Source organism: Pelagirhabdus alkalitolerans, assembly GCF_900096905.1.
Classification (GTDB): Bacteria; Bacillota; Bacilli; order Bacillales; family Amphibacillaceae; genus Pelagirhabdus; species Pelagirhabdus alkalitolerans.
This window is the reverse complement of record NZ_FMYI01000006.1, coordinates 1-57,671: the sequence shown is the minus strand read 5'-3', so window position 1 is coordinate 57,671 and position 57,671 is coordinate 1. Positions and strand designations below refer to the sequence as shown.

Sequence of the window (57,671 nt, the reverse complement as noted above, 5' to 3'; positions counted from 1 at the left end):
TGATACACTTATTGTCATTGATAAAAGTGATTATAACGGTATCACCGATTATGAATTAGAAATTGAAGCAAGTTCGAGACAAGATGCAGAAAAGAAAATGAAACAACTTTTAAGTGATTATGCCATTACAAATAAAGAAACCCCTAATAAGATTAAACGATTTTACGACACAATGGTTAAATAAGAGCATGTGAGGCTTATTGGTTGCCCTTATGCTTAAGTCACTGGTACAATGAAATACAGTTAGACATGCAACAAGATCGTCAAAATAACAACAGATGAGGAAAGGAGAATCGATGTGAGCTTCAAACAAACTGGGCCTTCACTCCAAAAACAGACAAACGCGGCGCAGTATAGCTACTTTGATCTTCTCAAAAAACCAATTGAAATATATATATTTATTGATCCACTATGCCCAGAATCTTGGTCATTAGACCCTATTATAAAGAAATTGCAATTAGAATACGGACGCTTTTTTACAATACGTCCTATACTAAGTGACAAAGTATCTAAACTTAACCAAAGAAAAAATGATCATCCAACTCAGTTAAAGCGAATGTGGGAAAAAACAGCGAATCGTACGGGAATGTGTTGTGATGGCGATCTTTGGGAAGAGGATCCGTTAACACAACCTTATCATGTAGCTTACGCAATTAAAGCAGCTGAACTACAAGGGATAAAAGCAGGTAGACGTTATCTTAGAAAAGTACAAGAATATTTATTTTTAAGTAAAACAGATATCTCTTCAGATCAACAATTAATTCAAATAGCTAAAGAAACAAACCTTGATTTAGATGAATTTAAACGTGATCTTCATGCTCATCCAGCCAAAAAAGCATTCCAGTGTGACTTAAAATTATCAAAAGAAATGGAAGTCGACCAAACCCCTTCGGTTGTATTCTTCAATGAATCCATTGAGGATGAAGGTTTGAAATTATCTGGTGCTTATGATTATCATATTTATGTCAAAGTTCTAAAACAACTTTTAGAACGAGATGTTCAGCCATTTGATAAACCGAAGCTTGAGGATTTCCTATCACACTTTAATTTTATTGGTTCTCATGAAATTGCATTAATATTTGATTGGTCAATCGAAAAAGCGTGTAAAGAAATGAAAAAACTACAACTTAAACAGTTAGTAACAAAAGTTCCCGTTAAACACGGTGTATTCTGGCGTTATAACCCAAGACCTTGATGAATCAAGGTCTTTTTTTATCAATAAAAAAAGGATGCACCTATATAGGTGCATCCTTAGCCATGACACAATCGGTCATGGGGGGATGGGAGAAAGTTTCAGATCAAACAAAGGGGTTTTGTTTGTTAAACATCTCACAATCTAAATATAGCAATTCCTAAAGAATGTTTCAACCTTTTCACCAATAATTCACAGAAATGTCATAGTTAACTTTTATAAATAAATCATAAATATGAAACAAAAGAAAAATTGGAGGTTTTCACTGTGACGATTGTAAAACTTTTTATCATTTTGCTCATTTTAACTGTTTCTATTGGATTTCATTTTTTAGGGTTGATGCAATTCTTTTCTGTTTTCATAACATTCCCTTTGTTATTTCTTACGTTTTATTACTTATTATTTCTCTTAATCGGCAACCGCCATTTCAGAAGATTTTAACAATTAGTTGAGCTCGTTAAATAATTGTTCCATCTCATTTAACTTAGCTTCAAAGACATCTAGCGCGTCTAATACAGGCTTTTGCTCTGTCATATCAACGCCTGCTTGTTTTAACACATCAATTGGATCATATCGGCTTCCTGCTTTTAAGAAATCAAAATAACGTGTTTTAGCATCTGATTCTTTATTCAAAATAGATGCCGCTAATGATTGGGCTGCAGCATAACCTGTCGCATATTGATAAACATAGTAATTGTAATAAAAATGAGGAATTCTAGCCCATTCTAGACCAATTTGTTCATCGTGAATCACACCTTCACCATAATACATTTGATTTAATGCATAGTATTCTTTTGTTAAACGTTCTGGTGTGAGCACTTCACCTGATTGGTCAAGTTGATGAATTAAATGTTCAAATTCAGCAAACATTGTTTGACGGAATACAGTTCCTCTAAATCCATCTAAAAAATGATTAATTAAAAATAATTTTTCTCTTTTATCTTCAGTATTATTAATTAAATAGTCATTTAATAATGCTTCATTACATGTTGATGCGACTTCAGCTACAAAAATTGAATAATCACCATATCTAAACGGTTGATTTTCACGCGTGTAATAACTGTGCAGCGAATGACCAAATTCATGTGCTAAGGTAAACACATTGTTTAAATTGTTTTGCCAATTCATTAAAATATATGGATTTGTACCATATGCACCAGAAGAATAAGCACCGCTACGTTTCCCTTTATTTTCTTCCACATCAACCCAGCGATTAGAGAAGCCTTCTTCTAAACGGCTCACGTATTCATCACCTAATGGCGCCAAAGCTTTAGTTAAAATCTCTTGAGCCTCTTCATACTTATAGCGCATATCAACGTCTTTAATTAAAGGCGTATATAAATCATACATGTGTAATTCATCAAGATCTAAAACTTTTTTACGTAATTTAATGTATCGGTGTAGGATATGAAGTCTGGAGTGGACAGCTTCAATCAAATGATCATAAACCGTTTCTGGTATATTATTCGGTTTAAGTGCAGCTTCTCTTGCTGATGTGTAGTTGCGAATATTAGCGTATACATTATCCTTCTTAACTTGTTGAGACAATGTTTGAGCAAACGTATTAATAAATTGTTCATACGTATCATACATCGCGTGAAACGCTTCTTCTCTAACAGATTGCTTTGTTGCTTCCATAAAGTTAATATAGCGGCCATGTGTTAATTCAACCTCTTCACCTTCATCATTTTTGACTGGTGGAAAGGTCAAATCTGCATTATTAAGCACACCAAACGTCTGAGATGCTTGGTTTGTAACTTCACTCAGCTGAGCAAGTAATGCTTCTTCTTTTTCATCACGAACATGATCACGCTTTCTTAAAATATCTTCTAAAGCTTTTTCGTAATGCTTTAACTCAGGCAGTTGATCCATAAACCGATCAATTTCTTTAGGATCTATTTGTAAAATTTCAGGCACAATAAAACTCAATGCTTGTGCAACGTTGGCATATAAAGATTGTGCTTTCGTATTAAGTGTTTGATAAAAACTATTTGTCGTATCTTGGTCATAGCGCATATGGGCATAGGTATACAATTTTCCGAATCTTTCAGCAACATGATCCTCAAGTTTTAATAACTCATAGAGGGATTCTGGTGAATCACTGATGCGACCCTGAAATTTTTTAAATTTTTCTAGCATCTCTTTAATATGCTGACGTTCTTTTTCCCAAACTTCATCGTTTTCAAAAATGTCTTCCAAACGCCATTTTTTATCCTGCTCAATTTCTTCTCGTTTTTTCAATTGTTGACTCATACTATAAGACTTACCTCCCTAGAAAAGTTAGTGTTATATATAGAATAACCGATTTTCATTCAGATTACTTATATTTCACCTTGTTTTTTAGTAAGTCTTTCATTTTTTTATCACCCTTTAAAGCTTCCTGTGGATTGCAATAGGTTTTGAGTCGCCGAATGACAAAATACATATTATCTTCAAATGTTAAGATTTTTAGTTGAATCAATAAATCTAAATATTCCTTAACTGGATCGATTGGGGTATTGACCAAAGGCAAAAGCATTTGTGATTTTTTATATGGTCTCATATAATGCATCACTTGATGATAGGAGAATCGTTTATGGTTATTAATAAAAACATAGCAAAGACGACTTTGCCAATCCCAAATAGAACAATTCATTTTTAATTGATAACGGATTGGTAAACCGACAAAACTTGATATTGTTGATGGGTGTAACTGCATGTGATAGAGCCAATTTCTAAATGCTTTTTCCTTTCCATAACAGTGTTTTGGCAGATGGAATCTAAACTTAAATTGTTCCTTATACCATTCATCAAGCATCTCTTTATTGTACTGAGTATGTGGTGTGTCAAAAAAGGTAAGTTCACGGAGGGGATTAAATTCAAAAAGTCCAATTGCTTTTGACGTATCTGTTTGGGCGAACAGATGAAATTTTGCAAACTGTTGGCGAATCGGACAATAAAAATACATTAGCGGCGATTGACAGTATGGGGTGGAATGCAAGTATAACTCTAATGTTTTGGTTAAATGAATTGAGTATTTGCTTAGACGTTTCATTTGCTTAGCACCTAAAATCCATATAGGCATGATAGAAATCGATTGATAAGCATAAGTTCGCTTTAATATGTCTTTAATCGGAATCTTTGCACATTGATATTCAATCACAAACAGTCGGTTATTCCATTTTACGAAAAGATCGGCTCGTTGCTTAATCGATTGAATGTAATGCTCCAATGACACCTCGACATTTTGAGCTTTTAACCAGTTATACAAATCTTTTTTGCCTTGTTCATGAATCTTCCCTTCACCTTTAGAGAGATTATCACAGTCCGATTTAGACCGATGAGCAAAATGAGCAATTTGTTTTAATCCTGCCCTAAGTACAACTCTTTCCTTACAGGCTGGACAGTAATAACTTAGATTCTGTTTCTTAATCAATTGCAGTTCATGCGTTTTTAGTGTCGAGGGAATAAATGTATCACCTGATTTTGTTATTGCGAGAAGCATATGTCGCCTCCTTTTTTCGTAAGAAGTTCGACATCTCTTTTTTTAAACCTTCATATAAAAACATCTCATCTTAGTAACCTTTTGAATATCGGCTTCAGTTTATTCTTTGTTTCAGACATTTTAGTTTACTTATTAGAAATTACTATCTTGTCCTTCGACCGAATAAATATATTGAACTTAGAAAAAGTTTAGGAAAGACAAACGAACAACAAAAGGTTACCCCATTGTTGTTCGCTACTTGAATTAGTTTATTCATTTTTATCCAAAACGCTTTAAGGATTAAAGTAATGCTTAATTTGCGCTAAAGCATTATCTTCAAAAATCACTTTTCCGTACTCTTGAACTAATGGAATCGCTACTTTTTGTTTTGAACCAAATTCATACATCATACTTAGCATGTTATCTTGTACATGATCATCTAAGATCGTATCATTAAATTCTAAGATGAGAATGTATTGACCTTGATAATGATAAAGTGAATCATCAATACCATCAGTCGAATCAATATGATGACTTAGCTGAATGGCATCCTCAAATTCATTAAATACAACAATATGGTGGATAAGTCGAACAGGCGTCTGCTCCTCTTCGCTACTGCTTTCACCTTTACCAAACTGCGATTCTAGTAAGTCTTCTAGCTTATCATCCATTTGCTTCTCAATACCTGGCGAATCAAGAGGTAACTCAATATTTTGACCGTCTTTCGATAATTGGGCTTTGGTTACCGTTACCTCTAAACCCTTTTCCATTGCTTGAACTTGAATCCATAGAGGGCCTTCCATATCAAATGATTCTTGGTCTCCAGCCTCATCCATCACTTGCCAGAATAACTGTTCACTACGTTCGCGATTATACCAAATTTCTTCACGATTAAATCCACGATCTTCAATATCCATATATGATATATAAAATTTAACGGTATTTTCATTAATTCTCTCTATTTCCATTTCGTACACTCCCTTCAAAAAGGCATTTAGCTCATCTTGTTGTCTCATAGTATATTTACCCGTAATACTAACGTTTTAACCATTAGTTCTAGGTATCCTTATTTGCTGTTTACCTATTTTAACGTATTTTAAAGCGGTTGTCACCCTATAAACAAAAGATGCTGCTACATTTGAATATGAAAAAACGCAACCTGTATTAATGGTTGCGTTTTATTAAAATGTTAAATTAATTGACCATCTTTTGTGCTTCTTTAAGCTGGAAGGTTCTCACTTTACGAGGTAAGAAGCGTCTAATTTCATCTTCATTGTAACCTACTTGAAGACGTTTTTCATCAATGATGATCGGTCGACGTAAAATACCTGGATTTTCTTGAATAACATCAATTAATTCCTTGAGTGGCATTTGGTCAATATCTACTTTTAATTTCTGGAATACTTTTGAACGTGTCGAAATAATTTCGTCTGTGCCATCCTCAGTCATTCGTAGAATTTCCTTGATCTCATCAAGACTTAACGTATCAGAAAATATATTACGTTCACGGTACGGAATATCATGTTCTTCTAACCACGCTTTCGCTTTTCGACAAGATGTGCAACTTGGCGAGGTATAAAGTGTTACCATTTGACTTCACTCCTCAAAATATATTATCAATCATTAAATACTTCGTTTGTCTTATTATTAGATTAAATTAATTTTAATTTAATAACTTAATTCAATTATACTACACTTACTTATTTTTTTGTAGAGGTTGTGTGATTTTTACTTATAAATTACACAATTATAATCTCATTATCGGCTTACAAACATACTATTCCCACTCAACGAAAATGTTAAACCTTAATTTAACATAGAAATTTAGATTTTTATTCTCAATTATGTCATTAAAAAAATGTCTTAATTGAAAAAATGGAGTGATTAACTAACCTTTTAGCTAATCACTTCCATTTACTAGTTACGATCTTTTAAATTTTCAAAAATATTATCCGCTTCTCGTTCGGTATCATATGAAAGAACCTCTTCAACATCTTGATAAGATTCTCCATAAATTTGTTCATCTTTGTACGTATGGATATCTTCATACATTGTTTTCATCTGTTTATAAATTGTTTCCTCATCCGCATTTGTCGGAGACCAATACAGGATCTCTAGAGGCTCCTCTTCTTTTGTAGCTAAAGAGCGGCGATTATAACCAATGCTCATCGCATGCGTGAACCCTTCACGTTTATAAAAGTGAAGCCTCTTTTTCGAATCCGTGTCTGAATAGTCAACTGGCTCCACCTCTAAAATAATCGGCTTATTCTTTCCTTTCAATTTTTCAATTAGTTGATGACCTAACCCTTTACCTCTTGAAGATGGTGAGACATACAAATAATCAATAAAGATAAATGATTCAAATTCTGCATACATCATGACATGTTCAATACCTTCATCTTTATAGTAAACGTCACTTTTCTCTTTTAATAATAAATCCATATGTTCTTTCGATTTCATTTCGTGTATTGGAAAATAATCATTTAATTTTTCAAACCAATCCATTACCTTGCACCCTTTCTCTGTCATCAAAGCCTTTATTAGTATAACGAAACACGACACATTTGTTAAACGCGCTAAATCTTTACTTTAACCACCTTACCCGCAAATATAGAGACTTATGCAATTTAAGTATAAGAAAGCTCTTCTTTTCATAAAAAGAAGAGCTTTTACTTAAAATTAATCTAATGGCGTGTAATCGACACCCTCAGTATAAGTGTTTTGTGCATTCCACAGTAGGAATTCATCAATACCATTTTCGTTCAGTGCACGAATTTGTGCTTCTACTTCATCAACACCATATCTAAAGACTTCACCACTATATAACCAAGGGGCATCAAAATCTTGCAGCCAAGGTCTTGATACAGGTGGTGTATCAAGTGCATCTAAAATTTCGTTTTCTAATTGAGCGTATTCATTAACGAGCTCATAAGGTTCCTCGTCTGGGTTATCAATCCCAAAATGTGGTGTCCAATGACTTGGATAGATCATCGAAGAGATCACATCGACATTATCAGAAATTCTTGAAAAGTTCTGTCCAATGCCTGGTGTTTCTTCAACGGTTACTGCATACCCAAAAATATCAACAGATACATCCACATCGTAAGGTTCAAGTTGTTCGCGTGCGTAAGCAACAAAATCCGTTACTGCTTCAACACGTTTTTGAACACCTTCCATTTCGACATCTTCGTAGTCACCTTGAGAATAATCTAATATTTCATCCCGTCTTTCAAATCCTTCTGGGTAACGAACGTAGTCAAATTGAATTTCTCTGAATCCCATTTCAGCAGCTTTTTTAGCAACTTCAATGTTATAATCCCATACTTCTTTTTCATAAGGGTTTACAAATGCTTCGCCTCTATTATTGACCCAAACGTCTCCATCTTCTAAAAATGATAAATCAGGTCGTTCTTTAGCCAACACGCTGTCTTTAAAGACAACAACACGTGCGATTGGGTAAATTTCATGCGCTTCTAGAGTCTCCATCATTTCAGTGGGATTACCAATAAAATTACGTGAAATATCATAATATGGATCATCTTCGTCCACTTTATAAGTAAGGTATCCATCATCATCCTTGATGTCAATCACCATTGAATTTAATTCCGTAGTATCAACAAGGTCAAGTAATGTCTCAAAGCGAGACCCGCCAGCTGAATGTCCTGTTAAATAGATACCTCTCACAGCATCCTCAGGATAAGGAAAATCATAACCTGAATCATATGTAAAACGCGCAAAGCTAACAGGTGCTTCGGGTACGGCTAATTGTAATTCTCTGTGTTGATGCTCACTTGCAGTTAACAGTTCAGCTTCATTTTCTTCTGCTTGAACCCCTAATGCAAATCCAAATAATCCAACAAACATAATACTTAGGCTAAATAAAAAGTGATTCATACGTCCAGTTAATGTCATCTGTTGTTCCCCCATCTATTTACATTCATCTTGTTTATATTTTTGCCAATATAACTACATTTATTATAATAAAAATAAGGAAATAATGATATAAGAAATTACAAAATCCAACAAAAAGTACTAGAAGATTAAAAATAATAAGCGGATATTCTTCGTTACAACGACAGAACATCCGCTTATTAAGATCATCATTTGATTCCTAAAGGTACACTATTCTTTTAGTCAGTCTCTTCTGTTACACCCAATTGATAACGATGAATCCCTGTATCTTCATTGAAATGAACAGCATAATTGGACACGCGATCATGTACAGGTACGATCTGCATCCGGTAATGCATTGGGAACACTGGCACTTGTTCTGCCATATAGGCTTGCCATTCGCTGTATACTTCTTGTCGATACTCCATATCAAATGCTTCTTCTGATAAACCTTTTTCTAACAATTCATCTTGTCTTTCACTTGTATAACGTGAATAGTTAAACGGTGCGTATCGCCCATAAAGAGGTTCTGGATTAACATCTGTACCAACAGCCCACGCACTTACATAAACATCAATGTCAGGGTCATCATTTTCTAGTCGATCAAACAATACGTTGTTGTCCATTAGTTGACCACCTGCAAGTTCTACATTTAACCCAATGTCTTGCCATGATTGTACATAGTATTGAGCCATTGGTAGAGCTGTGTCACCACCTGCAACCGATGCAAAGTTAATCTCTAATGGCTCACCATCAGGATCTTCGCGGAAGCCATCACCCGTTACATCCACATACCCTGCCTCATCTAACAGATCTTCTGCTTGTTCCGGGTCATAAGTAGGTGTTTCAATCGATTCATCGTGGTAGTCAGGATGTGTTGGCGGAACAAGTGTCGTTGCATTCCATCTCAGACCATCAAATAATTCTTCACCTAATTGGTCATGATCAACCGCATACCACATCGCACGACGCAACTTAACGTCACCCATTTTAGCGTCTTCGTGCATGACATTTTGACCTGATTCATCATCCCACTCACCTAATTTAAAACCAATATACGTATACGTAAAATCAATATCACCTAAAAATGTTATATTCTCTAGATCTTGATTTTCCACATATTGATCCGTTGGGAATTGATTGAGTATATCAACCTCCCCACTTCTTAAATGTTCAGTCGCCACTTGCGTACCAATAACTTTGATTGTCACTTGGTCAAGGTTTGGTTCACCTCTCCAATAATCTTCATTTTTAGTGAGTAAGACTGATTCCCCAGGAACAACTCTTTCCACTTTAAAAGGGCCCATTCCAATCGGTGACTGTCTTACCTCTTCACTTGAAGCCATCTCACTCACTTCATATGCTTCAAATACATGTTTAGGAAGCGCATATGGCCAAATACCATTTGCTAAAAGAGACGGTGTCAGGCGCTCATACTGTATCGTTAAACTTTTCTCATCATGGATCGTAATACCAGAAATTTCTTCACTTTCACCACTATGATAAGCCTCCATACCTTCAATCATACGCATGTCAGCTCCGTATCTTGGACCTTCATAATCCGGATGACCAATGACCTCATATGCATAGGCCCAATCCTCAGCCGTTACAGGGTTTCCGTCATGCCAATTGACGTCATCCCGAATCGTTAACGTAATCGACTGATCATCATGATCAACATCATAGTTTGCTGCGCCATCTTGTGTATATGTATCATTCGCATCAAGTGCCAGAAGTGGTTCATCAAACCAATCTATAATATCTCGATCTCGATTATTTACATAAAAGTTATAATTTAAAACACCTTGGAATGGCGAATCGGAAACGATCCCGAAAGTGATCTCACCTCCGTCAAGAGCTGGTTCATCACTAATGATTGCTTGATTAAACCCGTCAATATAATCATGTTCAACAGAAACGTTAGATACCTCATCAGTTGATTGATCACATGCCGATAAAATAAGAATAGAACTAAATAAAAATAAGATAGCAATGTGTGTCTTTTTCAACCCATTTCCCCCCCTAATAGTAAGCATAAAATTATTAATACAAACTCAAATTATAGGGGAATATGTATGAATATTCAATAAAAAGATGGTGCTTTTGTATGCAAAACACCATCTTTTTTTATATTTAATCAATATATTCAAATGTCACTTCATCATTGTCTTCAATGTAATCAACTTTTAAATCATGACCATCGAAAAACCATAAGTCATCATTTTCAACCGCAATATGCAAGTCTCCAAATGACTCGATTACCCCTTCATCTATCACTTCGTCCACTTTATCAAAGCCGAGGGCGAAATCTTTTTGAACGGGACTACTTCCATATATTTTAGGGAAAAATTTCACGTATTCATCTTTTGAGACACCTACATCTTCTTTAAACCATTTTTGCGCGCGTTCTGTTACATGAATTTTCATTTTAATAATCCTTTCTAAACTATCACAAGGTGCTCAACAAAAACGTTGAGCACCTCGCTTTCTACTTTTATATTATTGCTTGATTCGACCTGCAATATCAACAAGACGTTTTGCTTGATGTAAGACAGCTGGCTTAATATCGTTTACCATTTGTCCCTCTCCATCAACGGTTACGCTCGCACCATATGGATTACCGCCTGTTGTAAACAAGACAGGGTCTGAATAACCTGGAGGCACAATCACAGCTCCCCAGTGCATCAGTGACGTATAAAGCGACAGAATAGAAGCTTCTTGGCCACCATTGTTGTTTTGAGCTGATGACATCGCGCTCACTGCTTTATTAATCAGTTTTCCATTAGCCCACAAGCCACCTTGCATATCTAAAAATTGCTTCATTTGTGCTGCAACACCGCCGAAACGCGTAGCTGAAGTGAATAGAATGGCATCTGCCCACTCTAAGTCATCTGAAGTGGCAACATCAATTGATTTAGTCTCATCAAAGTGCTCTTTCCATGCAGGATTTGAAGCAATCGCTTCTTCAGGTGCCAATTCTTCGACACGTTTTAATCTCACATTGGCCCCCGTTTCTTCTGCAGCCTCTTTTGCCCATTCTGCTAACTGATAATTCGTTCCAGTTGCACTATAATAAATAATCGCTAAATTTACACTCATTTTCCTAATACCTCCTAATATTTTCATAACTAATGGTAGGTATTCCCGAATTATCTTGAATTAAACCTATTTTATCCATGAATTATTTTTAATGAGGTTCAGCCATAACGACCCTTGCTTTGATTAAAGAAATTTATTATACTATTCTTAATTACATATAAAAAAAGTGATGACAAAGTTTAGGATTCTTTTCCACTAGCTAATAGCGAGCCTGGATGGTGTAAGCAGGTACTAAGGAAAGATGAAATTGGGGCTTTGGAACTTGTATGATAAAATACCGTTCATTCAAACGTTACTTGAATAAAAGAGATCTCATATCCCGAGATAAGTAAGGTGGCACCGCGAAAGCTTCGTCCTTACATAACTTTTGGGCATATGAGATTTTTACTTTAAAAAGGATAGGTGAAGATTATGCAAACTATTTTTTCTGGTATTCAACCGAGTGGAACGTTAACACTTGGAAATTACTTAGGCGCCATGAAACAATTTGTTGATTTACAAAGAGATAAAGATTGTTATTTCTGTATCGTAGATGAGCATGCAATTACAGTACCACAAGATCGATTGAAATTAAGAGATAACATAAGATCACTTGCTGCTCTTTATATCGCGAGTGGAATCGATCCTGAGAAGGCAACACTATTTATTCAATCAGAAGTGGCTGCCCACACACAACTTGGGTGGATGTTACAAACGCAAAGTTACATAGGTGAGTTAGAAAGAATGACACAATTCAAAGATAAATCCGCTGGAAAAGAAGCAGTTTCTTCAGCTTTATTAACGTATCCACCACTTATGGCAGCTGATATTTTACTTTATCAAACAGATATTGTGCCCGTCGGTAACGATCAAAAACAGCACATTGAATTGACGCGTGATCTGGCTGAACGTTTCAACCGCAAATTTAACGACATTTTCACTATACCAGATAGTCAAATATCTGAAGTCGGTGCGCGTATTATGTCACTTCAAGAACCGACGAAAAAGATGAGTAAATCTGACGAAAATCAAAAAGCAACTGTTCTCATGTTAGATGAACCGAAACGGATTGAGAAAAAAATCAAAAGTGCCGTCACAGATTCAGAAGGTGTGGTTCGATTTGATCCAGAAAACAAACCAGGAATTAGTAACTTAATGACGATTTTGGCTAGTTGTACGAATCAATCACTTGAATCGATTGAAGCTCAATATGAAGGCGTTGGGTATGGTGGTTTTAAACAAGATGTAGCGAATGCGGTTATTAATGTTTTAGAGCCAATTCAAACGCGTTACTATGAGATTTACAAGTCCGATGAGCTTGATGATATATTAGATTATGGAGCGGAAAAAGCAGAAAAAGTAGCGTCAAAAACATTAAGAAAAGCAAAAAAAGCAATGGGACTAGGACGCGTTAAGAAAAAGCGCTAATAAATAAAAAACAGCCACTTTATCATGAAAAGTGGCTGTTTTTTTACGATCAATATATCTTTTTAAATCGAGTTCTTCTCGATTGTGTTGCTTTTTTATACATTTCTTCAAATAAAGGTTCTCCCTCAATGAGAGCAAGACAAAACATTTCATGATCAACTGACCATCCTTTTGATATATGATCATAGAGTCGTGACCATGCTTTTCTAAATGGTAATTCCATAATGGTCGAATACCTTTCAGGCTCCCACTCTGTCAACCAATAATGGACTTCCTTAGAATGTTCATCTTTTTTCAGCTGATCAAGTGCCAACAATGTTAGCCGCTTAAGTTCCCGTTCTCGTCGTGTTAAACCAATCATCAATTCAGTTGGTAACGTGATCGATTGATCGTGTTGTGTAAACGGATTGAGCCAATGATTAATGGTAAATACAGGACTCTTTTTCACCCGTTTTAATACCTTTTTTTCTTGGACAGGGGTCAGACGGCTTTTTTTAATCGGATAACTATAACCGAGTGTATCAAATGCTAATACAGATTGAGCATCGCTTACAATTGCTGCATATTGGACAGGCTTTTGACTTTTAATTGTTTGATTTTTAATTTTTTTTAGTAGCTCCTGAGGCAAATCATTTAAGCTGTTTTCAATCATTGTAAAGAGTGATGGTTTCATATGCAAAATTGGTATCCTGTCAATTAGTTCAATCCGATCACTTGGGCGCCATTCATGAAAATGACAAACATTGTACCCATATTCTTCTCCCTCAAACCAGTTGACCCAAACGTCTTGGATACTTTCCATTCAAATCCCTCTTTTCGCCGGTTTGTCAAACAGTATCACCTGAGTAATTCTATTTTATTCATTTTAACTGGCGCAATAGACCAGAATAACTAAATAACATGATTAGACAACCGACGATAAACAATTGGCACTCCATACGTCCTGCAATGAAAATTAAATAGGATTTAAATGATAAACCGGCTGGTATCAAATTTAAATATAAAATAATCATCACACCACCAACCACACTAAGACCGAACCCAATAAGAAATAACATTGATAGCCTCCCTAAAGTGCCTGTCCACTTTGCTTTTAACATATGCCTTTTTATTATAAAAAAGACCATTCATCGCTAAATGAATGGTCTCGTTTCATTATTGATATTTTTTAAAGATTAAACAAGCATTATGCCCGCCGAATCCTAATGAATTTGATAGTGCAACATCAACTGTTGCTTCTCTTTTTTCATTCGGTACGTAATCTAAATCACATTCTTCATCTGGATGCTCATAATTGATTGTCGGTGGTACAATTCCTGTTTGGATCGCTTTAATCGATGCAATGGCTTCAACAGCTCCTGCGGCTCCTAATAAGTGACCTGTCATTGATTTAGTTGAAGATACCATTAAATCATCGGCATGATCTTCAAAAACAGAACGAATAGCCGTTGTTTCGAATTTATCATTAAAAGGTGTACTCGTTCCGTGAGCATTAATATAATCAACATCACTCGGTGACAAATGAGCATCTTCTATTGCCTGTTTCATCGCTCTTTGAGCACCCTCACCATCAGGAGCAGGCGCTGTAATATGATGTGCATCGCCTGTTGATGCGTACCCAACGATCTCAGCATAAATGTGAGCGCCTCTATTTTGCGCGGATTCAAGTGATTCTAATACGAGAATACCTGAACCTTCACCCATCACAAAACCATCACGTTCTTTATCAAATGGTCGACTCGCCGAATTCGGATCAGGGTTAACGGACAATGCCTTTGCAGTTGAGAATCCCGCAAATGACATATTTGTAATTGGCGCTTCAGCACCACCAGTTAACATCACATCGCAGTCGCCTCTTTCAATCACTTTAAATGCATCACCAATAGAGTTCGTTCCTGTAGCACAAGCAGTGACTGTACAAGAATTGATCCCTTTAGCTCCTAATTGAATCGATATTTGACCAGCAGCCATGTCAGGAATCAACATTGGTACGAAGAAAGGACTGACTCGACGATACCCTTTATCCATAAACCGCCTGAATTGCTCTTCGTATGTAGCCATACCACCTATTCCAGATCCAACCCAAACACCAACGCGGTCTGCATTGGACTCATCAATTGTTAAATTAGCATCATCAACTGCTATTTTCGCTGCTCCAACTGCATATTGAGTGAACAAGTCCATTCGTTTTGCTTCTTTTTTATCCATGTAAAGACTCGCGTCCCAATCCGTAACTTCAGCTGCAACTTTCGATGGAAAATCATCTTTATTTACCTTCGTCACTTCACGAATACCGGATTGCCCCGCCTTTAAATTTTCCCAAAAGGTATCTAGTTCAGAACCAAGTGGTGTAATAGCGCCCATACCTGTTACAACAACTCGTTTTCGCATATTACCATTTTCCTCCTTCATCATTATTTACCCCATTTAAGTGTGATGGCTCCCCACGTTAAGCCACCGCCAAAACCGACTAATACTATAACGTCTCCATCTTTTATCTTGCCTGAATTGACTTCCTCAGATAAAGCAATCGGAATGGATGCTGCTGAGGTGTTACCATATTTATTAATTGAATAGGCCATACGATCTTGGCTAATGCCTAATCGTTCACGTGCTGCTTCCATAATACGAACATTCGCTTGATGTGGAATAAGGAAGTCAACATCTTCTTTATTTAGGCCAGCTTTTTCTACAACAGCTTCAGATGATTCGGGCATTTGACGAACCGCAAATTTAAAAACTTCTCGTCCATTCATTCGAATCATGTCGCTTTCTTGATACAATGCAGTGCCACCTGTTCCGTCTGCTCCTAATTCAAATGATAAAATGCCTTTTCCTTCAGGTACATGACTCATAACGGCTGCACCTGCTCCATCTCCAAATAAAACACACGTATTACGATCTGTCCAATCGGTAATTTTTGATAACTTTTCCGCACCGACAACGAGAATATTTTGGTACATGTTGGTTTCGATAAATTGTTGAGCCGTCACCATTCCATACATGAATCCAGCGCAAGCGGCACCAAGATCCATGGCTGCTGCCTTTGTTGCCCCTAGCCTTTCTTGTAATTGGCAAGACACACTAGGAAATGGTTGATCCGGTGTAATCGTTGCAACCAAAATAAGATCAATTTCTGATGCTTTAATGCCTGCATCCTCTATTGCTTTAAGGCTTGCTTGATAGGCTAAATCAGACGTATCCTCTTCATCAGTTGCGATATGTCGTGTTTCAATTCCAGTTCTCGTACGAATCCACTCATCAGTTGTATCTACTATTTTTTCTAAATCAAAATTTGTCATAACACGTTCAGGCAAATAATGCCCAACACCAATAACGCCACATGCCATATACTTAACTCCTCACTCGGATTTTTTATAATCAATTATTAGTACTAGGTACTAATATAAGACATTTATGCTTAATAATCAAGCATTTACATAAAAAACTTATTTATAAACTATTATTCAAATGAAGAGAGGAATTATTGTAAAAACCTTGTAAAAATAGTTTGGATTGAATTCCTTTTTCACTACCTCAATGATATAATTACTTTCAGACTTAAACAAAAGAGCCCCCATGCTTTTAAATAAGCATGGGGACGAAGCATTAATACCAAGGCAACACAGTTAAAGCAGTTAAAGCAGCAAGTGGTAAAACTAATCGCTGAAACGGACTCGGTCGGTAGTAATGAGGGGGTCTTGGTCCATACGGGGGTCTTGGTCCATACGGTGGTCTTCCATATGGTGGATAAGGCCCTGGACGACCAGGTCTTGGTCTTCCATATGGTGGCCTTGAGTACGGTGAGAATTGGCGGTTTGATTCTTCAGCCTCCCTTTCATTCATGCTTGAAGGTGGAACGGCAAGATATACATACTCTTGATTGACGTCTGTAATAACCCCTTGTATGTTCTCACCTTCTGCTGTTTGTAGTAACACAAATCGATGCATATGTCGTTGACATAAATCATACATATTATGATGCATCACGATCACTTCCTTTCTCATCTATAACTTATGTTTAAACGAAAAAAGCGTGACAACTAATACATAATCGGGGGATTTAAAATGACTATAATTAATGATATTTCGCTATTACTACAGTACATATTTTTCGGATTCGTTCAAGGTTTTACAGAGCCCATTCCGATCTCCTCAAGTGGTCATCTTGTCATTGTACAAGACCTGTTTGGTTTAAAATTAGAAAACTTATCTTTTGAAATTCTCGTTAACTTTGCCTCATTAATAGCAGTACTCATCATTTACAGACACGATATTATGCGTTTAACATTAAATGGGGCTAAATTTTTATTTAAGAACGACACCAATGGAAAAAGTGAGTTTACATTCATATTATACTTAATCATTGCAACGATCCCTGCTGGTGTCATTGGTTTATTATATGAAGACGTGATCGCGTCAACTTTTAACTCTGCTCATATGGTTGGCATAACATTGATCATAACTGGATTTTTCTTGTTTTTAATTCGAAATTTAAAAGGACAGAAAAAAGAAAATGATTTATCTTTAAAAGATGCTATTATTGTTGGACTTGCACAATCCGTTGCGCTCATACCTGGTATTAGTCGATCAGGTGCAACCATAGTCGCAGCTATGTTATTAGGTATTAAACAAAAAACGGCTTTACGTTTTTCGTTTCTACTCTACATCCCAGTAAGTTTAGGAACTTTCATTTTATCTATGGATCAATTGCTGGATGAGTCTGTTCGTTATTTATGGATTCCTTACTTATTCGCTTTTATAACCGCTGGTATTGCTACCTATTTTTCACTGCGCTGGTTTATGAATATTATGGCAAGAGGTCAATTAATTTATTTCGCAATTTACTGTTTCGCTATTGGTCTATTCGCATTTATTATCCTATAATACAGGTGAAGGAGGAGCTAGAATGGGAAGACATATACAAATTAATCAGCTACCAGCTGCTCTAAAACCTTATTTCCAAGAACCCGATTATTATATTGAAACGCGCAAGAATACATTTTTATTCCGCCAAGGTGAAGAAGCAAATGAACTTTATGTGATTTTAAGTGGACATCTCACGATTAATAAAGCAAGTCCTGATGGACGAGAGCTTACGCTTAGATATTGTGGTGAAGGTGACTTAGTTGGTGAACTAGCAATTGATGAAGAATCAACTTCTTATTTAGTCGATGGGAAAATCACCGAAGCAGGAAAAGTCGCTATTTTTGGTCAAAAGAAGTTAAAAACAGCGATGGAAAAAGATACAGAGGCTTATCTTGCCTTTATTAAAATGGCTAATTTAAATTATCGTAAGGATCAAACTAAATTTAGAGATTTGATCTTACACGGTAAAAAAGGGGCTCTCTATTCTACTTTAATTCGATTATCTAACAGTTATGGCAAAAAACAAAGCGACGGCATTCATCTTACCGTTCAACTGACGAATCAAGAAATCGCAAATTTCTGTGCCACTTCTAGAGAATCGGTTAATCGAATGATCAATGAATTAAGACGACTAAATGTTGTATCGATTCAAGACGGTAAACTGTGTATACATGACCTAGAATACCTAAAGACTTCCATTAATTGTGAAGATTGCCCGGTTGTTTTATGTACCATTAACTAAAACCATCTCAATATAAAAAGCCCACAAAATTGTGGGCTTTCTCATAATCAATCGGGGATACCAAGTGCGATTTTTGCATAACGTGACATGCGGTCTTTACTCCAAGGTGGAGACCAGACGATATTCACTTCAACTTCTTTTACCTCTGGAATATCTGATAGAGCACGCTTTACATCTTGTTCGATGTGTCCAGCTAGAGGGCAACCCATAGCTGTTAGCGTCATGGTTACAACTGCTGTCCCATCTTCCTGTAAGTCAACTCCATAAATTAATCCGAGATTAACAATATCAATACCGAGCTCTGGGTCAATAACATTTTCCAAAGCGCCGAGTAAATTTTCTTGTAATGCTTCATCCATATTTAACACTCCTTTAGTCAAAATACCTCGTTCGACTCCATTATAAACAAAAAAGTGAAAAAAGTGAACTGATCTCTATTATTTATCTCGTCATTAAAATTTTATGCTGCATGCGTTGACTAGATTCTTTTCTTTACAGCACTGAAAAACTTCATTAAACTAGACTGAGAAAGATTGAGGTGAAAGAAATGACAAAACAACATCTAATCGCACTAGATCTTGATGGTACGTTATTAACAGACCAACAAACAATTAGCGAGCGTTCACAAACTGTCATCAATAAGGCCAAAAAAGAAGGACATATTGTTGTCATTGCGACCGGACGTCCACACCGGGCAAGCCTGCATTATTATCATCAATTACAACTACAGACTCCTATGGTGAACTTTAATGGGGCTTATCTCCATCACCCTACAGATGACAGATGGCGAGTACTACATAGTCCATTGCCGATTCGAACAGCTAGAAGTATTATTCAAACTTGTTATGACTTAGAGGTTCAAAATATTATGGCTGAGGTTATAGATGATGTCTACCTCGATCAATATGACACTGAACTCATGAAAATCGTTCATATCGAAAAAGAAGACAATCCAATCCGAGTGGGAAGTTTGAAAAATCAATTAAAAGATAACCCAACATCGCTTCTTATTCATCCTCGTGATGAGCATATTGAAAAGTTAAGAAGCGAACTGGATCATAATCACGCTTCAGTCATCGAACATAGAAAATGGGGCGCACCTTGGAATATGATCGAAATAGTCAGAAAAGGCATGAACAAATCAGTTGCGTTAAAACGCATTGCCCATTATTATCAAATTGAGCCCGAAAATATTTTAGCTTTCGGAGATGAAGACAATGATTTGGAGATGCTAGACTTTGCAGGTGTTGGTGTCGCGATGGGAAATGCTATTGACGAACTAAAACAAGTAGCAAAGTATGAAACGAAAACAAATGAAGAACATGGCGTTGCAGATTTTATCGAAGATTATCTACAATTATCATAAAGACTACAAAAAGGAGTTGATTTCATGAGTGTTATTGCAGAAGCAACACCTAACCCAAACGCAATGAAGTTTACATCAGACAATCAAATTTTCCAAGGTGACGCTAGTATTTCTGTTAAAAAAGGCGAAACAAGCCAATATGACGTTTTAAATGAATTGCTTGCCCTAGATGAAGTCGATAATGTATTTGGTTATCAATTTTTCATCACGATTAACAAACAGTTTGATGCAGATTGGGAACCACTTATCGAAAAAGTTGAATCCATTATGACTGAGCATGGATATTAGTAAATCATTTTAAATAGGAGTCTGAGACAAAAGTAAATAAGTCAATGTAATAGCCGGACAAAAATAGTTAAAATACTATTTTTGTCCGGCTATTTGTTTACATTTCTCATAGCAGTCTGAAATGGACGAGACTCTCGCGGGAAAAGCATGAGCCGAAGATCCACTTTAGAAGCGAGTTTTGCTTCTAAAGTTAGCTGAGGCCGTGCCCGCAGAAAGGGAGTCTATTTCAGATTGCGATGCCCTTTTGATCGAATTGTTCGTGTTTCAAGATATTCATTTTTGTTTTGTCTCAGACTCTTATTTTTATAGTGTAATATCAGGGATTATTCCTAGTTCTTTTCCTCTCTTAATTGCCTCAGCTCTTGAGGAAACACGTAACTTTTGAAAAATTGTTGTTAAGTACCGCTCAACTGTCCTCCTGCTTACATTAATTTCTTCAGCGATGTCATCATTCGAATAGCCTTTATTCACAAATAATAACAACTGATGTTCAACACTTGTCAAGGTTGCTTCTTTTCCATCAGAAGATTGAATTGACTGCTCTCTACGTTGCAGGTGCATAAGCCAATCAATTGGCAAAACAGCTAAATCATTAATCGCTGATTTAACAGCCTGAATTAGCTGTTGATTTGAGTAGCTTTTACTTAAAAAACCGATAATGCCAACATCAATCATTCGATTGACATAGACCTTTGTATCATAACCTGTATAAATTAAAACTTTTGCTTGATCATGAATTTTTTTAATCGATTGAGTGAGCTCAATACCATTTATATCTGGCATATTTAAATCAACAATATATAAATCATATGCCTTCTCATGAATAAGATCTAACGCATCATTAGGTTCTGAAACAAAATCAACAGAAAATCCACCTTCATCCAACAACAAGCGTTTTGTCCCTTCTCCGACCATGACATGGTCATCAACGATTAAAATAGTGTGCATATTGACCTTCTCCTTTTTGGATGGGTATAACTGCTGACATTTTAACACCTTGTTCTTTTTCTGTATATTTTAAAGTACCCTTTAAACTATTAATTCGTGTCTTAATCGACATGAGTCCCATCCCTTGGTGAGGTTCTTTTTCATCATCCAACACAAAACCTTTTCCATCATCTTCATAATTTAAATAAACGTACTCTTTTTCAACTCTTAAATTTATTGAAATCTGACTGGCTTGAGCGTGTTTTTTGGCGTTGGTTAACCATTCTTGTATGATCCGAAACAAACTTAATTGTATATCCTTCGATAAGTCATCAAACTGTTCAACATTCGTCTCAAATAATAAATGACTATTGGATTGTAATCTAAATTTTGTGAGTGACTCATCGATTGCTTCCATTAAACCAACCTCTGCTAATACAGTCGGATATAGGTTGGTACATGTTTCGCGAACTTCATAAATCATATCTTTAATGGCTTCTTCTTTTTCAATTATTTGAGTTTTTAATTGTTCTGGATTCGACAAATAACGAATCGATTCCAGCTGACGTTTTAATTGGATCAGGTCTTGTAAAAACGTATCATGAATATCTCGGGCTAGTGATTGTCTTTCATTTTCTGACCAATGGAACATTAATCTGGATAACCATCCAGTTTGATCTATGTGAGTAACCTCTTCTAGTTCTTCAAGCAATTCGTCAATTTTTGTTTGATTTTCTAGTGCTAATCGAGTGAATTGGATTAAACTCGTTAGCCAATCAAGCTGATCCTTAGTTAAATATTCAGTTTGAGTGGCAATAAATAGGACAGTCAACTCTTTCTGATAAGAATCGATCGGAATGGCATACCTGCCCTTTCTTCCAAGTAATTGTCCAAGGTTCAATTGTTCAGTTTGATAGTCTCGAAGTAACGGAATAAAAACCGGATCTATTCCTTTCTGCATACTTTGATCGAACTTGGGTTTTAGTTGATGTTCTTCTAATTTAATAACAGGTAATACATCGCTTAGTTCTCGTTTAAAAGCTTTTATAATCCCTTGGCGATCCTTTTCCCGCTTGATCATCTCACCGAAACGATAAACACTTGCTTGAAAATCATGACGAGAAACAAATAATTGATACCTTAAATAACTATCTAATCTTTTTTTAATAAAAAGAAAAATAAATGTTAAAACAATTGTGTAAAAAAAGAATTGTAGGTGTTCTCTTGATTGGGGTGTTTGATTGCCTAAAACCATGTAAACGACTGTCATGACAAATGAAAATAATGCAGCCAACGTCAAATGATAAGGAAATTGATTAATTTTAAACTTCAAAACATACAACTGATCGGTCACCGTCATATACAAGAATCCAGCCGGTATGAAAAATAAAAACACATTAGCGAGTTCAGGTATAATGATCGTTCTCCCAATAATTAGTTTCGGTAGAACAAATAAAAATAAAAATGGCGCAACAGCAACGGTAATCGCAATAAGAAAACCTTGAAGTGTATTAATGAGCGGATCTTTTCTTAAACGAATAAGACCACGTATCAACTGAATAACAATCCCCATCATAATGATAATAAAAAATGGTAGTAATAAATGTCGACCCGTAAATTGTTGTTGAATAATTAGGTATAACGTCAAGGTGCTTCCAACCATGGCTACTGTGTATAGAAACCAAACAGATCGTAAAGTATACCACTGTTTATCTTTCTCTTTAAAGAACAAATACACAAAATGATAAAACACAGCAGGTGATAATAAAAATACAGTTGATAATATCAACATGCCGATTGGTTCATGTTTCATCGCTAAGCTTGAAGACATATAACTTAAACTAATCAGCAAAATCATAACTGTTAATACGCGTGAACTGAATTCGATTTTAGGACGATTTAATAGAACGAACGACAAGATGAAGCTGAAAATAAAATAAATTAAAGGGAGTCCAATATGTAAAATATATTGACCAAATAAATCGGGGGTATAGGCAACATTTATCGTGAATACTTGCTCATCACGACGAACTGTGAGACGATCAGCACTTCCAATTTCACGATTTGTTTCAATTATTGGGAGTTGTTCAACTCTATGATCGTCAACCTGTACAATTTCATCACCTACTTCAAGCTCACTATATCTGCCCCAACCGAGACTGTGAAACTCAGAAATTTCATACTCATCATTTTGATTTTGATCAAATTCAATTCCGACATAAGGGTTTAAATTCTTTGAAAATAAAAATATATGTAAAAAAGCGGTTAAAATGATCAAAACTTTTAAGCTGTATTGGTTTAAGAAATTGTTTTTTATTTGGAACATCCTGATTCACCTTTCCTAACATACAAAAAAATAAGCTCCGACTATGATCAGTCTAGAGCTTGATTTCACATTACCTTTGTCGAAATATGCATAAGGGAAGGTAACGTGTAAGGTGCATTGAATGCACTGTAAGTTGATTAATTTAATCTTATCACAATTCAGATTATTTTTAACCGACAATCAAATGATAAATTCCGCCAATATCTGACGGAATTTAAACAAGCATTAATGATCTCGACGGAAGAAACCGAACACGCCTGCTGTATGAACAATGTTCGTAAAGGCTTGAGGGTCTACTTCATTTATAATACGTTCAAGGTCATAAAGCTCATAACGCGTGATAACAAGAACCAACATCGATTTGTCTTCTTTAGTGTATGCACCTCGTGCTGGTAAGATCGTAATCCCTCTAACAACTGTCTGATGAATAGCTTCTTGCATTTCATCTGTTTTCTTCGTCACAATCATGGCCGTTACTTTCTCATGACGCGTATGCAAACCATCAACGACACGTGTCGTTACATAAAGTGCAAGCAATGTATACAAGGCGTTCTCTGGTTCGTTCAAAACACCAGCGAAGAAGATGATAACACCATTAACAACCATTAAATAGCCACCAATAGGTTTATCTTTCATACGTGAGAGAACCATCGCCACAATATCAGAACCACCTGTAGATGCACCCCATTTTAATGTAATACCTACACCAAAACCTCCAAGTACACCACCAAACACTGCGTTTAACATAATATCATCTGAAAATGTCACAATCGGTATAATTTCTAAAAATAGAGTGGTCATGATAACTGAAACAAAACTGTAAACAGTAAAATGTCGACCAACTTTAAACCAACCTAAAACACCAACAGGAATATTAAGGATTAGCAACCACAAACCTGTACTAATAAAATCAATATCAAGAAAATCAGTAAATACAGTCGATAATAGCTGTGCCATACCAGTAAATCCACTAGCGTATACGTCTGCTCCTATTAGGAAAAAATTAAGCGCCATCGCATTGATTAAAGCACCTAAAATTACAATAAAAATACGTTTTGATTCGAAAATAAACAAAATACATACCCCCAAACTTGTTTCTACTATAACTTACACTACCCATATAGATACCAAGCTAATCGTAAGGAATTCTCAAATAAATGATCATTCTGAAAATATACTTTGACGAATGCCACAGCTAACTATAAACTAGAAGTAGTCATTATGCAATCATTCTATTATTTTTTATTTTAAAATGGAGGAGATTTATATGCGCGTACAAATTATTGCCGATTCAGCTTGTGATTTAACAGATCAAGATTACAAAGATTATCATATTGAACGAGTCAGTTTATCTGTGCTTTTAGATGGTGAAACCTATCAAGATGGACAAACTATCTCTGCAAAAACCATCTATGATTCAATGCGAGATGGTAAGGCACCTAAAACAGCCCAAGCTGCACCAGAGGATTTTAAACGGGTATTTATGAAATATGCTGAAGAAAATAAACCATGTCTTTATCTAGGATTTTCTTCAGAGCTTTCTGGTACCTATCAATCAGCAACGATCGCAGCCCAAGAAGTACAAGACCAATACCCTAATTGGCAACTTCAATTAGTAGATACGAAATGTGCATCACTCGGCTATGGACTCGTTGTTTTAAGAGCAGCTAAACTAGCACTTGAAAATCACTCTCTAGAAGAAATTACAGCTAAATCACGCTATAACGCTGAACATACTGAACATATATTTACAGTTGATGACTTAGAATACCTTTACCGAGGAGGACGAGTGAGTAAATCTGCCGCGTTTGTTGGAACATTACTAAAGATTAAACCACTACTCCACGTCGATGACGGTAAATTAATTCCGCTAGAAAAAATTAGAGGATCCAAGAAAGTACTTTCTCGTATGGTTGATTTAATGGATGATCGTGGCGGGGACTTTTCAAATCAAACAATCGGTATTAGCCATGGTGATGCCCTTGATAAAGCCGAACAACTACGTGATATGATTCAAGAACGATTTGATGTGGCCGGTGTTGAGATTAGAATGGTTGGTTCTACCGTTGGTGCACATTCTGGACCAGGAACACTTGCATTATTCTTCTCAAACGATGTTTACAATTAAGAAAAAGCTCAAGCATTAGAAGGTCTGATGCTTGAGCTTTTTAATTTGTATGAACAATTTTTGATTTGTGTGCGGAAATTTCTATTTGTGTGAAATAATTTGAATTTGTGTTTAAAATTTCATATATGTGTGCAAGGATCAGGGATTTGTGTGCAATTTGCTAGTAGTGCTATGAACACAAACAAAAAGCTTTCACTCCTTTATTAGAAGTGAAAGCTTTAATTAATATACTAATTCTTAATGTACACGACGTACAAGTCCATTAAATGTATCGCCCCAGTATCCACTGTTTAATGATTCAATTGATACACCTGGAGTTGTTTGAGCGCCAATGAATTCGCCGCCACCTTTGTAAATACCAACGTGACCATTTCTTTGATACGTATCAAAGAATACTAGATCGCCTGGTTGCATGTCGCTTGTTGACACGCGTGTTCCAGTGTTAGCTAATTGACCTGTACTTGCAGGGATATTAATACCAGCTTCTGAGAATGCCCATGATACATAACCTGAGCAATCAAATAGACCACGGTTAATATCTGATTGGGTACGACCTGCACCGAATACATAAGTAGAATTACCATTTAAATACTTATAACCTGCTGTAATAGCTGTTTCAATCGCTCCGCTTCCTGCACTTGCGGTACTTGGAGAGCTATTATTTGATGAACTAAATTGTGTAACTTCTCCGCTGTTGCTGTTACCATTTGAACTAGAAGAGCTATCAACCATCTCTTGTCTTTCCTCTTCTTGTTCACGCTCTCTCTCACGTCTTGCATCAGCAAGCATTTGATCAAGTTCGTCTTCTTCTAATTCTAACTCAGCAATAATTGATTCACTAGATTCTTGTTTTTCTTCTAATGATTCTACATCATCTTCTAAAGCTTCTTTTTGTTCTTCAATTTGACCTTGCATTAAGACCAATTCAGATTGCGTTTCTTCCAAATCAGATAACTTGTCTTCAACTTCTTCTTTTTGTTCTTTTACTGTGTTTTGGTCTGTTTCCAATTGTTCAATTAAGTTTTGATCAGATTGTGTAATTCTTGAAACCATCGTCACACGATCAATAAAATCAGTAAAACTTTGAGCGCCGAATAAAACATCTAAGTAGCTAACAGATCCACCATTTTTTTGGAGTGATGATGCACGATCTTTGACAATATCAAGACGTCGTTCAATATCTTCTTCTAATTCTTCAATTTCTTCTTCCAATTCTTCAATTTCCGCTTCAGCTTCTTCTACTTCAGCTTCTGTTTTTTCAATTTTTTCTTCATTTGCTTCGATTTGATCATTTGCACGTTCAATTTCATCTTCTAGTTCAACTAGATCCGCTTGAATCGATTCAAGTTCTTCTCGCTTTTCTTCAAGCTCTGCTTGGATTTGTTCACGATCTTCTTCAATCTCACTCGGATTTGCGTTCACAACCTGATTGATCGATGGTGAAACAAACACAATGCTTGCCGTCACTGCTAAACTAACTGTAATCTTCTTTAAATTCAATGGTTTCACTCCCGCTTTCTATGTACATTTGATCTATAAATTAACATTTCATTTAAAACTTTCTTCTTTTCACCAGCACGGCTAGTATAACACTTAATCATGACAATGATATAATAGAAATGTTACATTTATATTTCAATTGTAGACTTTATGATTACTTTTAATAAAAGCGGGTATAAGAAGTTTGCTAGGATTGTAAATTTTTATGAATTAAATTAAGTATTCTATCCATTTCTTCTCCATTAATTTGGCCAGGTGCTGATGCATTGATCCCACTTGCAAATGTTATAGCAGAGCCAAACAATTCTCCGGATAATCGACTTAATAAACCAATACCACCCATTGCCATTGTCACAATTGGCGTTTTCGAATGGTTACTGAGTTGATTCGTGACGTCTAGCAAACGTATTAAATCACTTGGATTTTCGGGCATTACAGCCATTTTCGCAATAGAAGCGCCCGCTTTCTTCTCTTCCTCTATAAAACGTATCATGTCCTCGTTTGAAGGTGTCTTGTTGAAATTGTGATAAGAAACAATAGTATGTATATTATGCTCTATTGCTTTCGTCATTATACGTTTTCTAATTTCCTCAGAGGTTAATAGCTCTACATCAACGATATCTACGAGATCCGAATCAATAGCTTTCTCGTTCATAATTCGGTAATCCTCATCTGTTATAAAACGTTCGCCACCTTCTTTTAACGTTCTAAATGTAAAAATAATGACTTGATTTTGAAAGTTTTCTCGTACTTTTCGCAAGGCTTCTATCCAATTTTCTTCTTGATAAAAATCAACCCGCCATTCAATCATATCCGGTTCTTTTGATAATAAAAATTCGATTTGATCCTGTAATTCATGTGAATTCTTAGCAGTTATCGGATAACAAATACCAGGTTTTCCAGATCCGATCTCAATATCTCTTATCTTAAGCATATGCATCACCCTTTTTTTATATTGATCAAATTATAGCACGTTTTTAATTCAACTATAAGAGGCGTCAAAAAAAGAGCTTCCTCATTAGGAAACTCTTTCGTTTGTTGAAGCAAGTACCCATTTTGATACATGGATACACCCTTCACCAGAAAAACTAATTTGATCTTGCCCTGGCTCTGGATAGACACGTGTTGAGAAGACATACTCCCCACCATTAATAAACACTTCAAGAGATGACATATCGGAAAATACACGCACTTGTTTAAGTTCATCTAACTCAATAATACGTTCATCACGTCCATAACCTGACTTGCCATGATTTAATGATAATTTGCCTGATTTTTTGGAAAAGGAAATGGTTGTATCTTGTCTTAGATGAATGGATAACTCATCTCCACATCTATGAACATCTATTTGCAGTTCGTAAACCTCACCATTTAATTCTTTTACTTCTTGATGACCAGAAATCGTTAAATTCATTTCTTTTTCATCTTGGCGAAGCACTTTATATTCCTCTAATGGTAATTGATACAACTTTTCATCAATTATCTTCAATTCTCTAGGCATGGTCATCGCATGTTGCCAACCACGTTCGATTGTAGGGTTCTGTATATTGTCATCATCAGGTGGTAATCCCATCCATGCCCACATAATCCGGCGACCTGACTCGTCTTCAAACGTCTGTGGTGCATAAAAATCAAAACCACGATCCAATTCTTTAAAGTCCTTTTCGGGTGTGAATGTAATATTTTCGGGATCTAGATGTCCGATCATATAACCCGATTGATACACATTTTGAAACTCATGTCCTTTAGCCTCTACACCTTGAGGAGACATCAATAAAACATCATGCCCGTCTAATGTAAAGTAGTCCGGACACTCCCACATATAGCCAAGATCAGGGCTTGGACCTGCAAAAACACCTTGATAAGTCCAATTAAATAAATCAGAAGATCGATAAACAATGACTTGTCCTTTATCTTCGCGATCTCTTGCACCTAGTATCATGTAGTAATGACTATTTAACTTAAACAGTTTAGGATCACGAATATGATTTGAAAACTCTTTTGGATACTCGTCTGCACCAATAACACATGCTTGTTTTTCAATTGTAAAACCACCGTCAGTGCTGATCGCATGAATCGTATTTTGTTCTCTTCCTGACGATACATAATCATGATCACCTAAATGCTTCACATTTCCCGTGTAAAAATAATGAATCATGTCATCTTTAATATAAGCACTCCCTGAGTATACACCATGTAAATCATATGGCTCATCAGGGTACAACTTGATCCCATGATCTTCAAAATGAACAAGATCAGTTGATGACTTATGCCCCCAATATTTCATGCCGCCTACAGCATCATGAGGGCTGTATTGATAATATAAATGGTAACGACCATTGAAATGACAAACGCCATTAGGGTCATTTAGCCATCCAATTGGTGGCATAACATGATAAGTAAGTCGCCATGGGTCTTGATTAACTGTCTTTTTTTTCGCTTCTATTTGATCCGAATGATAAACCTGTTTTAATTCTTGATGTAACGGATTCATAACGCCACTCCTTACGTCTCTTAATTTCCAATGTAAATCTCAGTTACTTTTGGATGAACATACGTGCCTCTTTTAAAGTCGGTAGAGCATCAACAGCTCCGTGTTCTTGAGTGGTAAGAGCAGCATATCCATTACTGAATTGTAACATATCTTCCCATGAAGCTTCATCAAGTAAATCAAGAGTTTCTTGATTATCTAATCGTTTTTGTAATTGATAAAGGGTTGCGCCCACAAATGCATCGCCTGCTCCTGTTGTATCAATAGCTTTTACAGAAAAGCCATGATGCGAGGCTTTCAACCCATTTTTTGTTAGAATTCGCGCACCTTCTTTACCCATTGTGTAAATAACCGTATGCACTGCACCAACAAACAAAGAATCAAGTGCTTTCGTTTCATCTTTAATGCCTGTAATAAACTCTAATTCTTCATCTGAAATCTTTAACACATTTGCTTTAGGAATAAAAGATTGAATCGTTGTTTGGCATTCTTCCTCTGAATCCCATAGTGGCAATCGAACATTGGGATCAAAACTGACTACGGCACCTGCTTCATGTGCTCGTTCAATCAACAATTCATGTGCGCCTTTAATCGGTGCATCGATTAAGTCAACAGATCCGAAATGTAAAATATCCGTTGATTCAAACTTGATTTTATCAACTTCTTCACGTGTTAAAAGCATATCAGCACTAGGTTTACGATAAAATGAAAAATCACGCTCACCATCTGCCCGCAAAGATACAAATGCAAGACCTGTGTTTGCTTCATCTGTCTTTTCTAAATACGTTGTATCAACTTGGTGCTCAATTAGTCTTTCCGTAATATGATCACCGAATGCATCGTTCCCTAATTTCGAAACAAAGCTACAGTCTCCACCTAATTTTGAAACAGCAACCGCTACATTAGCTGGTGCACCTCCCATCACTTTTTTAAACGATTCAACATCTTTTAAAGAAGTATTGGTTACATTTGGAATAAAATCAATGAGTGCTTCTCCAATTGCATATAATTTACTTTGCATGTTTTTCCCCCTAAACATAGTATGGGTGAAACGCACAATTGACGTTTCACCCTAACTTTTATTTATAATTAGTTGACTTCTTCACGAATGGCTTTAGCTTGGGCTCTTACTAATACAAAGCTTACCCCGAATGCTAGAGCGATCACGATGAAGTACTGAATGAAGGCCGCAATACTGTGTGTATATAATAAGAGACCTGGTATAAATGTTATACCCAATCCAGAACCTGCTAAACCAAAAATATACGTTAGTAAGCCACCAGCAGCACCACCAATCATACCTGAAGCAAAAATACGAATATGGCGTAAGTTTACACCGAATAATAGTGGTTCAGTAATACCGAATAGTGTTGATGCAGATGATGATAAAGCATTACTTTTCTTAACTTTATTCTTCATAAGCATTGCAGTTGCAATCGCCGCACCAAACTGTCCTGCCATACTAGCTGTACCCAATGTGTTTAGAACATTAAAGCCTGTATCATCTATTAAGCTAATTTCAATAATACTTAATGAGTGGTGCAAGCCTGTAATAACGAGTACTTGTTGCAAGGCACCATAAACAATGTATCCAATACCTAACGGTGCTTCAATTAAATAAACAATTGAATTAATAACACCAGATTCAACAGTTTGTAAAATTGGACCGAGTACTAATAACATAACTGTAATTGTTACTGTTAAACTAACGAACGGTGTAACAACTAAATCCATCATTTGCGGTACGACTTTTCTTAAATTCTTCTCTAATTTAGAAATTAAATAACCAGCTACAATAGCAGGGATAATTGACCCTTGGTAACCAACAACTGGTATACCGAGAACATTCATAGGATCGGCGTCACCTTCTGCCACTACCCATGCGTTAGGAAGTTGCGGGGCAACCATCATTAAACCAACAACTATACCAATAATAGGGTTACCACCAAATTTCCGCGTCGCACTATACGCAATTAGAACAGGTAAGAATGCAAAGGCTGTATCCGTTAACATTTCAAAAATAGCAAACCATGTGTCATCAAATTCCATACCGAGCTCGACTAATAGACCACGAACACCCATTAAAAGACCTGTTGTTACTAACGCTGGAATAAGAGGTACTAAAATATCTGCTAAAGTACGAACAACACGTTGCACGGGACTTAAGTTTTGGTAAACGTCATCTTTAAAGTCACCATCTTGACTAGATGATGATTCGTCCTCATCACCCATTTCTTCTTTAAGATCCGCATGAACTTCGTTTACTTTACCGGTACCAAAAATAAATTGGTGCTGACCAGTATTAAAGAAATATCCTTTATTTTCAGGAATTTCTTCTGTTGCTTCTTTATCTAGTTTACTATCGTCTTTTAAAATAATCCGAAGACGTGTGGCACAATGTTCGTAATTTTTAATATTATCTTTACCACCAACGACTTCTAACAACTTTTTAATTGTTTTCTCGTTCTGCATGGTTGTTTACCTCCTAAGTGATTATAAATGATTTTCTTTGAACTGAAATCGATTTCAGTTTCTCTAAAAGAAAGAGGCTCTCTCCTTATTTAATGATGGAGCAAACGCTCGATCTTTCTTCAAACTGAAAGTCAATCATGATGTCTTGGTTTTTTCTTACCCCGGTTTGAATGTTTTCAAACAAAGCTTCTGCTGCTTTTATGCCACTAGTTTTGAACATATAATGTACAGTTGTTAGTGGAGGGGAAAAATATTTTGCTAATTTAACATCCCCGATCCCAACGACGGATATATCATCTGGTATCCGTAAGCCATGATCTGAAATGCTGTGAATCGCCCCAATTGCTAAGTGATCAGTAACCGCAAAAACTGCAGTTGGTTGACTTCTTGTCAGTAGCTCACCCATGCTCTTATAAGCCGTTTCGATCTCAAAATCTCCGATCGCAAATTGTTGATTCGAAACTGAAATACCCGCTTCTTCTAAAGCATCTGTATAAGCTTTTTTTCGAATCACGCCGACAGCTTCATCTTTAGGATCAACACCGATAAATGCAATATCAGTATGTCCCTTATCAATTAAATAATTCACCATTGCTTTAGATGCTCGGTAATCATCATGTAAAACAGATGTATACCCTTCCAACTTTTGACCAACAATGACGATTGGGATCGTTAATTGACTCATAACCTCTTCATGTATGGGTGTTATTTCGGTTGCCATCATGATAATCCCATCAACTAACTTATTAGATAAAAAATTAAGATACCTTATTTCTTCTTCGACATCTAAGTTGGTATTCGCAATGATTAATTGATAACCGTGTTCTTTTGCGACTGTCGTAATTCCATCAACGACTCGACTGGCTGTTTCAGTACTGATTTTCGGTACGATCACACCAATCATCTTGGATTTTTGATTTTTTAATGACTTAGCAATTTCGTTAGGTTGATAATTCACATCTCGAATCACTCTCTCAACTGCTTTTCGCTTTTCAGCTTTAACGTATCCTTTGTTGTTCATAACGCGTGATACTGTTGCAGGTGAGACCCCCGCAAGCTTCGCAATATCTTTAATCTTCATGTGATTCACCTAATTTTCTTGAACTATGCATTTCTGAAATCGATTTCAGTTACAGTTTAGTAAATCCATTTTAAGATGTCAACCGTTAAAAATAAAAAAACTAAAACAAAATGAGTTCGTTCTCAACTCATGTTTCAGTTTTCTTATTTTTAAAGTTTATTGAATTTGTGTTAAACATTTTTTATTTGTGTGCATTTCACTCTATACATCAATTTTCTCATAGATATGATAATAATCACATGCCGCTTTTTCCCAATCAAATAATGATTGGAATGCATTTTGTATTGCTCGATCTATTTTTTCAGGTTCATTTTGATAAAGATCAACCGCATACATGATCGCCTCTAACATTTCGTGGGCATTATAATGATCGAATACGAAACCATTTCCTTCCTCTGTTTCTGAATCAAAATGCGTAATCGTATCATTCAATCCACCTGTTCTGTGAACCACTGGTAAAGCACCATATTTTAATGCAATAATTTGGCTTAGCCCGCACGGTTCTATTCGTGAGGGCATCAAGAACAGATCACTGGCTGCATAAATTTTAGATGCTAATTCTTGACTGAACTGAATCAGAGCACTTGCTTTTTCGGGGAACCTAGTTTCAATCGAGTGGAATGTTTCTTCATAACCATGCTCACCTGTGCCCAATAAGACAAACTGCACGTCCATTTCTAATATTTCTTCAATCATTCGACAAACTAAATCCAGTCCTTTTAATTCCACAAGTCGAGTAACCATACCGATCATGACTGTTTTTTCACTCTGTGGTAAGCCTAACTCTTTTTGGAATGCTAATTTATTTTTTCGTTTTTTATCAGGCTCCTCTTTATAAGTATAATCAATATAGGAATCTGTTTCTGGATTAAACACCGTGTAGTCAATCCCATTTAAAATACCCGTCATTTTAGGCTTTATGTCACGAACCACACCATCTAATCCTTCTGCAAAATAAGCATGTTCAAGCTCTTTTGCATAAGTCGGTGAAACGGTCGTCACCCAGTCCGCATTGTACATACCCGCTTTTAATAAATTTACATCACCATAATACTCAAGGTCACTCGTGATGTCTTCAGGGTGAAGACCTAGAATATCAAACAATGTATCAGCACCATAAATTCCTTGATACTTAATATTGTGGATCGTGAGTACTGTTTTTAAATTTTTAAAATGATGTTTATAATGTTTATTTAATAAAACAGGGATAGCCGCTGTTTGCCAATCATGGCAATGAATAATCGTCGGCCAAAAGTCATACTGAGGTACAAATTCTAAAACAGCTTTTGAGAAAAACAAGAACCGTTCCGCTTCATCAAAGTAACCATATAAACCCGGACGACCGAAGTAATGATCATTTTTAATAAAGTACCACCAAATGCCTTCATGCAATAACATATATACTTCACATGTTTGTTCACGCCAATTTAGCGGAACAGTAAACGAACCAACCCATTGCATATCCTTTTTGTATTGATCTGGTATGTCTTGATACAATGGCATAATCGCTCGAATATCGACGTTATTTTTCTTGAGGGTTTTAGGTAAGGAACCACTGACATCTCCTAACCCACCACTTTTAGCAAAAGGAAAAGCTTCTGATGTTGCATACAAAATTTTCATGAGTTGCTCCTTTCAGATTAACTAGTCATTCATAATGAAAATCGGTGCGTCTGAATGATTCGCTCGGTATTCGCCTTGGCCAATGGTGACATACTTATCCGTAATAACGTTTTCCACATAAGCACCTGCATTTATTTTTGTCCCCTGCATAATAATGCTATTTTTTACATGAGCACCTTCTTCAATGACAACATTTCTAAACACAATACTTTTTTCAACTGTTCCATTAATAACTGCACCACTTGCGATCATCGATTGCTTGACTAGTGCTTGTTTCTTATAGACAGTTGGATGATTATCTTTTGATTTTGTGAAAATTTGTTGGTCTTTATTTTTAAATAGTTCAAGTTGAACCTGACATTTCAACATGTCTTGTGAACATTCAAAATAAGCGTTTAAGGAATTAATGATTTTTACATACGATTCAACCTCATATCCCCTCACATCTAATTTAGACACGTTATCTTCAATAAGATCAATAAAGTCAATAACTCGTCGTTTATTTCCTTCCTCTAATATCTGATCAAATAATTCACGTTTTATCACTAGATGGTCAATAAACACTTCACCGTCTTCTCCACTTTCATTTTCGCGATTATAAATGTTAGTTATCCGGTCTTGGTCACGTTTAATCAAGATTTCTTTATTTAATATCTCGCCTTGATAGTCTTTTTTATATAACATCGTCACATCAGCATTGGTTTTTCGATGCGTTTCCATTACTTTATCCATATTGATATTAGAAACAATGTTACTACCGCTAATGATCACTTGATCTACATGAGGCGGAAGCTTTTTGAAAAATGGCATATTATCATAAAAGTCATCCAGAGCGATCCGACTAATTGAACCAATCTTAGCGCGCTTATCGCCTTGCAATAAAGTAAGATCATGACTCTTACGACTAAAGCTCCAATCTTGTCCTTGATTTAAATGATCAACTAACGAGCGATAATTATAAGATCCGATCACCCCAACATATAAATCTTCTGAGAAATTCACCAACTGACTAAGTGAAAAATCAATTAGACGATACTTACCACCAATTGGTATCGTATGGATACTTCGATTTCGAATCATTTGACCCAGATCTAAGTGATTTGAAGAATTAATGACAATCCCTACTGTTCGTTTCATGCTTACGCCCCCCTATACTATGTTCTTAATGTCACGTCACTGGAATCTAATGAGCCTATTGAAGTGTTCTCATCTATAATGAGCCCCTCACCTATAATGGCTTTTTCAATTACAGCACCTTTTTTTATCGTGACATTACCAAATATAATAGAATCCTTCACTGTGGCTCCTTCTTCAACGAATACATCATGCGCTAATATCGACTGATACACTGAACCCGCTATATAGGATCCATCTGCTACTAAACTTTTTTTCACGTAGCCAGTTTCAGCGATGAAGTGCGGCTCTCTGTTTGCATTATTTGAATAGACTCGTAAATAATTAGATGTTAAATCTAAATCATCACGATCTTCTAGTAATTCCATATTCGTTTTATAATAACTATCGACTGTACCGACATCGCGCCAATAATGATTAAACACATAGCTGTAAACTTTTTTTTGATCTGCAATCATTTTAGGGATCACATCTTTCCCAAAATCATGTGAACTTGACTCGTTTTGTCGATCTTCGGTTAATACGTCTTTTAAGACTGACCACTTAAAGACGTAAATCCCCATCGAAGCGAGATTGTTTTTAGCGTCTTCTGGTTTTTCTTCAAATTCTATAATTCGGTCATCATCATCCGTATTAACAATACCAAAACGATACGTCTCTTCCCACGGCACTTCCATCACACAAACCGTTAAATCCGCATCTTTCTCAATCATCTTTTCAATCATATAGGAATAGTTCATTTGATAAATATGATCACCTGATAAGATGACGACATATTCAGGATCATACATCTCAATAAACTCAAAGTTCTGATAAACTGCATCGGCAGTTCCTCGATACCACTCAGCATGGTCCTTTCGCATATAAGGCGGCAGTATATAAACACCTTGGTCAACCTTATCGAGTGCCCACGCGCCACCATTACCGATATACCGATTTAATAATAACGGCTTATACTGGGTCATCACGCCCACCGTATAAATTTCAGAGTGAAAACAATTGCTCAAACTAAAATCAATAATTCGATACTTACCCCCAAACATAACACCTGGTTTTGCATTATTAGACGTTAATTGCTCTAATCGACTTCCTTGGCCTCCAGCTAACAACATTGCAATTGTATTTGGCTTTTTCATTATGCAACCCTCTTTCTAGTTGGCTTTTTCTTTTTGTCTTACCATGCGGTCGATGCAAATAAAATGATCACACTGCGATACGCTAACTCTATTGTATGTTCTACAACAGGCATATCACTTATATCACAAAAACATTCCTCCCCCTCTCCTTTATCTGTATTAACGGCTAAATGCCATTTCAAATGATTCGGTAACATCGGGAGTTCAACGGTATGTGATTCCCAATGGGCATTAATCGCAATATATGCTAAATCATCTTCTGTATCTTCTAAGTTTCGGCCTGCTAACATCACACCGATAACCCTCTCTTCTTCCCAATCACTTAAATACCATGGTTTAATACCATGTTTAGAAAAATGCGGAACCCCACATTTAGCTTGCTTGGTTCTACGACGTAGAATGGGGTGTTTTTTTCTTAAACGAATCATTTTTTTATAGAAGGTAAACATATCTTGATTTTCTTCAAGTAGCGACCAGTTCAACCAAGAAATATCATTATCTTGACAATATGCATTGTTATTTCCAAATTGTGTGTTGCAAAATTCATCTCCTGATAAAATCATAGGCGTTCCCCTACTTGCCATCAGCACGGTCATGGCATTTTTCATCATTCGATTTCTTAACTTTATGACATGTTGATCGTCTGTAGGCCCTTCATGACCACAATTCCATGACAAATTATGATTCTCACCATCTGTGTTGTCCCAACCATTATCCCAATTGTGCTTATCGTTGTAACTATACAAATCATTTAATGTGAAACCGTCATGACACGTTATGAAATTGACAGAAGGATTTGTATGTCTAAGATCCGGTGGGTATAAATCAATTGAACCCGCAATCCGATCACACGCCGTATGCGCAAAACCCGCATCACCCTTTAAGAATGCTCTTAAATCATCCCGATACTTACCATTCCACTCAGAAAAACGATTCCAGTCAGGAAAAGAACCAACTTGATACAGCCCTCCTGCATCCCACGCTTCAGCAATTAATTTCACTTTCGCTAAAACCGGATCATAAGCTAAGTTTTGTAAAAGAGGGGGATTGTTCATAGGTGTTCCGTCTTCGTTACGTCCTAGAATAGAAGCTAAATCAAATCGAAAGCCATCAACACGATACTCGATCACCCAATGCCTTAAACAATCCAGGATCATGCGCCTTACAATCGGATGATTACAATTTAATGTGTTGCCACAGCCACTAAAATTAAAGTACTGTCCATCAGGCGTTAGCATGTAATAAACACTGTTATCAAAGCCTTTTAGATTTATATGTGGGCCTTGTTCATTTCCTTCTGCTGTATGATTGAATACAACATCTAAGATGACTTCAATTCCGTGATCATGTAATTTTTTTATTACTTTTTTGAGTTCCGTTCCTTCTCGGTTATATTCACTATTTGATGTGTAGCCTGTGTTCGGTGCAAAGAAGCTAACAGGATTATATCCCCAATAATCATAAAGACGTCGTCCATTATGAACACGCATCCCACTCATTTCATCAAATTCAAAAATGGGCATGAGTTCAATCGCATTCACACCTAACTCTTTGAGATAAGGGATTTTTTCTTCAATCGCATGGTATGTTCCAGGGTTTTCAACATTTGAACTGGGGTGCTTTGTAAACCCGCGTACATGCATTTCATAAATAATCAAGTCTTCCATCGGGATGTCTGGTGACTGATTTTCTTCCCAGTCCATATTACTGGAAACAACACGAGCCCGATATGTCATACCGTATGAAGGCTTAACCCCCCACTCACTTTGACCACTTACAGCCTTTGCATAAGGATCTAATAAATAGTTTGTATGATCAAACACTAATCCCGCTTCAGGGGCATACGGACCATCAACGACATATGCATACTCAAATTCCTCAATATCTAGATCAAATACAATCATTGAATACACATTACCGACTCGATAACTTTTAGGAAAAGGAATTTTTGCATACGGCTGTTCAGCGGCTCGTTTAAATAATACAAGCTCAAAAGAAGTTGCATGTTGAGAATGAACGGTGAAATTGACACCATTAGGTAAAACCGTTGTTCCATATTCATCAAAAAAACCTGGACGTATATCAAAACCATTCGAGTGATCTTGTGGTGTTAAATTTTTAATGTATTCTTTGGAAAACAGTTGATATTTAGGATAATTACGACTGAATTTTTTTGACATTTAATCAAACCTTTCCGAAATTCGGTTTATCTTTTTGATTGTTTTTGTTTTAATATCATGCCAGTCGTTCCAGGAATTGAAAGTTCAATAGAATGTTTCTTCCCATGAAGTGGAATAGGTTCAGATTTTATATAACGGATTCTTTCTGGTTTATACGGTGGTTGATCAGATTGAATCACAACTCGGTAATCCCCTGGTGCAGGAACGCCTATTCTGAACGCATCATAGTGAATGGGTGTGAAATTTAATAAGATAATGAGCTTTTCCTCATCTTCACCTTGTCGTATATAACTAAAAATGCTCTGATCAGAATTATCTGCATCTAACCATTCAAAACCACTCGATTCAAAATCTTTACTATATAACGCATTTTCTCGTAAATACAGTTTATTTAATTGTTGCATGAAGCTTTGATGATCTTGGTGGTTCGGATAATCCAATAAAAACCATTCTATGGGTTCGTAATAGCGCCACTCAATAAATTGAGCAATTTCATTGCCCATAAAGTTCAATTTTTTACCAGGGTGCGTATATTGATATAACATCATCAGTCTTAATGTTCTAAACTTTTCTTCATAAGACCCGAAGCATTTTTCAATGAGAGACTTTTTACCATGTACAACCTCATCATGACTGAACGGGAGTAAAAAGTTTTCACTATGAGCATAATGCATGGAAAATGTAATTTTATTGTGGCTTCCTTTTCTAAATAAAGGATCTAACGCCACATAATCTAACGTGTCATTCATCCAACCCATCTTCCATTTCAAATTAAAACCAAGTCCTCCCACATCAACTGGATGTGTCACTTGAGGCCAACTTGAGGATTCTTCCGCTGCCATAATTGCAAATGGATATTTTTCAAAAATGATCGTATTCAATTCTTTTAAAAATTCAATGCCATCTAAATCTTCAGATGATCCATGCCTGTTTTTATACGGTTCACCTTCAAGTCCAAAGTTCAAATAAAGCATTGATGTCACACCATCAACCCTTAAACCATCAATATGAAAATGTTCAAAAAAGAATAACGCATTTGAGATAAGAAAGTTTCGAACTTCACTTTTATAAAAGTTGAATTTTTTCGTTCCCCAATTTGGATGATCAATATCACCATACAATTCAGTTCCATCAAAGTACATTAACCCTTGTTCATCTCGACAAAAGTGACCAGGCACCCAGTCAAAAATGACGCCGATCTGATTTTGGTGACATTGATCAATTAAATACTTCAAGTCATCGGGTGTTCCGTAACGACTTGTGATACTATAATACCCTGTTACTTGATACCCCCAAGACCCATCAAATGGGTGCTCCATTAGAGGCATGATTTCAATATAGTTGTAATGCATTTTCTTTAAGTATGGAATCAACTGATCAGCAAGTTCCCGGTAGTTGTAGAAACTAGATGGATCAACTGATTTAAAATACTCATCATCAAAGTGACCTGTTTTTTTCATATTCCAAGACCCTAAATGAACTTCGTATATATTGACAGGTTCTTTTAACGGCTCAAATGATTGACGATTTTCAAGCCATTTAGCATCATGCCAACCGTAGTCAAATGGATTTGCAATGACTGATGATGTATTAGGGCGTACTTCTGAAGAAAACGCATATGGATCTGCTTTATAAAGGACTCGCCCATCTGGCAAAAACAATTTGTATTTATAAACATCCCCTTCACTTACATTGGGAATAAATAATTGCCAATCGCCTGTTTCCTCAATTAATTTCATAGCATGAGCGTGATCGTCCCAGTCATTAAAAGAACCCACAACTGAAACCTGAACAGCATTCGGTGCCCAAACTAAAAAGCGCACGCCAAACTTACCATCAGATTCCACCATGTGGGCTCCGTAATTCATATAACTATTATATTTTTTACCTATGTGATACGATTCCAATTCTTTAATCAATTGAGTATTATTCATTATCCTTCCCCTCTCATCGTACGAAGAACTTTAGATACTTTACATACTAAAAAGTTTACTGAATTTTCTGACTACATTTAAAATAAAACAAAAGTCGCCTTCTTTCTTTGAAGAAGACGACTTATAAAACTTACAAGGATCTTTTATTTTTTATTACCTCTATGCATACTATGATAACTTATTCAGAATAAAAATACTAGTACTTAAACATGTTTTGAACACATTTTGAAATATGAAATCTATGGCTACAGGGAGGTAATTTATAAATTTGTTAAAGAAGTAGAATAGTTTTTCGTGCATTTTATTTTTAATAGATTTTTAAAACCAAACTTTATCAATATATAACTTTAAAATATAACACTATATATTGATTATATATTTAATTATACACAATATATAGTTTTATATCTTTGCAATTGCATATATATTGTGTTATTTTTTAATCAAGCACAATATATAGTGTTTATAATTAATAATAAAGAGGTGGTAATATGGGTAGGAAAAAAGTTTCAGTTATTCACGAAAATGAAACTGGAAGAAATAAAGAATTTCGTGATAATTATAGGAAAACAAACATGTCAAAAAACGAATTTGTCAGTGAAATAAGGTCAGGCAAATATGACAACTATCATATTAGAAATATAAACGGTGTAGACACTCCCGTATCAAACCCAGATAAGTCAAAAAATAATAATTTAGGTTAATAATAATTCGAAACACTATCACTATTGTGCTACTCATTTTATTTTGATTCTACAAAAAATATTTCAAAAGAATATTTAGATACATCTTAAATTCATTTTAATTATAAATTCTGTTATATATGCTTAAGCATTATTACTTATAGTAAGAATAAAGTATAAAACTATTAACGACTTTTTGATCTACAATTGGTTAAAGAATTAATACGCGAATTACGATAATATTCCAAAATAAATTTCGAGGTTTCTCACTAACTGATTTACTCACACCGGTTAGAGGTTTACTAAACACTATGTAGAAATAACAATAACAACGATGACAATGTTTCTTGATTCTTGTAACTAGTTGTGTGAAGTTGAATAAAAACAAAAGTTTTTGCTTAAACATTTTTAATACTATAACTAAACATTTATCTTCGGTGTTAGTTTACACAAAAGTTTGTACTAGTATCACATTTTGTGCAGACTATGAAATCATTATTTTTTAATTTTTATCTTATTTTCTATAAAAAAGTAAGTTACATAAACTATTAAAATTATTTTTGATATATAAGTAAACAAAACTTCATAATTTAAATTTTTTATCCGATATAAACTAAGGTGATATAATGAAAAGAGACTTTAATCAAGCTAAGAACGTTTTTAAATATTTAGAAGGTAGATACGGTAAAATAAAAAAGCATTCTATGAATGACGATATAACTTTGGCAAAAGATATGTCATCAAACCATTCTTTGGAAGAGCTATATATGATCAAACGTAGAATACAAGCACATTTATCTCATAATGGTGAGAATGACTATATAAATAATCATTTACAACCATCTATGTTAAGCTATTTTGTTGCACTTTCAACTTTTTCAATATCAGCTGTAACCCTTGGTTGGAATTGGTTACAAATACTTGCTGAACAAAACATTCAGTTGAACCTAGATGATTTAGAACACGAGGAAGCTAATGAAATCTTAAGAATGATAGACCCTTCTTCATTATTTTCTGTTGCAGGCACAGTAATTATAGTTTTATTTACACTTCTATTTTTCTTTGGATTTACAGTTTACTCTATCAAAAGTAAAAAAGTATTAAGAAATGCCCACTATGAAATTCTTGTTATAGAAGCTATAACAATTTCCGAAAAAAATAAAAATGGATGAAAATCTGATTTCTAGGAGACTCAAATAAACTCTTAATAAAGATATCTGGGAGAGATATCTTTATTAATTGAATTAAAAACCATTGTAAGCGTCAAGTAAAAATGGGTTCTTACGCAATTTTGGGGACAAGGGTTATTTAAAACAGGGTATAGTATAGTGAAAGGGGTGATTGTTATGCTTCATTCTATCACGAAACTTGACCCTCATATTCACGTTGTATCAATATCAGAAGAAACCGATATTATTCATGTTGTGGCATTTATAGAATCAAAAAGCGCCACATGCCCGCATTGCCATCAGAAAAGTTGTCGCGCGCATAGTCATTACACAAGGGTGATTGATGATTTACCTATTCAAAATAAAGCGGTAAGGATTTATCTAAGAAGTAAAAAATGGTTTTGTACCAACACGTCTTGTGAAAGTAAAGTATTCACTGAACGTTATGATTGGTTACTTCCGTCTAAACAACGAACGGTTCGATTAGAAAACACTTTACGTGATATAGCTTTCGTCAATAATTGTATAAAAGGTGCCCAATTGAGTAAAAAACTCGGGATGCCAACGAGTCATGATACGTTGCTTCGGATTATTTATCAATCGAACATCGAACCTTCGGTTCGTCCCTTTTGTCGGGATCGATGACTTTGCTTGGAGGAAAGGTCATCGTTATGGTGTGCTGATTTGTGATGGTCTCACACACCAACCCGTTGATGTCTTGCCAGATCGAGAGAAAGAAACCTTAGAAAATTGGTTTAAAGAACACACAATGATTATAAAAGTGACACGTGATCGTTACAGGCGTTTTAAAGAAGTGTTAGATGGCATTTCATCTATTACACAAATCCACGATCGCTTTCACCTCATACAAAATTTATGGACATTACATGATAACGTACTGAGAAAACTGTTACCTAATCGTATAAAGAAAGATATGCAGGAAAACATATCAACACCACAAGAGATATCATTAACTAAAAGTGAAAAAGCTCGAGTAGAAAATGCTAATAAAAAATGGGAGCAGGCTTGTCATATAAAAGAATTGAAAAAAGAAGGTTATTCTCTTCAGAAAATTAGCGACATTGTGAACATAGACAGACGAACGGTTAAGAAATACGTTGAGATGACAGAACCACCATCTCTCAAGCGCACAAAACGCCCAAAACCTTTAGATGCTTTTCAACAAGAGGTTATACAGTGTGAGACCGACGGTCTCACCATTAGTGCAATGTATCATAAATTAAAAGAAAAAGATTATACCGGAACCTATGGTGCTTTAAAATGTTATGTTGCGAGTGTACGTAAAAAGAAAAAGGCTGGCCAAACGTTACAGCCTGATAGCTATTACGATAGAAAAAAAGTTAGAAAAATATTATGGCAAAATGATTTAGAAGATGAGAAGAAAAGGGAAATAATGAATGAGATACTAACGAAATATCCTAAGCTTAGACCGTTCTATGCGTTCATCACAAGTTTTCGACAAGCACTAAAGGACAGAGATATGCATGAGTTTCGCGAACTCATTTTATATGAGAAAGATCGACATGATCCATTAACCACACACTTCATTTCAAGACTATTATCTGATTTCTCACCTACTTTAAATGCTATAGAACTTGATGAAAACAATGGCTTCCTAGAAGGTCAAGTTAATCGTTTGAAAACTATTAAACGCATGTTGTATGGAAGAGCAAGTTTCCCTCTCTTACGTCTAAGAATTCTCTATCAACCATAATTTTTAAAAAAATAGACTAACCTATACTCATAGATGCATATATTATCCCCAAAAATGCGTAAGAACCTACTTTAGTTTAGCAGTTACAACCATCTTTATTGGTTACGTTGCAACAAGTTATTTCTAACTTTTTACGTATATTTACTTACAGTTTATACATAGATCTATATCCTGTGACCCCAAAAATTTCCCCGTTTACTTATAAACGAATCATTTCCCTTGAATGATTCAGATTCATGTATCCTATGGCTCAAGAGAAGGTAAACGATCATGCTAGGGTAATTACGCTTAACCACTTCATACTCGTCAGTATTGAATTAACTACACTATAATAACATTTTCCAATAAATCAAATTCATTTTTATATGATATAAACTAAGAAATTTAAAAATTGCCGCAAATAAATCAACACTTTGCAATAATCCCCATTAATTAATTTCCTTTCAAAAAAAGGTTCTAAGTCAAATGTTGGGGTGAGCTAACGCTCACTTCTTATTTTTTTGCAATTCGGATCTTCACATCTTTATATTGATGATGTAATAAAACTTTTAATCGAAACCGATCAAACCGTCCAAAACCAAAGGCATTATGCAAATCAAAAGCGAAGCTATTTAAAATCTCTTTTTGCCAATTGTGAAAGGTTGAAATAGCTCTCTCAAATTCAACAACCCCTGACGCTCTGACAAGATCGTAAAACCTATATAATGTGTCTTTGATCTCCCCTAAACCTTCTTGGCCACAGGTCTTCGCTACTTCAAACCATTGTCTATATCCCTCTTTCAACTGATAAGCTCTTTCAAGATAATCTGATTTATGAAGGTAGTGCTCTAAATACCAGTGTTGTTTATCCGTTAGTTTTTCTTGATGCTTATAAAAAACATGACGCATTCGTTTACACTTTTTTCGGTCATACGCATCAAACGAATGTTAAACATGCCTTCTTACCTGTTCTAAAGCCCAGTATATATAGCGACAGAAATGAAATCGACCCGCCACACCTTTAAAAATGTTTGGCATGAATCAGTTCGATTGATAACGCTTGATTAAACTCAACAGATTGTCGCTGATTACGCGCGACGAGCGTATTATCTTCATAAAATTGTTTTTGACACGTTGCCTCTTTACAGATATAACAGCGCTTTCGATAAAACAAGTGTGTATCTCTTCCGAAAGCTTGCGTGTGTTGAATCTTTTGCATGCGATAATTATGCACTGTCTGGGGCATTTGATGGCATTTAGAACAGCTGTGAGGCTGTCTTTCCAGCTCCACATGGAGGTGATAGATACCCTCTTTTTGATAAGCCTTTGTCACGATGACCCCTTCTAATCCTGGTAAAGTGATGTTAGAATACATCGTACACACAACTCCTTTTTGTTGGTTTTTGTTCGTCTAAACAAATCATAACAAATAAGGAGCTTGCGTGCTTTTTTATGTCATCGTGTGATGACAACGAGACGCCTGCGGGAACAGCACGAGCCGAAAATCCACTTAGGAAAGTGCATTGCTTTCCTAAGTTAGTTGAGGCCGTGCCCGCGGCAAGCGAGTGGTCAATCACACGCACGCTTTTTATAAAAGCAGCGTGCCCGATTGTATCTTCTCCCCAACATATATTTTAGAGCCCAAAAAAAGCCGTCCCCCAAAATGGAGAACGCCTTTAAAAGGAAATACTGTATTGATTTTCGTTAAATTAGTATCACAAATAGTATCACGAAATTTAAAATGCTGTCACACCAACACTTTATTATGTATTGGTGGAGACGGTGGGAGTCGAACCCACGTCCAGAGATATCGCCACTCAAGCTTCTACGTGTGTAGTCGGTTTATTCGTGTTTCGCGAACCAATCTGCCAACCAACAGGCGTCCTTAGTCGCTAGTCTGATTAGTCTCTTCTAACATCCTCAGACGGTGGAGGTTAGCGTATCCCACTTCATTTGAGACCCTAAATCTTAGCACATGGGCGATGCTAAGCAGGATCCTTTAGCAAGCTTATGCAGCTGCTAAAGAGAAATTGTTTTCTTTGCCAGTTATTATTGGCGGGTAACGTTTAACGAGCCGTAACCTCGACACGCAGCTTGAGCTCAATCTATCCCTGTCGAATCCGTAACGTCCCCATCGTTAAAATGGGACAAAACGTCACAGGCTCAAGGATTGATCATTGAGCATCATATAGTGTTTTGTCTACTTCATTTATTATAACAAATTTAAAGATTTTTTCAAGTCAGCACCCTTATTTAAATGCTTCCTTGACGGCTCTATCCATATCACGGTTCGCTTGTTTTCGTTTCAAGTCTTCACGTTTGTCATATTTTTTCTTACCTTTACCTAAGCCGATTAACACTTTTGCCATGCCGTTTTTAATATACACTTTTAATGGAACGAGTGAGTAACCTGCTTGTTGCGTTTCACCGATCAATTTATTAATTTCTTTTTTGTGAAGCAACAATTTTCGTGTTCGCGTCGGCTCATGGTTGAAGCGGTTACCTTGTTCATAGGGTGAAATATGCATGTTGTGTAAATAGACTTCGCCACGTTCAACACGAGCAAAGCTATCTTTCATGTTAATGCGTCCAGCTCGAATCGATTTGATTTCAGTCCCTTGAAGAACGAGCCCAGCTTCATAGGTTTCTTCGATTAAAAAATCATGTCTTGCTTTTTTATTTTGTGCGACGGCTTTACCGTTACCTTTAGGCATAAAATCCCCTCCTACTTGTGCCTTTATAGTTTAACAGGTTCATTTATAGAAAACAATTGAGGACTTAAGAGTTGAATCTAGAAAAACAAATAAGGTAAAATGTTTTTGGAAATAAAGGGGGACATTTACTTGACGATACGCGTATTAACTATAGATGATTTAGCGCATTACAAACAGATGCAAACGGGTCTTGAGACCGATTATATGATTGATATATTCGAACGATTAACGACACCGCCTCATAATCAAATATACGGATTCTTTATTGATAATCAGTTAGTAGCGACGGCTGGTTACACTCTTTATCCTGGTGGTTACGCCATGTTAGGGCGTCTGAGAAGTGACGTACGTTTTCGTGGGAGAGGGTATGCAACGTCTTTATTAACACATATCATTCAACACTTAAAAAATCAACCACACATCTCATTTTTAGGCGGCTATACTAATCTTCACAACACAAGTGCTAGACAAGTCTTAAATAAACTAAACTTCAATCCAATCCAAACGTTTTATAGCTTTCCACTCATCAATCGAGATAAGCTAGGTGCAACGAGTGGGCCTATTTGGAATGAAGTCACAGATTTAAATACAAAACGTCGTATTCTAAATGAACTCTCAAGTGAAGGTACGATGAGCATTTATCCATATGAATGTTATTATCCATTTCCTTTTACAGATGAGTTGTTACCAGATGATAAGTTGAAGGTGACACGTTTCTTTCATAATCCTGACGTCACACGGTGGCTCTTGATCGATGATGATTATAAGCGAGAGGCTTACGGGCATGTTCGTTATTTTTGGGATGATTACTTTACTCAACCTGGGCTATTTGAGACCGTTGATCATTACTTAGCTCAATCAGATCAACCACGTAAAGCATGGTTTAACTTCACGCCCGATGCTTATCAGAAAATACCGGATCTAGATGCCTTTGAAACATCAGATGGATGGATACTTTACGGTTACAACACATAATCCAGCATTCATTCTTAAGCAAAAAGCCCTCAATCTTATGAGGGCTTTTTGACGTTTCAGGATTTCTTTTTATTTTTCGCTTTTGGTGGAGCGACTTTTCCTTTTTTCTTGCCTTTATTTTTCTTTTTGCCCTTGTCTTTTTTCTTTCCTTTTTCTTTTTTCGGCTTATGATTAGATTGATTTGTGTTCGGCTTTCGTCGTGCTTGTTTTTTCATGCCAACCACTTCAAAATCAACGGCTTGTTCTTCTAAATTGACTCCAGAAACGCGGATTGTGATCGCATCACCCATCCGAAACACTTGAGCCGTTCTTTCACCGATCATCGCATGGCTTTTCTCATCAAATTTATAGTAGTCATCTGTTAATTCACTAACGTGCACAAGCCCTTCAACCGTATTTTCTAATTCAACAAAAATACCAAAGCCTGTTACAGAACTAATCACACCATCAAACTCTTCACCGACTTTGTCTTGCATGTATTCGGCTTTTTTCAAGTCGTCTGTCTCACGTTCAGCATCGACTGCCACACGTTCTCTTTCTGAGGTGTGTTTTGCGATTTCAGGTAATTGACTGCTCCATTTATTCTGTGTTGCTTTATCCAGTTTTTTATTGATCAAGTACGTCCGGATTAATCGATGAACAATTAAATCTGGATACCGTCTGATTGGAGATGTGAAATGGGTATAGAAGTCCGTCGCCAGACCAAAGTGACCGACACTTTCCGGGTCATACTTCGCTTGTTTCATCGACCTAAGCATTAACTTAGAAATGACCATTTCCTCTTGTTCACCTTTCACCTCATCAAGTACTTGTTGCAGGGCTTGAGGGTGAACATCATTCGCAACACCTTTTACATTCAAGCCAAATTGTCCAACAAACTCGAAAAACGTTTGCAGACGTTCTTCATCTGGATCTTCATGAATCCGATGAATAAACGGTACATCTAACCAGTGGAAATGCTCAGCGATCGTTTCATTTGCTGCGAGCATAAACTCTTCAATAAGCCGTTCAGCAACCGAACGTTCTCTTAATACAACATCTTGAGCATGACCATTTTCATCAACTTTAACTGCCGCTTCTTTAAAATCAAAATCAATCGCGCCGCGATCAAAGCGTTTCTTACGAAGGGTTTCGGCTAGTCCTTCCATTTCTTCAAACATCGGAACTAATTCAGCATATTGATTTCTTACCGTTTCTGATTGATCGACTAAAATTTGATTTACTTCACGATACGTCATTCTCGCTTTAGAATGAATAACAGCTTGGAAAATATCATGACTGACAACATCACCTTCTGTCGTGATCTCCATTTCACATCCTAATGTTAAACGATCCACATTAGGGTTTAATGAACAAATACCATTTGATAAACGGTGTGGAATCATCGGAATAACGCGATCGACTAAGTAAACACTCGTTCCCCTTTCGAATGCTTCCTCGTCGATCGGTGTCCCTTCTTCAACATAATAGGACACATCCGCGATATAGACCCCTAATTTATAATGACCATTATCTAGTTTTTCTACTAAGACAGCATCATCTAAGTCTTTTGCGTCTGCACCGTCAATTGTAATAATAGGTTTATCCCTTAAGTCACGACGATTGTTTAACTCATCTGGGTCAATATGATCTGGTACGTTCTTGGCTTGTTCAAGTACTTCATCAGGAAAGTCGACTGTAATCCCGTGTTTATGGATTATTGAAATAATATCCATTCCCGGGTCGTTCTTATGACCTAAAATTTCAATAACATGTCCTTCAGCAGACATAGCGCCTTCTGGAAACTTCGTGATTTCAACAATCACTTTATGTCCAGTCACTGCACCCAACGTATCGTTTTTCTTAATAAAGATATCATTAGGGATTCGTTTATCATCCGCAACGACAAACCCAAAACTCCCTTTATCTTCAAACGTTCCAATAATTCGCGTCGTATTACGGGTTAACACACGCTCAACGACCCCTTCAAGACGCTTATCTCCAACTGATTCTGTCTCGATTCGAACAAACACTTCATCGTTGTTCATAGCCCCGTTTAAATCGTTTGGATTGATATACACATCGGACGTACCTTCGTCCTCTGGTAATAAAAATGCAAATCCTTTTTTATGCATTTGGATTCGACCCTTTATTAGACCAATTCGATTCGGTAATGCATAACGGTTTTTCCGTGTTAAAATCAATTGTCCGTTATCTTCTAACGCATTTAATGTTTTAATCAATGCCTTAAAATTCTCAGGGTCTTCAAAATCAATATTGATGTTATCCTTAATTTCATCTACTTTAACTGGCTTTTGTGCTTCATCCGTAATATAACTAAGTACGAGCTCATCTAAATTTTCCATACGTCTTCACCTTCTTTCTTTCATTAATATGGACTAATCCCAATTCAACGATTCTAAAAATTGATAAATCGTTTCATGAACGTCCTCTTTTTTAGGACCGAGTGTAATAGCATGACCTGCTTCATCAAACCACTCGAGTGATTTTTGATCACATTCAACATGATCGTAGATATACTGTGCGCTGCTTGTATCAATCATCACATCATCTGTCGCTTGGATCACACACGTTGGCGTGTAAATATGATCAAGTTGTTCACGTACATCCTTAATCAATTGACCTAAGTCTTCAAATAATGGTTGCGCATCAGCAACTAATTGGTTCACTTCAGAATCAATTTGTTCTGAGCTTTTGCCTTCGCGTTTTTTATACTCCGTTGAGAAATAACGGAAACCTTTGGTGAGTTGATCTTGGTTATTAAAGAACATAGGTGAACACATAGGTGACACGCCGACAACAGGTTCATTCAATGAAAGCTTTAATCCTAATACACCACCTAATGATAATCCTACGACAGCTATCTTTTTATAGCCTTCATCTTTTAATTGCCGATATGCATCCAAGCAATCGTTAAACCAAGCATCATAACCTCCCTCAACGAGATCTTCTGGTGCTTTCCCGTGACCACGATAGATTGGGGCTAAAGATGTATAACCCTTCTTTTGTAAAAAACGACCTAGCATCCGAACATCTGCACTGTGTCCGGTAAACCCATGTAATAGTAATACCGCTCTTTCGCCTTCTTTAAACATAAACGGTTTTGGTGTTTGTTGATTCATTTCATTCGTCCTTTCTGCACTCTCTATACAACCTTGCTCATTTTTCTTGATCGTATAATTTTTACCTAATCATACCAAAATTAAAACAAGACTGCACATTAAGAGCCTCTAATGTTTAAAAAACCCTCCCTAGTCATCTTTACTGACTAAAGAGGGTTTACATTTATATGATATACGCTAATGAAAAGGTTAAAACAAAGAATAAAACAGCGACAACGATCGTTGCCTTTTGTAAGACAGCGTCTAGTCCTCTTGCTTTTTTCTTCCCAAATAATTGCTCAGCACCACCTGAAATGGCTCCTGATAAACCTTGACTTTTTCCAGACTGTAAAACAATAAGTGTAATTAATGCAATTGAAACGATGATTAATAATGTTATCGCAACACCTTCCATAGTTGCGTCACCTCCTAAGCGAACTTAAACCTATTTGAACATAAAGACTCTATTCAAACACTACTACTAATTTAGCATACATCTATTTGCAACTGCAAGTTTATTTTCAAGCAATCATAAAAAGGCTTACACAAAAACGAAATGATTGTTTTTGATTGAAAATGATTGATTTGTGTATCGTTTTCGATTATGCTTATTAATAAGCGTTATCATACTGAAAGTCGATCAAAGGAGGTACTCATGTTAACAGCTAAACGTCACGACATCATTATACAACAATTAAAGAAAAAGCACTTAGTGACTGTCAATGAATTGATTGAATTAACGGACGCATCACCTGCAACGATCCGACGTGATTTGACTGATTTAGAAGAGAAAGGGTTATTAAACCGTGTACATGGCGGCGCATCTCTACCTCAGCCGATACAACATGAATATTCATATTCTGAAAAGGAACACAAACAAACAGAGGCCAAAAAAAGGATTGCTGAATTAGCGAGTTCAATTGTTCAACATCAACATTGCATTTACTTAGATGCAGGAAGTACAACATACGAAATGATTCCCTATTTAAAGGATAAGAACGTAACTGTTGTCACAAATGGGTTAAATATTGTGACTCGACTTAATCAATATGCTATTGAAGCTTATTTAATTGGTGGCAAAGTTAAATCAAAAACACAGGCTCTTATTGGCGCAAATGCGATCAAAACGCTTGATTCATTTTATTTTGATGCTGTTTTTATCGGTACAAATGCGATTGATCTTATAAATGGCTATCAAACCCCAGACCCTGAAGAAGCTGCCATTAAAAACAAAGCTCTTAAAAAAAGTAAAAAGGCATATATTGTCGCCGATCAGTCGAAACTAAAACAAAATAGCTTTGCTAAAATTGCTTCATTAAATGAAGCAACGTTAATTATTGATGAGATTGATCAATCGGATTTAACTCAATTAAAAGAGAATACAAATGTATTGGTGGTGGAATCATGATCTACACATGCACCCTTAACCCTTCTGTTGACTACATTTTACACGTTGATCAATTAAATGAAGGAAAGCTAAACCGCGGATCCTCACCTGCCTACTATCCGGGCGGAAAAGGTGTGAATGTCTCAAGAATACTAAACAGACTCGATACAAAAAATACGGCCATTGGATTTGTCGGTGGGTTTACCGGAACGTTTATTACTGATGCTTTAGAAGCAGAAGGTGTTGAGACGCAATTTATCAAAACAGATTATCCAACCCGTATTAATTTAAAACTGAAATCACATGTTGAAACCGAGATTAATGGTCCTGGTGGTCAGATTCACGATTTAGTACTTGACCAATTAAAGAAGCAAATAAAACAAATGACATCAGATGATACGCTGGTTTTAGCCGGGAGTTTACCTAAATCCGTTCCCTCTAATTTGTATGTTGAACTTGCTCAACAGGCGCAAGTTCGTGGTGTTCGAGTGATAGCCGATACATCGAGTGACTCACTCAAGGCATTATTAGGTGTTCCTTTATTTTTAGTGAAACCTAATCAAGATGAATTAGCTGAATTATTTGATGTTAAAATCGATTCAGTTGAGAAAGCTATTGAGTATGGGAAAAGGTTACAAGAAAAAGGTGCTGAGCATGTTTTAATCTCAATGGGTTCTATCGGTGCAGTCTATATCAATGATAAGCAAGTAATGATCGCAAAAGCACCCAAAGGAGAAGTGATCAATACCGTCGGAGCAGGAGATTCCACAGTCGCAGGTTTCCTGGCAGGATTAAACAAGAATTCATCGACAAAAGAAGCATTTCGATTCGCTGTAGCATCCGGTAGCGCCACTGCTTTTAAAGAAGATCTAGCCGAAAAAAAAGATGTGGAAGCGCTACTTCACACGTTTGACATTAAAGAAAGCGATATCTAAAACATTTAACGTGATTATTATCTAGTGGACTTATCAAACAATAGGTGGTATGGTAATGGTTGCGTATACTGGAAGTAGGTGTAGTTTTTTCACTTAAGCAAAGGAAAAAAACAACACATCTTTTTACGTTGTTTTTTATCATAATACTTGAAATATCAGTACAAAACAAAGTAAAATTAACTTGTGGTATACTGAAAAAATATAATCAAATATTCTTAGGAGGTTTTTTAAAATGGCAGCTGAAAAAACAGTAACAATTACAGATTCAACAGGTGTACACGCAAGACCCGCAACGGTGCTTGTAAACAAAGCAGGTAACTTTGCTTCAGACGTTACCGTGGAATACAATGGTAAGTCAGTTAACTTGAAATCAATCATGGGTGTTATGTCTCTAGGTATCCCTAAAGATGCTGAAATTAAAATCGTTGCTGAAGGTTCTGACGAAGCAGAAGCAATCGATGCAATCTATGAAGTAATTAAACAAGAAGGCTTAGGAGAGTAATTCTCTATGACAAACTTAACAGGAATTGCTGCATCTAACGGTGTAGCAATTGCTAAAGCTTATACACTTGAAACACCCGATCTTTCTTTTGAGACAAAGAAAGTCGACGACACTCAAGCAGAAGTTAAGCGTTTAAATGATGCTCTTGATGTATCAAAAAATGAACTAGAGAAGATCAAAGAAAATGCTCGTAAAACTTTAGGTGAAGAGCATGCTGAAATCTTTTCAGCTCACCTGCTTGTATTAAGTGATCCAGAATTAATTACACCTATGGAAGATAAGATCAATAATGAAAGCGTTAATGCTGAGGCAGCGCTTGATGAAACAGCTAACATGTTCATCACGATGTTTGAAGGTATGGATAACGCCTATATGCGTGAACGTGCAGCTGACATCAAAGACGTTACGAAACGTGTAATGGCCCACTTACTAGGGGCTTCTTTCCCTGATCCTGCGCTTATTGATGAAAAGGTCGTCATTATTGCAGAGGATTTAACACCTTCTGATACGGCTCAATTGAATAAACAATTTGTTCAAGGTTTTACCACTAATATTGGTGGCCGTACTTCTCACTCAGCTATTATGGCACGTTCTTTAGAAATTCCTGCTGTTGTAGGAACGAAAACTGTTACTAAAGACGTTAAAGATGGCGATATGGTTATCGTTGATGGTATTGATGGACACGTGATCATTAATCCAAGTGACGAAGAGATTACAACTTATGAGCAAAAGCAAGATGATTTTGAAAAACAAAAAGAAATTTGGGCACAATTAAAAGACGAACCTACTGTTTCTAAAGAAGGCGAGCATGTTGAATTAGTTGCTAACATTGGTACACCAGAAGATGTTGAAGGTGTTATTAACAATGGTGGCGAAGGTGTCGGTTTATACCGTACTGAATTCCTCTATATGGGTAAAAGTGATTTCCCAACAGAAGAAGAACAATTCGATGCTTATAAAGCCGTTCTTGAACAAATGGAGGACAAGCCGGTTGTCGTGCGTACACTTGATATCGGTGGCGACAAAGAGTTAAGCTATCTTGACTTACCTGATGAGATGAATCCATTCTTAGGTTTCCGTGCAATCCGTCTGTGCTTAGAGCGTGATGATATTTTCCGTACGCAATTGCGTGCTCTCTTGCGTGCAAGTACTTACGGTAACTTGAAGATCATGTTCCCTATGATTGCTACTTTGAATGAATTCAGAGAAGCAAAATCTATCTTACTTGAAGAAAAAGACAAGTTAAAAGAAGAAGGTCATGACGTTTCAGATGATATCGAAGTTGGTATCATGGTTGAGATCCCTTCAACAGCCGTTATTGCTCGTCAATTCGCTAAAGAAGTTGATTTCTTCAGTATCGGAACGAACGATTTAATTCAATACACAATGGCTGCAGATCGTATGAATGAACAAGTTTCTTACCTTTACCAACCGTACCACCCTGCTATTTTAAATCTCGTAAATAACGTGATTGAAGCAGCTCACGCTGAAGGCAAATGGGCAGGTATGTGTGGTGAGATGGCTGGCGATTCAATCGCTATTCCAATCTTACTTGGTCTAGGACTTGATGAATTTAGTATGAGCGCAACATCAATTCTTCCAGCACGTACACAGATTAAAGATCTGTCGAAAGAAGAACTTGCTTCATACAAAGACGAAATTCTTAGCATGTCAACTGCTGAAGAAGTCGAAGCATTTGTACGTGAAAAAACAGACCAATAATGATTAAACCCTCTCGTTCACTTTTAAATGAATGAGAGGGTTTTTGTTCAATTATAGGACATATCTTAATGGATCTCTAAATAATCAAGGTGTATATCCCACGTATCATTATCGCTCGTCACAATTAATTCAATTTCCTGATGTCCTGTTCCATGCCTTACATTTTCAATGGTATAGGTAGCCGGATGCTCATCTCCATAATAGAAGGTTCCTTTGTACTCTCCACCTATCATCAGATCTACACTCGCTAAATTAGGGCCATCAGAAGCGCCTCTTAACGAGAACGTATGCGTATCATTAGCAAAGTACTGCGTATAAGAAGCTGAGTCACCATTAGCATACAAAGTCACACCATCAAATGGATGGTACGAGCGACTTGCATAAGGACCACCAAGTGTCATAGATTCTGCTTCAACTCTCGTTGGGCCTGAACCACTAGAACCACCTGATCCACTTTCATTAATGCTTAAAACATTGCGGTAAACATTAGCTTGTCCACTGCTTTGATAACCTTCAATCGTTAACGCTGCTTCATATAGATTCCCTAAAGGCATACCGTGCTGCTCCCAAGCTCTAAAGTGTTCACTAACTGAGATCGTTCCACTCGTGCGTTTATCTCGTCTTACACTCCAATATTGCTGGAAGGTTTGTGTTCCTCTAATTGACGGTTGATTAACACGTGTTGTTTCATAAATGTCATAGGTTCCGCCATCAACTTGCACTGTACCTTTAGAATTTGCACCAGGTGGTCGCCATGTTCCCCAGCTATCCACAATATAGTACTCCACTAACGGATCGACACTCCAACCGTAAACTGTTAAATAGGAATTCCCATTAGGCTGGTAATTGACTCCATAATCAATTGAAATATCACCGATCTGTTGATGCGTTCTCGTCTCATCAAACCGTTGCCCTTTTCTGAATAAAATGTTATTAACGTTACTCCATTCAGCACTAAAGGTTCCACCATTGCCGAGCGTCATTGACCCAGATCCACCACTGTCTTTCCAAAACTCATAATCATATCCACCGTGCGTACCGAGTTCATTGCTAGTAACTGCTGCAAAAACACTTGTTGTTGCTAATAAACTAATGAAACAAATAGCCATCAACGCATACTTTGTTTTCCTTAACAACGTCATTTTTACAAACCTCCGTTAAATTTTTTAACTAAGTTTGATCATGATGTTTTACAGCTGTAGCAATCATCGCTCCCTTAACCCGACTATTTAATAAGCACCTCTTTCCTTGTCAATATTTGGTTTTATACGTATAGATTAACAGTATTTTGAAATTATACAACCCTAAAAACTATAGATCTTTTCGACATAGAAAAAGGGTTCTAAGTCAAATGTTGGGGTGAGCTAACGCTCACTCCTTATTTTTTTATGCAATTCGGATCTTCACATCTTTATATTGATGATGCAATAAAACTTTTAATCGAAACCGATCAAACCGGCCAAAACCAAAGGCATTACGCTTAATAACCTTGGTTTGGTTGTTAATGCCTTCAACATAGC

At 36.2% G+C, this 57,671-nt stretch carries 52 protein-coding genes, 1 other RNA gene, 1 pseudogene and 1 other annotated feature (1 of these 55 running past the window's edge); of the genes and pseudogenes, 17 read left to right on the top strand and 37 right to left on the bottom strand.

Annotated features, from left to right (window positions below):
- Both BLR62_RS08585 and BLR62_RS08580 read left to right on the top strand, forming a co-directional pair.
- Nucleotides 1-184 carry the 3' portion of a CYTH domain-containing protein gene (locus BLR62_RS08585; RefSeq protein ID WP_090795860.1) on the top strand. The gene continues 392 nt to the left of window position 1, outside the view, so only the last 184 of its 576 coding nucleotides appear in the window; its start codon lies beyond the left edge, outside the window; the stop codon is at nt 182-184.
- 114 nt (nt 185-298) lie between these two features.
- Nucleotides 299-1,195 carry a ClpXP adapter SpxH family protein gene (locus BLR62_RS08580; RefSeq protein WP_090795858.1) on the top strand — a complete coding sequence of 299 codons (897 nt, stop codon included), beginning with the start codon at nt 299-301 and terminating at the stop codon, nt 1,193-1,195.
- Between the two features lie 441 nt (nt 1,196-1,636).
- On the opposite strand, the gene pepF is transcribed toward BLR62_RS08580, so the two are convergent.
- From pepF to wrbA, 9 genes are all read right to left on the bottom strand, one after another.
- Nucleotides 1,637-3,445, bottom strand: a complete 1,809-nt coding sequence (gene pepF, locus BLR62_RS08575) for an oligoendopeptidase F (protein WP_090795856.1) — start codon at nt 3,443-3,445, stop codon at nt 1,637-1,639.
- A 64-nt stretch (nt 3,446-3,509) separates the two neighbouring features.
- Complete coding sequence (locus tag BLR62_RS08570; protein WP_090795854.1) at nt 3,510-4,676, bottom strand: competence protein CoiA; 1,167 nt, start codon at nt 4,674-4,676, stop codon at nt 3,510-3,512.
- Nucleotides 4,677-4,948: 272 nt separating this feature from the next.
- The gene (mecA, locus tag BLR62_RS08565) at nt 4,949-5,623 is read right to left on the bottom strand and encodes an adaptor protein MecA (protein WP_090795851.1); all 675 of its coding nucleotides are present in this window, start codon (nt 5,621-5,623) and stop codon (nt 4,949-4,951) included.
- 226 nt (nt 5,624-5,849) lie between these two features.
- A complete protein-coding gene (gene spxA, locus BLR62_RS08560) occupies nt 5,850-6,245 on the bottom strand; it encodes a transcriptional regulator SpxA (RefSeq protein ID WP_090795850.1) in 396 nt (131 codons plus the stop codon).
- 327 nt (nt 6,246-6,572) lie between these two features.
- Nucleotides 6,573-7,160, bottom strand: a complete 588-nt coding sequence (locus BLR62_RS08555; protein ID WP_090795846.1) for a GNAT family N-acetyltransferase — start codon at nt 7,158-7,160, stop codon at nt 6,573-6,575.
- A 174-nt stretch (nt 7,161-7,334) separates the two neighbouring features.
- Nucleotides 7,335-8,567 (bottom strand): putative glycoside hydrolase, encoded by a 1,233-nt coding sequence (locus BLR62_RS08550; RefSeq protein ID WP_245719440.1) that lies wholly within the window; start codon nt 8,565-8,567, stop codon nt 7,335-7,337.
- Between the two features lie 218 nt (nt 8,568-8,785).
- Nucleotides 8,786-10,582 carry an oligopeptide ABC transporter substrate-binding protein gene (locus tag BLR62_RS08545; RefSeq protein WP_090795844.1) on the bottom strand — a complete coding sequence of 599 codons (1,797 nt, stop codon included), beginning with the start codon at nt 10,580-10,582 and terminating at the stop codon, nt 8,786-8,788.
- 97 nt (nt 10,583-10,679) lie between these two features.
- The gene (locus BLR62_RS08540; protein ID WP_090795842.1) at nt 10,680-10,973 is read right to left on the bottom strand and encodes a HesB/YadR/YfhF family protein; all 294 of its coding nucleotides are present in this window, start codon (nt 10,971-10,973) and stop codon (nt 10,680-10,682) included.
- A 72-nt stretch (nt 10,974-11,045) separates the two neighbouring features.
- Nucleotides 11,046-11,645, bottom strand: coding sequence for an NAD(P)H:quinone oxidoreductase (wrbA, locus tag BLR62_RS08535; protein WP_090795840.1), 600 nt, complete (start codon nt 11,643-11,645; stop codon nt 11,046-11,048).
- 160 nt (nt 11,646-11,805) lie between these two features.
- Nucleotides 11,806-12,006 (top strand) — a binding site (T-box leader).
- Nucleotides 12,007-12,056: 50 nt separating this feature from the next.
- Between wrbA and trpS the strand changes: the two genes are divergently transcribed.
- Nucleotides 12,057-13,052: a tryptophan--tRNA ligase gene (trpS, locus tag BLR62_RS08530; protein WP_090795837.1), complete on the top strand. Its 996-nt coding sequence runs from the start codon at nt 12,057-12,059 to the stop codon at nt 13,050-13,052.
- A 49-nt stretch (nt 13,053-13,101) separates the two neighbouring features.
- Here trpS and BLR62_RS08525 read toward each other — a convergent pair whose 3' ends face one another.
- The 5 genes from BLR62_RS08525 to BLR62_RS08505 form a co-directional block, all read right to left on the bottom strand.
- Nucleotides 13,102-13,854 (bottom strand): DUF3603 family protein, encoded by a 753-nt coding sequence (locus BLR62_RS08525; RefSeq protein ID WP_090795835.1) that lies wholly within the window; start codon nt 13,852-13,854, stop codon nt 13,102-13,104.
- 58 nt (nt 13,855-13,912) lie between these two features.
- The gene (locus BLR62_RS08520; RefSeq protein WP_176759261.1) at nt 13,913-14,110 is read right to left on the bottom strand and encodes a YuzI family membrane protein; all 198 of its coding nucleotides are present in this window, start codon (nt 14,108-14,110) and stop codon (nt 13,913-13,915) included.
- Nucleotides 14,111-14,207: 97 nt separating this feature from the next.
- A complete protein-coding gene (gene fabF, locus BLR62_RS08515; protein ID WP_090795829.1) occupies nt 14,208-15,443 on the bottom strand; it encodes a beta-ketoacyl-ACP synthase II in 1,236 nt (411 codons plus the stop codon).
- A 23-nt stretch (nt 15,444-15,466) separates the two neighbouring features.
- Complete coding sequence (locus BLR62_RS08510; protein ID WP_090795826.1) at nt 15,467-16,402, bottom strand: beta-ketoacyl-ACP synthase III; 936 nt, start codon at nt 16,400-16,402, stop codon at nt 15,467-15,469.
- Nucleotides 16,403-16,661: 259 nt separating this feature from the next.
- Entirely contained in the window at nt 16,662-17,027 is a 366-nt protein-coding gene (locus BLR62_RS08505; RefSeq protein ID WP_245719439.1) for a hypothetical protein, read from the bottom strand.
- Nucleotides 17,028-17,129: 102 nt separating this feature from the next.
- On the opposite strand from BLR62_RS08505, the gene BLR62_RS08500 reads away from it, so the two are divergent.
- Entirely contained in the window at nt 17,130-17,939 is an 810-nt protein-coding gene (locus tag BLR62_RS08500) for an undecaprenyl-diphosphate phosphatase (protein ID WP_425438872.1), read from the top strand.
- A 22-nt stretch (nt 17,940-17,961) separates the two neighbouring features.
- On the top strand, nt 17,962-18,663 hold the full coding sequence (locus BLR62_RS08495; protein ID WP_090795820.1) for a Crp/Fnr family transcriptional regulator: 702 nt from the start codon (nt 17,962-17,964) through the stop codon (nt 18,661-18,663).
- Between the two features lie 47 nt (nt 18,664-18,710).
- On the opposite strand, the gene BLR62_RS08490 is transcribed toward BLR62_RS08495, so the two are convergent.
- On the bottom strand, nt 18,711-19,022 hold the full coding sequence (locus tag BLR62_RS08490) for a metal-sulfur cluster assembly factor (protein ID WP_090795817.1): 312 nt from the start codon (nt 19,020-19,022) through the stop codon (nt 18,711-18,713).
- A gap of 188 nt (nt 19,023-19,210) precedes the next feature.
- Between BLR62_RS08490 and BLR62_RS08485 the strand changes: the two genes are divergently transcribed.
- Nucleotides 19,211-20,029, top strand: coding sequence for a Cof-type HAD-IIB family hydrolase (locus BLR62_RS08485; RefSeq protein ID WP_090795815.1), 819 nt, complete (start codon nt 19,211-19,213; stop codon nt 20,027-20,029).
- A 24-nt stretch (nt 20,030-20,053) separates the two neighbouring features.
- Nucleotides 20,054-20,317: a NifU N-terminal domain-containing protein gene (locus BLR62_RS08480; RefSeq protein WP_090795812.1), complete on the top strand. Its 264-nt coding sequence runs from the start codon at nt 20,054-20,056 to the stop codon at nt 20,315-20,317.
- 303 nt (nt 20,318-20,620) lie between these two features.
- On the opposite strand, the gene BLR62_RS08475 is transcribed toward BLR62_RS08480, so the two are convergent.
- The 3 genes from BLR62_RS08475 to BLR62_RS08465 all read right to left on the bottom strand — a co-directional run bounded on the left by BLR62_RS08475 (nt 20,621) and on the right by BLR62_RS08465 (nt 24,644).
- Entirely contained in the window at nt 20,621-21,265 is a 645-nt protein-coding gene (locus BLR62_RS08475; protein WP_090795810.1) for a response regulator transcription factor, read from the bottom strand.
- Nucleotides 21,243-23,570, bottom strand: coding sequence for a sensor histidine kinase (locus tag BLR62_RS08470; protein WP_090795807.1), 2,328 nt, complete (start codon nt 23,568-23,570; stop codon nt 21,243-21,245). The genes BLR62_RS08475 and BLR62_RS08470 overlap by 23 nt, the downstream gene beginning before the upstream one ends.
- Nucleotides 23,571-23,795: 225 nt before the next feature.
- Nucleotides 23,796-24,644 carry a YitT family protein gene (locus BLR62_RS08465; RefSeq protein WP_090795806.1) on the bottom strand — a complete coding sequence of 283 codons (849 nt, stop codon included), beginning with the start codon at nt 24,642-24,644 and terminating at the stop codon, nt 23,796-23,798.
- A gap of 193 nt (nt 24,645-24,837) precedes the next feature.
- Here BLR62_RS08465 and BLR62_RS08460 point away from each other — a divergent pair, with 193 nt between their 5' ends.
- Nucleotides 24,838-25,698, top strand: a complete 861-nt coding sequence (locus tag BLR62_RS08460) for a DegV family protein (RefSeq protein ID WP_090795803.1) — start codon at nt 24,838-24,840, stop codon at nt 25,696-25,698.
- 237 nt (nt 25,699-25,935) lie between these two features.
- On the opposite strand, the gene BLR62_RS08455 is transcribed toward BLR62_RS08460, so the two are convergent.
- From BLR62_RS08455 to glgB, 11 genes are all read right to left on the bottom strand, one after another.
- The gene (locus BLR62_RS08455) at nt 25,936-27,198 is read right to left on the bottom strand and encodes a C40 family peptidase (RefSeq protein ID WP_090795801.1); all 1,263 of its coding nucleotides are present in this window, start codon (nt 27,196-27,198) and stop codon (nt 25,936-25,938) included.
- Nucleotides 27,199-27,385: 187 nt separating this feature from the next.
- Nucleotides 27,386-28,132, bottom strand: a complete 747-nt coding sequence (gene aroD / locus BLR62_RS08450; protein WP_176759260.1) for a type I 3-dehydroquinate dehydratase — start codon at nt 28,130-28,132, stop codon at nt 27,386-27,388.
- Nucleotides 28,133-28,216: 84 nt separating this feature from the next.
- Complete coding sequence (locus tag BLR62_RS08445; RefSeq protein WP_090795796.1) at nt 28,217-29,692, bottom strand: glycoside hydrolase family 32 protein; 1,476 nt, start codon at nt 29,690-29,692, stop codon at nt 28,217-28,219.
- A gap of 43 nt (nt 29,693-29,735) precedes the next feature.
- The gene (locus BLR62_RS08440) at nt 29,736-30,710 is read right to left on the bottom strand and encodes a carbohydrate kinase family protein (RefSeq protein ID WP_090795793.1); all 975 of its coding nucleotides are present in this window, start codon (nt 30,708-30,710) and stop codon (nt 29,736-29,738) included.
- Nucleotides 30,711-30,778: 68 nt separating this feature from the next.
- A complete protein-coding gene (locus BLR62_RS08435) occupies nt 30,779-32,161 on the bottom strand; it encodes a PTS transporter subunit EIIC (protein ID WP_090795791.1) in 1,383 nt (460 codons plus the stop codon).
- Nucleotides 32,162-32,246: 85 nt separating this feature from the next.
- Nucleotides 32,247-33,242, bottom strand: coding sequence for a LacI family DNA-binding transcriptional regulator (locus BLR62_RS08430; RefSeq protein WP_090795789.1), 996 nt, complete (start codon nt 33,240-33,242; stop codon nt 32,247-32,249).
- Between the two features lie 201 nt (nt 33,243-33,443).
- Nucleotides 33,444-34,865, bottom strand: coding sequence for a glycogen synthase GlgA (gene glgA, locus BLR62_RS08425; protein ID WP_090795786.1), 1,422 nt, complete (start codon nt 34,863-34,865; stop codon nt 33,444-33,446).
- Nucleotides 34,866-34,886: 21 nt separating this feature from the next.
- Nucleotides 34,887-36,002, bottom strand: a complete 1,116-nt coding sequence (glgD, locus tag BLR62_RS08420; protein ID WP_090795782.1) for a glucose-1-phosphate adenylyltransferase subunit GlgD — start codon at nt 36,000-36,002, stop codon at nt 34,887-34,889.
- A 17-nt stretch (nt 36,003-36,019) separates the two neighbouring features.
- Nucleotides 36,020-37,135: a glucose-1-phosphate adenylyltransferase gene (locus BLR62_RS08415; RefSeq protein ID WP_090795779.1), complete on the bottom strand. Its 1,116-nt coding sequence runs from the start codon at nt 37,133-37,135 to the stop codon at nt 36,020-36,022.
- A gap of 38 nt (nt 37,136-37,173) precedes the next feature.
- On the bottom strand, nt 37,174-39,315 hold the full coding sequence (gene glgX / locus BLR62_RS08410; protein WP_090795778.1) for a glycogen debranching protein GlgX: 2,142 nt from the start codon (nt 39,313-39,315) through the stop codon (nt 37,174-37,176).
- A 26-nt stretch (nt 39,316-39,341) separates the two neighbouring features.
- Nucleotides 39,342-41,249 carry a 1,4-alpha-glucan branching protein GlgB gene (glgB, locus tag BLR62_RS08405; protein ID WP_090795775.1) on the bottom strand — a complete coding sequence of 636 codons (1,908 nt, stop codon included), beginning with the start codon at nt 41,247-41,249 and terminating at the stop codon, nt 39,342-39,344.
- A 491-nt stretch (nt 41,250-41,740) separates the two neighbouring features.
- On the opposite strand from glgB, the gene BLR62_RS08400 reads away from it, so the two are divergent.
- The 4 genes from BLR62_RS08400 to BLR62_RS08385 all read left to right on the top strand — a co-directional run bounded on the left by BLR62_RS08400 (nt 41,741) and on the right by BLR62_RS08385 (nt 44,836).
- A complete protein-coding gene (locus tag BLR62_RS08400) occupies nt 41,741-41,953 on the top strand; it encodes a hypothetical protein (RefSeq protein WP_090795772.1) in 213 nt (70 codons plus the stop codon).
- A 605-nt stretch (nt 41,954-42,558) separates the two neighbouring features.
- Nucleotides 42,559-43,104 (top strand): hypothetical protein, encoded by a 546-nt coding sequence (locus tag BLR62_RS08395; RefSeq protein WP_090795770.1) that lies wholly within the window; start codon nt 42,559-42,561, stop codon nt 43,102-43,104.
- Nucleotides 43,105-43,278: 174 nt separating this feature from the next.
- On the top strand, nt 43,279-43,746 hold the full coding sequence (locus BLR62_RS08390; RefSeq protein WP_090795768.1) for a transposase family protein: 468 nt from the start codon (nt 43,279-43,281) through the stop codon (nt 43,744-43,746).
- On the top strand, nt 43,673-44,836 hold the full coding sequence (locus BLR62_RS08385) for a transposase (protein ID WP_090795765.1): 1,164 nt from the start codon (nt 43,673-43,675) through the stop codon (nt 44,834-44,836). Before BLR62_RS08390 ends, BLR62_RS08385 begins: the two co-directional genes overlap by 74 nt.
- Nucleotides 44,837-45,328: 492 nt before the next feature.
- On the opposite strand, the pseudogene BLR62_RS08380 reads toward BLR62_RS08385, so the two are convergent.
- From BLR62_RS08380 to smpB, 3 genes and pseudogenes are all read right to left on the bottom strand, one after another.
- Nucleotides 45,329-46,190: pseudogene (locus BLR62_RS08380) on the bottom strand (transposase).
- Nucleotides 46,191-46,586: 396 nt separating this feature from the next.
- Nucleotides 46,587-46,948: a transfer-messenger RNA gene (gene ssrA / locus BLR62_RS08375) on the bottom strand.
- 116 nt (nt 46,949-47,064) lie between these two features.
- Entirely contained in the window at nt 47,065-47,529 is a 465-nt protein-coding gene (smpB, locus tag BLR62_RS08370) for an SsrA-binding protein SmpB (protein ID WP_090795762.1), read from the bottom strand.
- Between the two features lie 129 nt (nt 47,530-47,658).
- Between smpB and BLR62_RS08365 the strand changes: the two genes are divergently transcribed.
- Nucleotides 47,659-48,504, top strand: coding sequence for a GNAT family N-acetyltransferase (locus tag BLR62_RS08365; RefSeq protein ID WP_176759259.1), 846 nt, complete (start codon nt 47,659-47,661; stop codon nt 48,502-48,504).
- Nucleotides 48,505-48,560: 56 nt separating this feature from the next.
- Here the strand turns inward: BLR62_RS08365 and rnr are convergent, their stop codons facing one another.
- From rnr to secG, 3 genes are all read right to left on the bottom strand, one after another.
- The gene (rnr, locus tag BLR62_RS08360) at nt 48,561-50,849 is read right to left on the bottom strand and encodes a ribonuclease R (RefSeq protein WP_090795757.1); all 2,289 of its coding nucleotides are present in this window, start codon (nt 50,847-50,849) and stop codon (nt 48,561-48,563) included.
- A 33-nt stretch (nt 50,850-50,882) separates the two neighbouring features.
- Complete coding sequence (locus BLR62_RS08355) at nt 50,883-51,626, bottom strand: alpha/beta hydrolase (RefSeq protein WP_090795755.1); 744 nt, start codon at nt 51,624-51,626, stop codon at nt 50,883-50,885.
- Nucleotides 51,627-51,789: 163 nt separating this feature from the next.
- Nucleotides 51,790-52,020: a preprotein translocase subunit SecG gene (gene secG / locus BLR62_RS08350; RefSeq protein WP_090795753.1), complete on the bottom strand. Its 231-nt coding sequence runs from the start codon at nt 52,018-52,020 to the stop codon at nt 51,790-51,792.
- A 240-nt stretch (nt 52,021-52,260) separates the two neighbouring features.
- On the opposite strand from secG, the gene BLR62_RS08345 reads away from it, so the two are divergent.
- From BLR62_RS08345 to ptsP, 4 genes are all read left to right on the top strand, one after another.
- The gene (locus BLR62_RS08345; RefSeq protein ID WP_090795751.1) at nt 52,261-53,013 is read left to right on the top strand and encodes a DeoR/GlpR family DNA-binding transcription regulator; all 753 of its coding nucleotides are present in this window, start codon (nt 52,261-52,263) and stop codon (nt 53,011-53,013) included.
- Nucleotides 53,010-53,927 (top strand): 1-phosphofructokinase, encoded by a 918-nt coding sequence (pfkB, locus tag BLR62_RS08340; protein WP_090795749.1) that lies wholly within the window; start codon nt 53,010-53,012, stop codon nt 53,925-53,927. Before BLR62_RS08345 ends, pfkB begins: the two co-directional genes overlap by 4 nt.
- Before the next feature lie 232 nt (nt 53,928-54,159).
- The gene (locus BLR62_RS08330; RefSeq protein ID WP_090795745.1) at nt 54,160-54,429 is read left to right on the top strand and encodes a phosphocarrier protein HPr; all 270 of its coding nucleotides are present in this window, start codon (nt 54,160-54,162) and stop codon (nt 54,427-54,429) included.
- 6 nt (nt 54,430-54,435) lie between these two features.
- Entirely contained in the window at nt 54,436-56,151 is a 1,716-nt protein-coding gene (gene ptsP / locus BLR62_RS08325) for a phosphoenolpyruvate--protein phosphotransferase (protein ID WP_090795744.1), read from the top strand.
- Between the two features lie 65 nt (nt 56,152-56,216).
- On the opposite strand, the gene BLR62_RS08320 is transcribed toward ptsP, so the two are convergent.
- On the bottom strand, nt 56,217-57,293 hold the full coding sequence (locus BLR62_RS08320) for a glycoside hydrolase family 11 protein (RefSeq protein WP_090795741.1): 1,077 nt from the start codon (nt 57,291-57,293) through the stop codon (nt 56,217-56,219).
- 244 nt (nt 57,294-57,537) lie between these two features.
- Nucleotides 57,538-57,671 (bottom strand): transposase (locus BLR62_RS08315; RefSeq protein WP_143008368.1); only part of this gene is annotated, 134 nt, incomplete at its 5' end.

Bases quoted from the DNA above. Each gene is read 5' to 3' on its own strand.
- pepF (WP_090795856.1), bottom strand. From the start codon at position 3,445: ATGAGTCAACAATTGAAAAAACGAGAAGAAATTGAGCAGGATAAAAAA.
- BLR62_RS08570 (WP_090795854.1), bottom strand. From the start codon at position 4,676: ATGCTTCTCGCAATAACAAAATCAGGTGATACATTTATTCCCTCGACA.
- mecA (WP_090795851.1), bottom strand. From the start codon at position 5,623: ATGGAAATAGAGAGAATTAATGAAAATACCGTTAAATTTTATATATCA.
- spxA (WP_090795850.1), bottom strand. From the start codon at position 6,245: ATGGTAACACTTTATACCTCGCCAAGTTGCACATCTTGTCGAAAAGCG.
- BLR62_RS08555 (WP_090795846.1), bottom strand. From the start codon at position 7,160: ATGGATTGGTTTGAAAAATTAAATGATTATTTTCCAATACACGAAATG.
- BLR62_RS08550 (WP_245719440.1), bottom strand. From the start codon at position 8,567: ATGACATTAACTGGACGTATGAATCACTTTTTATTTAGCCTAAGTATT.
- BLR62_RS08545 (WP_090795844.1), bottom strand. From the start codon at position 10,582: ATGCTTACTATTAGGGGGGGAAATGGGTTGAAAAAGACACACATTGCT.
- BLR62_RS08540 (WP_090795842.1), bottom strand. From the start codon at position 10,973: ATGAAAATTCATGTAACAGAACGCGCGCAAAAATGGTTTAAAGAAGAT.
- wrbA (WP_090795840.1), bottom strand. From the start codon at position 11,645: ATGAGTGTAAATTTAGCGATTATTTATTATAGTGCAACTGGAACGAAT.
- trpS (WP_090795837.1), top strand. From the start codon at position 12,057: ATGCAAACTATTTTTTCTGGTATTCAACCGAGTGGAACGTTAACACTT.
- BLR62_RS08525 (WP_090795835.1), bottom strand. From the start codon at position 13,854: ATGGAAAGTATCCAAGACGTTTGGGTCAACTGGTTTGAGGGAGAAGAA.
- BLR62_RS08520 (WP_176759261.1), bottom strand. From the start codon at position 14,110: ATGTTATTTCTTATTGGGTTCGGTCTTAGTGTGGTTGGTGGTGTGATG.
- fabF (WP_090795829.1), bottom strand. From the start codon at position 15,443: ATGCGAAAACGAGTTGTTGTAACAGGTATGGGCGCTATTACACCACTT.
- BLR62_RS08510 (WP_090795826.1), bottom strand. From the start codon at position 16,402: ATGGCATGTGGCGTTATTGGTGTTGGGCATTATTTGCCTGAACGTGTT.
- BLR62_RS08505 (WP_245719439.1), bottom strand. From the start codon at position 17,027: ATGTATGATTTATGTCAACGACATATGCATCGATTTGTGTTACTACAA.
- BLR62_RS08495 (WP_090795820.1), top strand. From the start codon at position 17,962: ATGGGAAGACATATACAAATTAATCAGCTACCAGCTGCTCTAAAACCT.
- BLR62_RS08490 (WP_090795817.1), bottom strand. From the start codon at position 19,022: ATGGATGAAGCATTACAAGAAAATTTACTCGGCGCTTTGGAAAATGTT.
- BLR62_RS08485 (WP_090795815.1), top strand. From the start codon at position 19,211: ATGACAAAACAACATCTAATCGCACTAGATCTTGATGGTACGTTATTA.
- BLR62_RS08480 (WP_090795812.1), top strand. From the start codon at position 20,054: ATGAGTGTTATTGCAGAAGCAACACCTAACCCAAACGCAATGAAGTTT.
- BLR62_RS08475 (WP_090795810.1), bottom strand. From the start codon at position 21,265: ATGCACACTATTTTAATCGTTGATGACCATGTCATGGTCGGAGAAGGG.
- BLR62_RS08470 (WP_090795807.1), bottom strand. From the start codon at position 23,570: ATGTTCCAAATAAAAAACAATTTCTTAAACCAATACAGCTTAAAAGTT.
- BLR62_RS08460 (WP_090795803.1), top strand. From the start codon at position 24,838: ATGCGCGTACAAATTATTGCCGATTCAGCTTGTGATTTAACAGATCAA.
- aroD (WP_176759260.1), bottom strand. From the start codon at position 28,132: ATGCTTAAGATAAGAGATATTGAGATCGGATCTGGAAAACCTGGTATT.
- BLR62_RS08445 (WP_090795796.1), bottom strand. From the start codon at position 29,692: ATGAATCCGTTACATCAAGAATTAAAACAGGTTTATCATTCGGATCAA.
- BLR62_RS08440 (WP_090795793.1), bottom strand. From the start codon at position 30,710: ATGCAAAGTAAATTATATGCAATTGGAGAAGCACTCATTGATTTTATT.
- BLR62_RS08435 (WP_090795791.1), bottom strand. From the start codon at position 32,161: ATGCAGAACGAGAAAACAATTAAAAAGTTGTTAGAAGTCGTTGGTGGT.
- BLR62_RS08430 (WP_090795789.1), bottom strand. From the start codon at position 33,242: ATGAAGATTAAAGATATTGCGAAGCTTGCGGGGGTCTCACCTGCAACA.
- glgA (WP_090795786.1), bottom strand. From the start codon at position 34,865: ATGAAAATTTTGTATGCAACATCAGAAGCTTTTCCTTTTGCTAAAAGT.
- glgD (WP_090795782.1), bottom strand. From the start codon at position 36,002: ATGAAACGAACAGTAGGGATTGTCATTAATTCTTCAAATCACTTAGAT.
- BLR62_RS08415 (WP_090795779.1), bottom strand. From the start codon at position 37,135: ATGAAAAAGCCAAATACAATTGCAATGTTGTTAGCTGGAGGCCAAGGA.
- glgX (WP_090795778.1), bottom strand. From the start codon at position 39,315: ATGTCAAAAAAATTCAGTCGTAATTATCCTAAATATCAACTGTTTTCC.
- glgB (WP_090795775.1), bottom strand. From the start codon at position 41,249: ATGAATAATACTCAATTGATTAAAGAATTGGAATCGTATCACATAGGT.
- BLR62_RS08400 (WP_090795772.1), top strand. From the start codon at position 41,741: ATGGGTAGGAAAAAAGTTTCAGTTATTCACGAAAATGAAACTGGAAGA.
- BLR62_RS08395 (WP_090795770.1), top strand. From the start codon at position 42,559: ATGAAAAGAGACTTTAATCAAGCTAAGAACGTTTTTAAATATTTAGAA.
- BLR62_RS08390 (WP_090795768.1), top strand. From the start codon at position 43,279: ATGCTTCATTCTATCACGAAACTTGACCCTCATATTCACGTTGTATCA.
- BLR62_RS08385 (WP_090795765.1), top strand. From the start codon at position 43,673: ATGATACGTTGCTTCGGATTATTTATCAATCGAACATCGAACCTTCGG.
- smpB (WP_090795762.1), bottom strand. From the start codon at position 47,529: ATGCCTAAAGGTAACGGTAAAGCCGTCGCACAAAATAAAAAAGCAAGA.
- rnr (WP_090795757.1), bottom strand. From the start codon at position 50,849: ATGGAAAATTTAGATGAGCTCGTACTTAGTTATATTACGGATGAAGCA.
- BLR62_RS08355 (WP_090795755.1), bottom strand. From the start codon at position 51,626: ATGAATCAACAAACACCAAAACCGTTTATGTTTAAAGAAGGCGAAAGA.
- secG (WP_090795753.1), bottom strand. From the start codon at position 52,020: ATGGAAGGTGTTGCGATAACATTATTAATCATCGTTTCAATTGCATTA.
- BLR62_RS08345 (WP_090795751.1), top strand. From the start codon at position 52,261: ATGTTAACAGCTAAACGTCACGACATCATTATACAACAATTAAAGAAA.
- pfkB (WP_090795749.1), top strand. From the start codon at position 53,010: ATGATCTACACATGCACCCTTAACCCTTCTGTTGACTACATTTTACAC.
- BLR62_RS08330 (WP_090795745.1), top strand. From the start codon at position 54,160: ATGGCAGCTGAAAAAACAGTAACAATTACAGATTCAACAGGTGTACAC.
- ptsP (WP_090795744.1), top strand. From the start codon at position 54,436: ATGACAAACTTAACAGGAATTGCTGCATCTAACGGTGTAGCAATTGCT.
- BLR62_RS08320 (WP_090795741.1), bottom strand. From the start codon at position 57,293: ATGACGTTGTTAAGGAAAACAAAGTATGCGTTGATGGCTATTTGTTTC.